At 43.8% G+C, this 57,671-nt stretch carries 40 protein-coding genes and 2 tRNA genes (1 of these 42 running past the window's edge); 23 read left to right on the top strand and 19 right to left on the bottom strand.

All coding sequences use genetic code 11. The annotated features are described in order from the left end of the window. Positions 1–792, top strand: the 3' portion of a protein-coding gene (gene fruK / locus YWE_RS0108395; protein WP_029094117.1) for a 1-phosphofructokinase. 147 nt of this gene lie to the left of the window's left edge; 792 of the gene's 939 nt are visible here — the last part of the coding sequence; its start codon lies off the left edge, out of view; the stop codon is at positions 790–792. 78 nt (positions 793–870) lie between these two features. On the opposite strand, the gene nfo is transcribed toward fruK, so the two are convergent. Further along, entirely contained in the window at positions 871–1,728 is an 858-nt protein-coding gene (nfo, locus tag YWE_RS0108390; RefSeq protein ID WP_029094116.1) for a deoxyribonuclease IV, read from the bottom strand. Positions 1,729–1,880: 152 nt separating this feature from the next. Next, positions 1,881–2,972, bottom strand: coding sequence for a YeiH family protein (locus YWE_RS0108385; protein ID WP_036015505.1), 1,092 nt, complete (start codon positions 2,970–2,972; stop codon positions 1,881–1,883). A gap of 113 nt (positions 2,973–3,085) precedes the next feature. Here YWE_RS0108385 and yieE point away from each other — a divergent pair, with 113 nt between their 5' ends. The 8 genes from yieE (at position 3,086) to cirA (ending at position 12,998) form a co-directional block, all read left to right on the top strand. After that, on the top strand, positions 3,086–3,985 hold the full coding sequence (gene yieE / locus YWE_RS0108380) for a DNA-binding transcriptional regulator YeiE (protein WP_029094114.1): 900 nt from the start codon (positions 3,086–3,088) through the stop codon (positions 3,983–3,985). Positions 3,986–4,211: 226 nt separating this feature from the next. Then, complete coding sequence (locus tag YWE_RS0108375; RefSeq protein WP_029094113.1) at positions 4,212–5,705, top strand: amino acid permease; 1,494 nt, start codon at positions 4,212–4,214, stop codon at positions 5,703–5,705. A gap of 331 nt (positions 5,706–6,036) precedes the next feature. Beyond that, positions 6,037–6,399 (top strand): hypothetical protein, encoded by a 363-nt coding sequence (locus tag YWE_RS0108370; RefSeq protein ID WP_029094112.1) that lies wholly within the window; start codon positions 6,037–6,039, stop codon positions 6,397–6,399. Between the two features lie 5 nt (positions 6,400–6,404). Beyond that, entirely contained in the window at positions 6,405–7,253 is an 849-nt protein-coding gene (locus YWE_RS28955) for a tetratricopeptide repeat protein (protein WP_051323254.1), read from the top strand. Between the two features lie 252 nt (positions 7,254–7,505). Further along, positions 7,506–8,651: an ABC transporter substrate-binding protein gene (locus YWE_RS0108355; protein ID WP_029094111.1), complete on the top strand. Its 1,146-nt coding sequence runs from the start codon at positions 7,506–7,508 to the stop codon at positions 8,649–8,651. A gap of 49 nt (positions 8,652–8,700) precedes the next feature. Beyond that, positions 8,701–9,783, top strand: coding sequence for a FecCD family ABC transporter permease (locus YWE_RS0108350; RefSeq protein ID WP_029094110.1), 1,083 nt, complete (start codon positions 8,701–8,703; stop codon positions 9,781–9,783). Further along, on the top strand, positions 9,783–10,568 hold the full coding sequence (locus YWE_RS0108345) for an ABC transporter ATP-binding protein (RefSeq protein ID WP_029094109.1): 786 nt from the start codon (positions 9,783–9,785) through the stop codon (positions 10,566–10,568). Before YWE_RS0108350 ends, YWE_RS0108345 begins: the two co-directional genes overlap by 1 nt. A 465-nt stretch (positions 10,569–11,033) precedes the next feature. Next, positions 11,034–12,998, top strand: coding sequence for a catecholate siderophore receptor CirA (cirA, locus tag YWE_RS0108335; protein ID WP_099044246.1), 1,965 nt, complete (start codon positions 11,034–11,036; stop codon positions 12,996–12,998). A 92-nt stretch (positions 12,999–13,090) separates the two neighbouring features. On the opposite strand, the gene metG is transcribed toward cirA, so the two are convergent. Then, entirely contained in the window at positions 13,091–15,139 is a 2,049-nt protein-coding gene (gene metG / locus YWE_RS0108330) for a methionine--tRNA ligase (protein WP_029094107.1), read from the bottom strand. Between the two features lie 333 nt (positions 15,140–15,472). Here metG and apbC point away from each other — a divergent pair, with 333 nt between their 5' ends. The 3 genes from apbC (at position 15,473) to asmA (ending at position 19,487) form a co-directional block, all read left to right on the top strand. Next, positions 15,473–16,588: an iron-sulfur cluster carrier protein ApbC gene (gene apbC, locus YWE_RS0108325; protein ID WP_029094106.1), complete on the top strand. Its 1,116-nt coding sequence runs from the start codon at positions 15,473–15,475 to the stop codon at positions 16,586–16,588. A 408-nt stretch (positions 16,589–16,996) separates the two neighbouring features. Then, positions 16,997–17,578: a dCTP deaminase gene (gene dcd / locus YWE_RS0108320; RefSeq protein ID WP_029094105.1), complete on the top strand. Its 582-nt coding sequence runs from the start codon at positions 16,997–16,999 to the stop codon at positions 17,576–17,578. 46 nt (positions 17,579–17,624) lie between these two features. Beyond that, a complete protein-coding gene (asmA, locus tag YWE_RS0108315) occupies positions 17,625–19,487 on the top strand; it encodes an outer membrane assembly protein AsmA (RefSeq protein WP_029094104.1) in 1,863 nt (620 codons plus the stop codon). Positions 19,488–19,567: 80 nt separating this feature from the next. On the opposite strand, the gene YWE_RS0108310 is transcribed toward asmA, so the two are convergent. Then, positions 19,568–21,148 (bottom strand): TerC family protein, encoded by a 1,581-nt coding sequence (locus YWE_RS0108310; RefSeq protein ID WP_029094103.1) that lies wholly within the window; start codon positions 21,146–21,148, stop codon positions 19,568–19,570. 423 nt (positions 21,149–21,571) lie between these two features. On the opposite strand from YWE_RS0108310, the gene gndA reads away from it, so the two are divergent. The 3 genes from gndA to tmaR all read left to right on the top strand — a co-directional run bounded on the left by gndA (position 21,572) and on the right by tmaR (position 24,506). Then, on the top strand, positions 21,572–22,975 hold the full coding sequence (gndA, locus tag YWE_RS0108305; RefSeq protein ID WP_029094102.1) for an NADP-dependent phosphogluconate dehydrogenase: 1,404 nt from the start codon (positions 21,572–21,574) through the stop codon (positions 22,973–22,975). A 75-nt stretch (positions 22,976–23,050) separates the two neighbouring features. After that, complete coding sequence (gene galE / locus YWE_RS0108300) at positions 23,051–24,070, top strand: UDP-glucose 4-epimerase GalE (protein WP_029094101.1); 1,020 nt, start codon at positions 23,051–23,053, stop codon at positions 24,068–24,070. Between the two features lie 118 nt (positions 24,071–24,188). Next, positions 24,189–24,506, top strand: coding sequence for a PTS system regulator TmaR (tmaR, locus tag YWE_RS0108295; protein WP_029094100.1), 318 nt, complete (start codon positions 24,189–24,191; stop codon positions 24,504–24,506). Between the two features lie 140 nt (positions 24,507–24,646). Here tmaR and ptsG read toward each other — a convergent pair whose 3' ends face one another. Together ptsG and YWE_RS0108285 are read right to left on the bottom strand one after the other, a co-directional pair. Further along, positions 24,647–26,110, bottom strand: a complete 1,464-nt coding sequence (gene ptsG, locus YWE_RS0108290; RefSeq protein WP_029094099.1) for a PTS glucose transporter subunit IIBC — start codon at positions 26,108–26,110, stop codon at positions 24,647–24,649. Between the two features lie 998 nt (positions 26,111–27,108). After that, positions 27,109–28,542: a sigma-54 interaction domain-containing protein gene (locus tag YWE_RS0108285; RefSeq protein ID WP_029094098.1), complete on the bottom strand. Its 1,434-nt coding sequence runs from the start codon at positions 28,540–28,542 to the stop codon at positions 27,109–27,111. A 195-nt stretch (positions 28,543–28,737) separates the two neighbouring features. Between YWE_RS0108285 and YWE_RS0108280 the strand changes: the two genes are divergently transcribed. From YWE_RS0108280 to YWE_RS0108255, 6 genes are all read left to right on the top strand, one after another. After that, the gene (locus tag YWE_RS0108280; RefSeq protein WP_029094097.1) at positions 28,738–29,523 is read left to right on the top strand and encodes an AraC family transcriptional regulator; all 786 of its coding nucleotides are present in this window, start codon (positions 28,738–28,740) and stop codon (positions 29,521–29,523) included. 324 nt (positions 29,524–29,847) lie between these two features. After that, a complete protein-coding gene (locus YWE_RS0108275) occupies positions 29,848–31,116 on the top strand; it encodes an L-cysteine desulfidase family protein (protein WP_036015502.1) in 1,269 nt (422 codons plus the stop codon). A gap of 8 nt (positions 31,117–31,124) precedes the next feature. After that, complete coding sequence (locus YWE_RS0108270; RefSeq protein WP_029094095.1) at positions 31,125–32,357, top strand: Zn-dependent hydrolase; 1,233 nt, start codon at positions 31,125–31,127, stop codon at positions 32,355–32,357. Positions 32,358–32,416: 59 nt separating this feature from the next. Continuing rightward, positions 32,417–32,917, top strand: a complete 501-nt coding sequence (locus YWE_RS0108265; protein ID WP_029094094.1) for an L-2-amino-thiazoline-4-carboxylic acid hydrolase — start codon at positions 32,417–32,419, stop codon at positions 32,915–32,917. Position 32,918: 1 nt separating this feature from the next. Next, positions 32,919–33,623 carry a DUF5058 family protein gene (locus YWE_RS0108260; RefSeq protein ID WP_029094093.1) on the top strand — a complete coding sequence of 235 codons (705 nt, stop codon included), beginning with the start codon at positions 32,919–32,921 and terminating at the stop codon, positions 33,621–33,623. Between the two features lie 15 nt (positions 33,624–33,638). Continuing rightward, positions 33,639–34,361, top strand: a complete 723-nt coding sequence (locus tag YWE_RS0108255; RefSeq protein ID WP_029094092.1) for a hypothetical protein — start codon at positions 33,639–33,641, stop codon at positions 34,359–34,361. Positions 34,362–34,786: 425 nt separating this feature from the next. Here YWE_RS0108255 and YWE_RS0108250 read toward each other — a convergent pair. Further along, a tRNA-Asn gene (locus YWE_RS0108250) sits at positions 34,787–34,862 on the bottom strand. Between the two features lie 441 nt (positions 34,863–35,303). Here YWE_RS0108250 and YWE_RS0108245 point away from each other — a divergent pair. Beyond that, positions 35,304–37,853 carry a bifunctional diguanylate cyclase/phosphodiesterase gene (locus YWE_RS0108245; protein ID WP_029094091.1) on the top strand — a complete coding sequence of 850 codons (2,550 nt, stop codon included), beginning with the start codon at positions 35,304–35,306 and terminating at the stop codon, positions 37,851–37,853. A 217-nt stretch (positions 37,854–38,070) separates the two neighbouring features. Here the strand turns inward: YWE_RS0108245 and YWE_RS0108240 are convergent. The 11 genes from YWE_RS0108240 to YWE_RS0108180 all read right to left on the bottom strand — a co-directional run bounded on the left by YWE_RS0108240 (position 38,071) and on the right by YWE_RS0108180 (position 54,660). After that, positions 38,071–38,146, bottom strand: a tRNA-Asn gene (locus YWE_RS0108240). 1,004 nt (positions 38,147–39,150) lie between these two features. Further along, entirely contained in the window at positions 39,151–39,363 is a 213-nt protein-coding gene (ydgT, locus tag YWE_RS0108230) for a transcription modulator YdgT (protein WP_029094090.1), read from the bottom strand. Positions 39,364–39,572: 209 nt separating this feature from the next. Further along, complete coding sequence (locus YWE_RS0108225) at positions 39,573–40,727, bottom strand: iron-containing alcohol dehydrogenase (RefSeq protein WP_029094089.1); 1,155 nt, start codon at positions 40,725–40,727, stop codon at positions 39,573–39,575. Positions 40,728–41,032: 305 nt separating this feature from the next. Beyond that, positions 41,033–42,403 carry an LPS assembly lipoprotein LptE gene (locus YWE_RS0108220; RefSeq protein ID WP_029094088.1) on the bottom strand — a complete coding sequence of 457 codons (1,371 nt, stop codon included), beginning with the start codon at positions 42,401–42,403 and terminating at the stop codon, positions 41,033–41,035. A gap of 78 nt (positions 42,404–42,481) precedes the next feature. Next, positions 42,482–43,096, bottom strand: coding sequence for a penicillin-binding protein activator LpoB (gene lpoB, locus YWE_RS0108215; protein WP_051323253.1), 615 nt, complete (start codon positions 43,094–43,096; stop codon positions 42,482–42,484). A 57-nt stretch (positions 43,097–43,153) separates the two neighbouring features. Further along, positions 43,154–44,524, bottom strand: coding sequence for a COG3014 family protein (locus YWE_RS0108210; protein ID WP_029094086.1), 1,371 nt, complete (start codon positions 44,522–44,524; stop codon positions 43,154–43,156). Positions 44,525–44,717: 193 nt separating this feature from the next. Next, positions 44,718–45,401: a phospholipase D-like domain-containing protein gene (locus YWE_RS0108200; RefSeq protein WP_029094084.1), complete on the bottom strand. Its 684-nt coding sequence runs from the start codon at positions 45,399–45,401 to the stop codon at positions 44,718–44,720. 296 nt (positions 45,402–45,697) lie between these two features. After that, positions 45,698–46,264: a rhomboid family intramembrane serine protease gene (locus YWE_RS0108195; RefSeq protein ID WP_029094083.1), complete on the bottom strand. Its 567-nt coding sequence runs from the start codon at positions 46,262–46,264 to the stop codon at positions 45,698–45,700. Positions 46,265–46,269: 5 nt separating this feature from the next. Continuing rightward, positions 46,270–51,207, bottom strand: coding sequence for a DNA repair ATPase (locus tag YWE_RS0108190; protein WP_029094082.1), 4,938 nt, complete (start codon positions 51,205–51,207; stop codon positions 46,270–46,272). Positions 51,208–51,409: 202 nt separating this feature from the next. Then, positions 51,410–53,650, bottom strand: a complete 2,241-nt coding sequence (locus YWE_RS26925; RefSeq protein ID WP_051323252.1) for a flotillin family protein — start codon at positions 53,648–53,650, stop codon at positions 51,410–51,412. 359 nt (positions 53,651–54,009) lie between these two features. Then, a complete protein-coding gene (locus YWE_RS0108180; RefSeq protein WP_029094081.1) occupies positions 54,010–54,660 on the bottom strand; it encodes a hypothetical protein in 651 nt (216 codons plus the stop codon). Positions 54,661–54,938: 278 nt separating this feature from the next. Between YWE_RS0108180 and YWE_RS0108175 the strand changes: the two genes are divergently transcribed. Beyond that, a complete protein-coding gene (locus YWE_RS0108175; protein ID WP_282705578.1) occupies positions 54,939–55,820 on the top strand; it encodes an N-acetylmuramoyl-L-alanine amidase in 882 nt (293 codons plus the stop codon). 83 nt (positions 55,821–55,903) lie between these two features. On the opposite strand, the gene YWE_RS0108170 is transcribed toward YWE_RS0108175, so the two are convergent. Next, a complete protein-coding gene (locus YWE_RS0108170) occupies positions 55,904–57,349 on the bottom strand; it encodes a DUF2867 domain-containing protein (RefSeq protein WP_029094079.1) in 1,446 nt (481 codons plus the stop codon). Between the last annotated feature and the right edge of the window lie 322 nt (positions 57,350–57,671).

Raw genomic sequence — 57,671 nt, 5'->3', positions numbered from 1 at the left:
AAAGATCTGGGCATTGATGTCACGGTAGGTGGGTTTTTAGGTAAAGATAATCAGGATGGTTTTCAGCAGTTATTCAGTGAGCTGGGAATCGCCAACCGTTTTCAGGTGGTTTCCGGGCGCACTCGCATTAACGTGAAATTAACCGAGTCTGATAATGAAGTCACTGACTTTAACTTTTCAGGCTTTGAAGTTACTCCGGCGGATTGGCAACGGTTCACCACCGATTCCTTATCGTGGCTGGGGCAGTTTGATATGGTTGCTGTCAGCGGGAGCTTACCCTCTGGCGTTGCGCCTGAAGCTTTTAGCGACTGGATGCGCCAGCTACGATCCCTGTGCCCATGTATTATTTTTGACAGCAGCCGTGAAGCTTTTGCCGCGGGCTTAAAAGCGTCGCCTTGGTTAGTCAAACCTAATCGCCGCGAGCTGGAGATTTGGATGGGGCGTCGCTTGCCGACCTTGGCTGATGTTGTTGAAGCCGCCCATGCTCTGCGTGAGGACGGAATTGCCCACGTTGTGATTTCATTAGGCGTTGAAGGGGCATTGTGGGTTAATGCCTCCGGTGCATGGTTAGCTAAACCGCCAAGTTGTGATGTAGTGAGTACCGTGGGCGCCGGAGATTCAATGGTAGGTGGCCTGATTTACGGATTGCTGATGCGTGAATCCAGCGAGCATACCTTGCGTTTAGCGACGGCGGTAGCCGTTCTGGCTGTCAGTCAGAGTAACGTAGGCATTAAAGATCGTATGCAGCTGGCATCGATGATGTCGCGGGTTGAATTAAAACCATTTAATTGATGCTACCAATCTGATGGTTAAGCATCAGTCTGAAATCCCGGCTTTCACCGGGATTTTTATCTTAACATCACACTAATCTTATGCCGTTGCTAACTGTTTTTGCTGACTTTTTAGCCACGCAATTTCATCTTTCCAGATGTCGGGGTTAACGGTTTCCAAAATCAGTGGAATATTATCAAACCGGCTGTCACGCATAATATAGCTGAATACCGTTTTGCCGATATTACCTTCACCCAGGCTATGATGGCGGTCAACCCGGCTAGCGAACTCGCTTTTTGCATCATTGAGGTGCATGCCGCGTAAATAATTAAAACCAACAATCCGCTGGAAGCTGGCGAAGGTTTTTTCACAGGTTTCTTCAGTACGAATATCATAACCGGCGGCAAATGCATGGCAGGTATCAATACAGACGCCAACCCGACTTTTATCTTCTACACCGTCAATAATGGCCGCCAGATGCTCAAACTTAAAGCCCAGATTACTGCCCTGTCCGGCGGTATTTTCGATAACGGCGGTAACACCTTCCGTTTTATCTAGCGCGATATTGATCGATTCTGCAATACGGGCCAGGCAGAGGTCTTCATCTATTTGTAGTAAATGGCTACCCGGATGGAAGTTAAGCAACGTCAGGCCAAGTTGGCTACAGCGCTCAAGTTCATCAATAAAAGCATCCCGAGATTTTTTTAATGCATCTTCGACCGGATGACCCAGATTAATCAGATAGCTATCATGGGGAAGAATTTGCTGAGGAGTGTAGTTATATTTCTCACAGGCCTGACGAAAGTCAGATATAACCTCATCGGTTAACGGTGAGGCCCGCCATTGGCGCTGATTTTTAGTAAACAAGGCAAATGCTGTTGCTTCAAGTTCGTGAGCGCGGATGACCGCTTGGTCTAGACCGCCTGCTGCACTCACATGTGCACCGATAAACTTCATCTCAATTCTCCTCTGTTGATAAGCAGGAGTATCGCATAATTTCTATCGTAACGGCTATTAACAAATGTGTAACTTTAATAGATTCAGCGTACTTATATCCGTTTGGATCAAATATCTGCCGCCAGATTGGTTGTTTCCGGCGGCAGATAAAATCAGATACCCCATTTCAATATCAGCAAATTGATAGCTGCACCGCCGACAATTAGCCAGATAAACAGTAATGCGGCTAGCAGCATAGGTTTAACCCCGGCTTGCTTAATGGCGCTGACGTGAGTGGTTAACCCTAAAGCCGCCATTGCCATGCAGAGTAATACCGTATCCAGATCGATAATGATGCTGACTAATTTCGCAGGCAGCAGGTCGAGTGAGTTAAATCCGGCAACTAAGATAAAGAAAACGGCAAACCAAGGAATAACCACCGGGTTTTTCTGCGCTTGCGCGTTTTCTGAAGCCGATGGGGCTTCAGTACGGCTCAGATAAGCCGAAAGAATTAGTAAAAACGGCGCCAGCATCATGACTCGAATCATCTTAGTAATAACGGCGCTGTTACCGGCATCATCAGAAATAGCCTTACCTGCGGCAACAACCTGTGCCACTTCATGAATCGTTGAACCGATATAAATACCGAAATCATTATCTGACAAGCTAAGAATATTCAGCTTTAGATCCAACTGATAGATCCATGGATAAAGAAACATCGCGATGGTACCGAATATCACAACCGTTGCCACGGCTACCGCAACTTTGCTTGATTCTGATTTTACAATCGGATCGGCAGCCATAACCGCTGCAGCGCCACAAATACTACTGCCTGCGCCAATTAATAGGGTTGTTTGCCGATCCATACCAAACAGGTATTTACCTAACCAACAGGCCAGAAAGAATGTAGATGTTAGCGTCAGGGCGTCAATGACGATACCGCTGAGGCCAACATCAGCAATTTGTTGAAAGGTTAAACGAAATCCATACAGGATAATGCCAAGCCGTAATAATTTTTGTTTGGCTAAATGAACGCCGCCGTCACAGCTTGAGGCAATAGAAGGATAAACAACATTACCTAAAATCATGCCAATCACAATGGCTAAGGTCAGGGCACTAAGACCCCACTGTGACACGATCGGCAGCGTAGCGGCATACATTGAAAATGCGGTAATCACTCCGGCCAGCAATAAACCCGGCAGCAGTGGCGTGATAAATCCTGACGGATCCCGTTTAAATGCCATCCAGCTACTGATTTGGTGCATATAAGTCACCCTCCATCGTTGAAAATATGGCTATAAAGTAAAGTAACTGGCTATAAAAGAGAAATTGATTATATATTTATAACTTATCGGTATAAGTGGTAAGGAGGGATGCCATGCACATAACATTGCGACAGCTTGAGATTTTTGTTGAGGTATTAAAAAGCGGTTCCACTACTCAGGCTTCATCGGTGCTGGCGTTATCTCAGTCGGCGGTCAGTGCGGCGCTGTCAGATTTGGAAGGGCAGCTTAACGTTTTACTGTTCGACCGGGTGGGTAAGCGGTTGGTGGTTAACGAGAACGGCCGATTACTTTATCCAAAGGTGTTGGCGCTGCTGGAGCAGGCGACCGAAGTTGAACAACTGTTTCAGCAAAATGATAGTGCTTTACGGGTCGCGGCCAGTACCACTATTGGTAATTATATGCTGCCTGAAATCATCGCCGCTTATCGCCATGAGTTTCCTCATACGCCGCTTGAGCTCAACGTAGGCAACAGCCGTGAAATTATTCAGTCCGTAGTGGATTTTAGAGTGGATTTTGGCTTGATCGAAGGGCCATGCCATCACCCTGACTTGATATCCCGCCCTTGGGTCAGTGATGAGCTGGTGGTTTTTTCCTCAGCGGACCATCCTCTGGCAAAAGGCCCGGTCTCGATTGAAGCCTTGACGAAGGCCCCGTGGATTTTACGTGAAACCGGTTCGGGAACCCGTGATGTATTAGAACATAGCCTGATGTTACACCTGCCCGGCGCCCGACCTATTATGGAGTTGGGTAATTCCGAGGCGATTAAACATGCCGTCAGGCACGGTATCGGTATCAGTTGCTTGTCCCGTCGGGTTGTGGCTGAACAGTTGGAGTTGGGTACGCTGGTTGAGCTGAAGATCCCATTTGCAGATTTAGAACGTACTCTGTATCTGATATATCATCGTCAGAAGCATTTATCCGCCGGACTATTGCAGTTTTTAACCTACTGTCATTTCCCGACAGAATTGCTGAATGAAATTAAAAGTAAGTAGGTTAATTTGTCGTTGAGCCTTTAACTGCCTGACCTGCACGATGTTGAACTCGACTGAATAGACGTTTTAAAGCGGCTATTTAGTTGTCGGTATTTATTACGTTATATGGTTTAGCTAATAACTTCTTGCGAGTTATGAACGAATCTAATATCAGGCGGATTGAGGTTATCGGGCATCTTCACATTTGTTACAATCGCGCTCTTTTAGTTTTCGATATAGGTTACCAATGGCTCAGGTAGAATCTAATACCTCAACAAGTGGCGCCCCTAAGCTACGCCGCGTGCTGAAAGCCCGGCACTTAACCATGATCGCCGTTGGCGGATCGATTGGTACCGGCCTGTTTGTTGCATCCGGTGCAACTATCGCGCAGGCTGGCCCCGGTGGTGCATTATTATCATATGCACTTATTGGTTTAATGGTTTATTTCTTGATGACCAGTTTAGGTGAACTGGCGGCGTATATGCCGGTATCAGGTTCTTTCTCTACTTACGGTGCTAAATACGTTGAGCCCGGATTTGGCTTCGCCTTGGGCTGGAACTATTGGTATAACTGGGCCGTAACCGTTGCGGTTGACCTGGTTGCCGCTCAACTAGTGATGCAATACTGGTTCCCTGAGACTCCGCTAGGCTTACCCAGCTGGATTTGGAGTGCCTTATTCCTGGGGCTGATGTTCTTACTGAACTACATCTCAGTAAAAGGATTTGGTGAAGCAGAGTTCTGGTTCTCATTAATTAAAGTCGTTACCGTGATTATCTTTATCGGGCTCGGTGTTCTGATGATCTTCGGTATTCTGAAAGGCGGTCCGTCTTCCGGGTGGCATAACTGGACTATCGGGGATGCGCCATTCTCCGGCGGATTTTCTGCCATGATCGGGGTCGCGATGATAGTCGGCTTCTCCTTCCAGGGAACGGAGCTGATTGGAATTGCTGCCGGTGAGTCTGAGGATCCGGGGCGTAATATTCCGCGCGCGGTACGTCAGGTGTTCTGGCGTATTCTGTTGTTCTATATCTTCGCTATTCTGATCGTCAGCGTACTGATTCCTTATACAGACCCGAGCCTGTTGCGTAATGATGAAACTGATATCAGCGTTAGTCCGTTTACCTTAGTATTCGAACATGCCGGCTTACTCTCTGCCGCTGCGGTGATGAATGCCGTTATATTAACGTCAGTGCTTTCTGCCGGTAACTCCGGGATGTATGCCTCTACGCGTATGCTGTATGCATTGGCCAGCGAAGGTAAAGCACCTAAGATTTTCGCTAAGCTTTCTGAAGGTGGCGTTCCGCGTAATGCGCTGATTGCGACTACCGTCGTAGCAGGCTTGTGCTTCTTGACGTCAATGTTTGGTAATCAGCAGGTGTACTTGTGGTTACTCAATACCTCCGGTATGACCGGATTTATTGCCTGGTTAGGTATTGCCATTAGTCATTACCGATTCCGTCGCGGGTACGTCAAGCAGGGGCGTGACTTGAGTGATTTACCTTATCGCTCAGGGTTCTTCCCATTAGGGCCGATTTTTGCCTTTGTGCTGTGCTTGATCATCACGCTGGGTCAGAACTATCAGGCTTTCCTGCAGGATAATATTGACTGGTATGGGGTTGCTGCAACCTATATTGGTATTCCGCTGTTTTTATCCATTTGGTTTGGCTATAAATTGGTGAAGAAAACTAAGTTTATTCACTATAAAGATATGGAATTTCCGGATACCAATATTAAACATTAATAGCAGTTTATATTGATATAGAAAGGCGACATTTAATATGTCGCCTTTTTTGTATCTGAATAAATATTATTTTGTTCAGTTATATTTTTATATTTTGTGAGTATTGGTTTTCTATATTTTGATTTCTTATTATATGTCATTTTGTATCGATATATCCGCTTAAGGATAGAGTAATATAGCAGCCTGACAGTATTCTCCGCCGTTTAATAATGCGCATCTGATGACTATCTTACCATTCCGATACCATTATTCGGTTTAGTATTGCTACGGATTTATTCGTTTATATATCACTTTAATAGCCAGCGATGGCGTGACTTAAGGTAAGGGATTGATGAAAAAAACATTGATATTGACCGCATTAGGCGTAGCCCTGATAGCCACCAGCGGTTGTGCCAATTTAGTGAGACAGGATTATCAGCAGCGTGGCGGGCAATCCTATCAACAGCGTTTTCAGGGATGTTTAGATAAGCTTGAGTCATTAAAAAGTGTTGATCCAAGCCTATACAATCAAAATAAGCTGGCACTGGATAAAAGTATGCAGTCGGCAACTCAATATTTAGCCCTGCGTGAAACCTTAGACGGTGATATGAGCAACGTAATGGATAGCGTATATCAGGCGAGAATTGCTCGTGACTGTCAGGAAATAGATCGCCAGTTATTTAGACTCTTGCTAGAACAGGCCGACGGGAAGTAGCAATTATGGGTAACAAGGATAGATACTATATCGTTGCTTTGAGTATTTTCACCCTGCTCTTAGGGGGTTGTGTACCGGTGCAACAAGCTAAATCGCCTACCTTTAAACCAACGATTAAATCAACCGATAAAAGTATGCTGGGCGGGCTGCAGCAATATATGGCTGCGCTGGAACAGCAGGGCGAAAAGGGTGATATTGCTGCTCAGCGCCAACTCGGCGCAATGTTTTCGGCTTCCGGTAATAGCGAGCAAGCCGATCGCTGGTTACGGCTGTCTGCAGAAAGCGGAGATGCCGATGCTCAGGCTAAGCTTGGTGATATTTATACTGCGTCATCTCAATATGATGAAGCGTTGAACTGGTATACCAAATCGGCCAGTCAGGGAAATGCCAAGGCTCAAAGTCAGGTTGCCAATTTTTATCTCAAAGGCTGGGGAACCGATATTAATCTGGAGCAGTCAGTATATTGGGATAATCTGGCCGCAGGGCAGGGTATAGCAAGCTCTCAAAATAATTTAGGTGCAGCCTACTCTCACGGTGAAGGGGTCGATAAGGATTATGGTCGGGCCATTTTCTGGTATACCAAAGCGGCTGAGCAAGGATATGTTATTGCCCAATTTAATCTGGCAGGCTCCTATTTTCTGGGGCAGGGGGTTAAAAAAGACTATCAGCAGGCCTATGCCTGGTATGCCACCGTTGCCGCTCAAAGAAACGATCGGGTGGGTGATAAGGCCAGAACAATGATGAATCGAGTTTCACCAACCTTGAGGAAGTCGGGCAGAATGGCACCTTCTAAAAGGCTGGCTGATGAATATATTCAACGCTATCAATCAGACCGGCAGCTATTTACTGAATAAAGTGGCGGTTGTCTCCCCGATACTGATGCATTTTACTACCATAAAAGCCGCTATTTGATCGGCGTGTTAATACTCGATCACTGCGGCTTTATCATTCTGTTTGCTATTTCGTATCGCTATCCTATTTTTTAATGCGTTCAATTTTGATCTAAAACCATTTCCTAAGCGCATTTCACGCCATTTGTTATTGATAATCGTTCTCTTTTGCATTATTGTTTGCACTCTTTGAAACCGTAGGGAAAAGGCATCATTATGGGGCAATTAAAGAGTTCATTGGCTAAGGGTTTTAGTATCTCTCTGCTAATGGGGAGTTCATTACTATTGAGCGCCGGAGCATGGGCAGAATCAATTACCGACATCGCAGGGCGTCAGGTTGAACTACCGAAAAAAGTCGACCGTATTTTGTTGGGTGAAGGGCGTTTAATTTACGCCGTTGCTTTACTCGAAGGCGATAAACCATTATCCCGTATTGCTGGCTGGCAGGGGGATTTCCGCAAGCTAGATCCTCATACCTACGCGCGCTACAAAGAAAAATTTCCAGAAATTGATAAAATTCCATTAATCGGTAACACCACGGCTGAAAGCGTTAGCGCTGAGAAAGTACTAACGCTGAATCCCGACGTTGCTATTTTTGGCTTATCCGGTCATGGCCCGGGCCGTAGCAGTGAACTGGTTACTCAGCTAGAAAAAGCGGGCGTTCCGGTGGTATTTATCGATTTCCGTACTTCCCCGTTAAAAAATACTGTGCCGAGCATGCGTATTTTAGGTAAGGCCTTACATCGTGAAGCCGAGGCCGAGCGCTACATTAAATTCTACGAAGACAATGTGGCTAAAATTACCGATGTCACCAAAACAATTCCTGAAGATAAAAAACCTAAAGTGTTTATCGAGCTGAAAGCGGCAACTTCTGATGAGTGCTGTGGTACGGCCGGTAACGGTAATATGGGTGATTTTATTGATTTAGCCGGTGGTATTAATATCGCAAAAGGTTTGCTGCCGGGTGCTTTAGGTACCGTTAACCTTGAGAAGATTATCGCGACTAATCCAGATGTATACATCGCAACCGGCGCTCGTGCGGCTAACGCACCTGGTTTAGGGATTAAGCTGGGGGCTGATGTGCCTTACGAAGTTGCTCGTAATAGCCTGAATAGCATACTTAACCGCAAAGGTATTAACACATTGCCTGCGGTGCAAGAGGGCAGAACTTATGCTGTTTGGCATAGCTTCTATAACTCACCGTATAACGTGCTGGCTATTCAGGAGTTTGGTAAGTGGTTCTATCCTGAGCAGTTCAAAGATATTGATACCCAAAAAACAATGGATACATTGTATAAAGATTTCTTAGCGATTGAGCCGTCAGGTACCTATTGGGTCGGGCCTCAGGCTGATAAAAAATAATAAAAATTTGCACTACTATTTGATAATAAAGTAACAATGGTTGTCATTAATGAGCACAAGTACAGATTCAATAGCAGCAAAAAAGGCCTCTGCTGATACCAGCATAATGGGCCGTTATCATGGCATTTTACGTAAGCGTCTGATAGTGATGGCTTTTGTCATTCTAGCGATTATTGGGTCACTTGTGCTTGATTTTATTATGGGTCCTTCCGGTCTTACCATCAGTGAACTGTGGCAGACCTTATGGCATCCGGAAACGGTGGATGCGGGTACTCAGGTTATTGTCTGGGATATCCGCCTGCCTTATGCATTGATGGCTATCGTGGTCGGTATGGCTTTAGGCCTTGCCGGTGCTGAAATGCAAACCATTTTAAATAACCCGCTGGCCAGCCCTTTTACCTTAGGGGTTTCGTCAGCCGCGGCATTTGGTGCCGCGCTAGCCATTGTTTTAGGCATTGGTATTCCCGGTATTGACCCTCAGTGGTTTATTTCGGCCAATGCCTTTATCTTCGCGCTGTTAGCGGCATTTATGTTAGATGCCGTAACTCGCTGGACTCGGGTTGCGACGTCCGGCGTGGTGTTATTCGGTATTGCGCTGGTTTTCACCTTTAATGCGTTGGTTTCTATGATGCAATTTATTGCTTCAGAAGATACTTTGCAGGGGCTGGTATTCTGGACAATGGGAAGCTTAGCCAGAGCGACCTGGATTAAGCTAACCATTTTGCTGGTGGTATTCTTGGTGTTATTCCCATGGTCAATGATGAACGCCTGGAAGCTGACTGCGTTAAGGTTGGGCGAAGACCGGGCGATTAGCTTTGGTATTGACGTTCGACGTTTACGGTTAACGACATTGCTACGTATTAGTATTTTGTCAGCTTTGGCGGTTGCATTTGTCGGGCCGATCGGTTTTATCGGCTTGGTTGCCCCCCATATTGCCCGCTTGATCTTCGGTGAAGATCACCGCTTTTATTTGCCAGCCAGTGCGTTTATTGGTGCGTTGGTACTCTCCATGGCTTCCGTTGCCTCTAAGAATTTGATCCCGGGCGTAATTATTCCTGTTGGGATAGTGACGTCACTGGTTGGTGTTCCGTTCTTCTTGAGCATTATTCTGCGCCATAGGGGGAACGTGTAATGAGCGGCTTGCAGGCGAAAAATTTTAATGCCGGGTATCCGAAGAAGCAAATCATTAAAGATTTATCGATCCCGATGTTATCCCGCGGAGAAATTACCGTTTTGCTCGGACCAAACGGTAGCGGTAAATCAACGCTATTACGCTCTTTGGCAGGGTTAAATCATGCTACCGGCGAATTGCTTCTCGATGGCCATGACTTAATGCAAATGCCATTTGCTGAACGGGCTAAAAAAGTGGTGTATCTGCCACAGTCGTTACCGGCTGGGGTTCATTTGCACGTGCTTGAGTCTATCGTTGTTGCCCAGCGGGCATCCGGTGGCAGTAGCGATGATAAAAGTGAAGCTGAAGTGATGGCTTTGCTTCATCAATTAGGGATTTCTCACCTGGCGCTGAGCTATTTAGATCAGCTCTCCGGCGGGCAGAAACAGTTAGTCGGTTTGGCACAGTCACTGATTCGCCAGCCGTCATTACTCTTGTTAGATGAACCTCTTAGCGCGCTGGACCTTAACTATCAGTTCCACGTGATGGATCTGGTGCGTAAAGAGACTCAAAAACGCAATATTATTACCGTTGTGGTGGTTCATGATATCAATATAGCTTTGCGCCACGGAGATCATGTTCTGATGCTTCAGAGCGGTGATTTAATTGCTGACGGTAAGCCCGAAGAGGTGATTACACCGGACAGTCTGGCCAAGGTATATGGCGTTCGTGGGCGAATCGAGCGCTGCTCTTTTGGCCGGCCTCAAGTGTTAATTGATGGATTGGTAGAACATTCAGTAAGTTAGTCGCTGTAAAAACGCATTTAAAGCAAAAAAATGACCTGAGGAAAAATTTATTTTTCCTCCAGAGTCTGGCTTTATTTAAGTAATAGTTATCATTCTTATTATTAGTCGTATTTACACCTCAGGGAAAGGAAGACAATGATGAACATTAACTCGATACTTTCTGCCGGGCTCTGTGTTCCTTTATTAAAGCTGTCAGCATTCACACTTATTAAATATCCCTACAATATTTATGTTGATAATGGTAATCATTTGCATTAATGTTTGTATGCTCTGATTTGTAACCTTTAATGACAATATATTTCGATGATTGGTCGCTGAAATACTTTTATTTCGCGAGGGATTTCTTTGTCATTTTTCTGGAAGTCGGGCTGATAAATATAAAGTGACTTGATTGATAACAAGACTAATAACCGCAGATTTAACAAAGAATTATTACAAATAGACATTAATATTATGGAGATTTCAATGGCAAGGCTACGACTTAATCCGATTATTTTGTCAGGGATGTATGTACCGCTCTTACTTACCAGTGCTTCTGTGTTTGCTGCATCAGAAGAACAGACCATGGTTGTTACGGCTTCTGCTGTGGAACAAAACCTGAGGGATGCACCGGCCAGTATTAGCGTCATTACTCGGGAAGATTTAGACCGTAAACCGGCTCAAAATTTAAAAGATATTCTTCAAGAGGTTCCTGGGGTTCAGCTAACTAACGAAGGTGATAACCGGCGCGGCGTGAGCATTCGCGGGCTGGACAGCAGCTATACGCTGATTTTAGTTGATGGTAAGCGCGTTAACTCGCGCAATGCAGTATTTCGTCATAATGATTACGACCTGAGCTGGGTGCCGGTTAATGCGATTGAACGCATTGAAGTAGTACGTGGCCCGATGTCTTCGCTGTACGGTTCAGATGCGCTGGGCGGGGTAGTCAATATTATTACCCGTAAAGTCAAGAAAACGTGGTCTACCAATCTGAGCGTAGACAGTACTATTCAGGAACATCGTGATACCGGTGATAGCTATAATACCAGCGTATATACCAGCGGTCCTTTAATTGACGATTTGCTGGGTGTGAAATTATTCGGTAATTTTGCTCAGCGCGATAAAGATCAGGCTAAACCATCCGAAACCAGTACCAGCGGCACACAGGGCGGAATTGAAGGCTATAAGAGCCGGGATGGTAACGTTGAGTTTTCCGTTACGCCAACCGAACAGCAGGAAATCCTGTTAGGTTATGGTTTTGACCGTCAGGATCGAAATTCAGACTCATTAGATAAAACCCGTCTGGAACGTCAGAACTACTCGGTTTCTCATAACGGACGCTGGAGCCTGGCGAATACTGAAATCCGTTTCTACGGCGAGAAAGTGGATAATTACAGTACCAGCCATATCACCTCAGAAAATAAGACGCTTGACGGTAAATTTATTCTACCGGTTGATGCTATCAATCAGACCGTGACTTTAGGCGGTGAGCTGCGTAAAGACGATCTCTCCGATCCGGGTAATCTCAAAGGCAGCGGCTCTGCTTCGGCTAAGCAACATGCAGTATTTATTGAAGATGAGTGGCGTATCCTTGATAGCCTGGCGCTGACCGCCGGTACTCGAATGGATAACCATGAAGAATATGGTACTCATTGGAGTCCTAGAGCATATTTAGTGTATAACGCAACGGACGAAGTAACGCTTAAAGGTGGTTGGGCAACGGCGTTTAAAGCGCCATCATTGCTGCAGTTAAGCCCTGACTGGCAGTCTGCATCATGCCGGGGATCCTGTATCGTTTCTGGCAATTCAGACCTAAAGCCTGAAACCAGTGAGAACTTTGAGTTAGGTATTTATTACGCAGGCCAGGAGGGTATTCTGGAAGGCGTTAACAGTAGTATTACGGTATTTGAAAACAATCTTGAAGATATGATTGGTATTAACCGTACGGCAAATACATCTCTTGCTCCGTCGTACCCTAATTTCCTTGGCTTTGATCCGAGCACCGGAGCGCCTATTTTTGGCTATTACAACGTGAATAAAGCGCGTATTCGCGGGGTTGAAACTGAAATCTCGGTGCCGATTACTGACCAATGGAAAGCAAAACTTAACTACACCTATAACGATGCACGGGATCTGAGCAACGGCGGAAATAAGCCGCTAAAAGAGCGTCCGTTCCATACGGCTAATGGTACTGTGGACTGGATGCCACTTGAGGATTGGTCTTTCTATGTATCGGCTAACTATACCGGAAAACAACGGGCGGTTAATGGCACTGAGGCAACTCCGGGCGGTTATGTGGTGTGGAATACCGGTGGTGCTTATCAGGCGACAAAAAATCTTAAACTACGTGCCGGCGTGCTTAACCTGATTGATAAAGAGTTGAGCCGTGATGACTACAGCTATAATGAAGAAGGGCGCCGTTACTTTATTGCCGCGGACTATACCTTCTAATTAATCAGTCAGTTTGCTATCAGTAGAAACAACAAAGGCGATGAATTTATCATCGCCTTTGTTTTTAGCGTTAATCGCTTTAGATTAATCTATTACTTAACAGACATGCCCGGTTGAGCACCGCTGTCTGGAGTAAGCAGGAATATATCGCTTCCCCCGGGACCTGCAGCCATAACCATGCCTTCTGAAACGCCAAAACGCATTTTACGCGGAGCCAGATTAGCTACCATAACCGTTAAGCGGCCTTCCAGTGCTTTAGGATCGGGATAGGCGGACTTAATGCCGGAGAATACCTGACGGATTTCTCCCCCCAGATCCAGCGTTAACTTCAGTAACTTATCTGACCCTTCAACCGCTTCAGCCTGCTGAATCAGCGCAACCCGCAGGTCAACTTTTGCGAAATCATCAAAAGTGATGGTTTCCGCAATAGGTTCTTCCGCCAGTACGCTACCTGCGGCAGCTTTAGGGGCTGAAAGGGCCTGAGTGGCCTTGAGGTCAGCTTTAGATGATTCAACCATGTCCGCTACTTTATCGGCATCTATACGGTTAAACAGCGCCTTAAAGCTATTCACTTTATGGTCGAGCAGCGGCTGATGAATGCCATCCCAGCTCAGTTCCTGGTTTAAGAATGCTTCGGCGCGGTCGGTCAGGGCTGGTAGGACCGGTTTTAAGAAGGTCATTAAAACCCGGAACATATTAATACCCATGGAGCAAATAGACTGCAGGTCGTCATCACGGCCTTCTTCTTTTGCCACAACCCAAGGTGCCTGTTCATCGACATAGCGGTTAGCAATATCGGCCAGCGCCATGATTTCACGAATCGCTTTACTAAACTCACGCTGCTCATAGCATTCACTGATGCTTTTAGCGGCATGGGTAAAGGTTTTGTATAGCTCAGTATCAGCCAATTTATGCGATAGCTGACCGTTAAAGCGCTTAGTAATAAAGCCGGCATTGCGCGAGGCCAGATTGACCACTTTATTAACGATATCGGCATTTACGCGCTGAACAAAGTCTTCCAGATTGAGGTCAATATCATCAATACGCGATGATAGTTTTGCCGCGTAGTAATAACGTAAACAGTCCGGATCTAAGTGTTTCAGGTAAGTGCTGGCCTGAATAAAGGTACCGCGTGATTTTGACATCTTAGCGCCGTTAACCGTGACATAACCGTGAACAAACAGGTTAGTCGGCTTACGGAACTGGCTGCCTTCTAATACCGCAGGCCAGAACAGGCTGTGGAAATAGACAATGTCCTTACCGATGAAGTGATAAAGCTCAGTCTCTGAACCTTCTTTCCAGTATTCATCAAAACATAAATCATCACGTTTATTACACAGGTTTTTGAATGACCCCATATAGCCAATAGGCGCATCCAGCCAGACATAGAAAAATTTGCCCGGAGCATCCGGAATTTCAAAGCCAAAATATGGGGCATCACGGGTGATATCCCATTGCTGAAGGCCTGCATCAAACCACTCCTGCATTTTATTGGCGACTTGCTCTTGCAGTGCACCCGAACGGGTCCACGCCTGTAACATGGTCTGAAATGACGGCAGGTCAAAGAAAAAGTGTTCGGTTTCACGCATCTCAGGTGTGGCACCTGAAACGACGGACCGCGGATCAATTAACTCTGTCGGGCTGTACGTTGCTCCACATACTTCACAGTTATCGCCGTACTGGTCCGGTGCCTTGCACTTAGGGCAAGTACCTTTAACAAAGCGATCGGGCAGGAACATGGATTTCTCAGGATCGTAAAGCTGAGAAATAGTTCTGGTTTTGATAAAACCGTTAGCTTTAAGGCGACTATAAATCAGTTCTGATAATTCGCGGTTTTCTTCACTGTGCGTGGAGTGATAGTTGTCATAACTAATAGAAAAGCCTGCGAAATCTTTTTGGTGTTCATGGCTCATCTCTTCAATCATGCTCTCCGGCGTCACGCCAAGCTGCTGAGCTTTAAGCATGATCGGGGTGCCGTGGGCGTCATCCGCACAGATAAAGTGAACCTGATGTCCGCGCATTCGTTGATAGCGAACCCAAATATCTGCTTGAATATGCTCGAGAATATGACCGAGATGAATTGAACCGTTTGCGTATGGTAGCGCACACGTCACCAACATTTTTTTCGCGACTTGAGCCATAGTTAGATTCTTATCTTTATTGAGTAGTTAATTTTCGGGAACTACAGATGTTAACCGATTGAGCCTGACTCGGCTAGGCCGTATTAAGCGTTGTTAGCAATATATTTCATTGTTTATGTGCCGGCAGATTTTGATTTTTGAACGGAGAGGTTCACTATAGGTATCCTGTGTAATCCGGAAAAGCCGATATACGCGTTTTGGCCGGGCATCTGTTATGCTAGATGGCAATATGTTGTGATTAACAACAGTATATTGGTATATCCGTCATATTATTTTGGATATAGATAAAACAACAGCCATGATTAAAATCACTGATAATAATAAGGAGTAGGGATGAGCCAGCAATCCCAAGGGCCGGTAACACCAGAAGCGTTGAACCATCAGGTGGCGGAGCTACTCGCCACTTTTACCCATCCAACGCTAAAGAAAGATCTAGGCCAGCTTCGTGCACTGCATCATTGCACTATTCTGGATGATGTCTTACACATTGAGTTGCAAATGCCGTTTGTGTGGGAAACCGGTTTTGAAGCACTAAAAGCAGAAAAAAATGAGCAACTGATTAAAGCAACCGGCGCTAAGTCTGTGGTATGGAAGCTAATCCATAATATTGCTACGTTAAAGCGGGCTAACGATCAGGCTGCAATTAAAGGTGTTAAAAATATTATTGCCGTGAGTTCAGGCAAAGGCGGAGTAGGAAAATCCAGTACTGCGGTTAATCTGGCGCTGGCTTTATCCGCCGAAGGCGCAAAGGTTGGTATTCTGGACGCCGATATTTATGGTCCTTCTATTCCGACCATGTTGGGTACCGTAGCCGAGCGTCCGACATCACCGGATGGCGAGCATATGGCTCCGATTATGGCTCACGGGTTAGCGACTAATTCGATCGGATATTTAGTTGAAGATGGCAATGCCATGGTGTGGCGCGGTCCGATGGCCAGTAAGGCACTATTGCAATTGCTTCAAGATACGCTGTGGCCGGATCTGGACTATCTGGTTATCGACATGCCACCGGGAACCGGTGATATTCAACTGACATTGTCACAAAACATCCCGGTTACCGGCGCTGTTATTGTGACCACTCCGCAGGATGTTGCCTTAGTTGATGCAATGAAAGGCTTGATCATGTTTGAAAAAGTTCACGTGCCGGTATTAGGCGTGATTGAAAATATGAGTATGCATGTATGCAGCAACTGCGGGCATCAAGAGCCTATTTTTGGTTCCGGTGGTGCAGCAAAACTGATTGAAAAACATGGCAGCCAGCTATTGGGGCAGCTTCCGTTGCATATCAGCATTCGTGAAGATTTAGATCGCGGTGCACCAACGGTAATTTCCAATCCTGATAGCGAATTCAGCGGTATGTACCGCCAGTTAGCGGCTCGAGTGGCAGCCGAGTTGTATTGGCAGGGTAGTGCAATTCCGTCAGAAATTAATATCAGAACGCTACTGTAATCTATATATAGCTCAGGTGAGCAATTACCTGACTTATCTCTGGTACGCCAGCGTTTTAGTCTGGCGTACGCCTTTACAAAATCATATACTTAGCTTTAATTTTTCAGCAGAAGTTTCTTCTGAACGTTTTTGTTTTTTTGTGAATGCGTGCTGAGATAAAAGAACTTATGATTCCTACAGTTATACTATTAGTGCTTGGTATGTAGTACATGTGGTATAGCCATAAAGTAGCCGACATAAAATGAATCTACTGGCATCAGACTTTTGTATTTATAGATGATTTTCTTTATTTGAGTTCGGTCGGACTCAGGTAAGAGACTGGATAAATAAATGCAGCCAACATGTTTGTAACTTAAAGTCTGGCGGTCATAAACCGTTATAACAAGATAAACACAGGAGAAGTACCGGATGAGATTATGCGATCGAGACATTGAAGCTTACCTTGATAGTGGCAGGCTGGCGATCACTCCTCGACCACCCATTGAACGTATAAGCGGTGCGACAGTTGATGTCCGGTTAGGTAATCAGTTCCGCGTTTTTCTTGGTCATACTGCACCTTATATTGACCTTAGCGGGCCGAAAGAAGAAGTGTCTGCAGCATTAGAACGGGTTATGAGCGATGAAATTATACTGACCGGTGATGAAGCATTCTTTTTACATCCCGGGGAACTGGCTTTGGCCGTTACGCTTGAATCTGTCTCCATTCCGGACGATTTAATCGGCTGGCTTGACGGGCGTTCATCGTTGGCAAGGCTTGGTCTAATGGTCCATGTAACGGCTCACCGTATCGATCCGGGCTGGCAGGGGAAAATTGTTTTGGAGTTTTATAACTCCGGTAAACTACCGCTGGCACTGCGCCCGGGCATGCTAATTGGCGCATTGAGTTTTGAACCATTGAGCGGCCCGGCGGCTCGACCTTACAATCGACGTGAAGATGCTAAATATAAAGGCCAGCAGGGTGCTGATGCTAGCCGTATAGATAAAGATTAAATCGAATGGATAGATTAAGTTTGTTAACCACTGGGGACGTGATGTCATGAGACGCTTTTTAACCGCACTGGCAATTCTTCTGGTTGTTGTTATCGCCGGGATGACCGCGCTGATCCTGCTGGTTAATCCGAATGATTTTCGTGGCTATATGGTGAAGAAGGTCGAGGATAAAACCGGCTACCAGTTAAAGATCGACGGCGATTTACGCTGGCATGCATGGCCTCAATTGAGCATTTTAGCCGGGCAGATGACGCTGACGGCGCCGGGTGCAACCATGCCGATCGTTAGCGCTGAAAATATGCGACTGGACGTTGAGTTACTTCCTCTTTTTTCGCATCAGCTTTCAGTCAAGAATGTAGTGTTGAAAGGGGGCGTTATTCAACTGGTTCCCGATACCCAACCTAAACGTTCTCAAGGTGCCCCTATTGCACCGGGTGAAAGTCAGAGTCACAGTAAGCCCGTCGTTCAGGCATCGGCTTCAGTCTGGACTCTGGAACTGGAAAAAATAAAAATCACAGATAGCCTGCTGGTGTGGCAACGGACGGATAATGACATTATTAACGTTCGGGATATTAATTTAACCCTGACCCGAACCGATGCTCGTCAGGCAGCTTTAACGGCTAAAGCCAGAATCAATCGCGATCAGCGAGAACTGAGCTTTTCCCTTGACGGCGCGCTGGACTTAAAAGCGTTTCCACATGGGGTGAATATTGATGTTACCGGCATAGACTATCAACTGGCCGGAGCAGGTATTCCGGCAGAAGGGATTAAGGGAAACAGCGTATTTAAGCTGGATTATCAGAGCTCACCACAAAGTGTGCGCCTGTTTCCATTTACCGCTACGTTTAATGAAAATCAAATTACGGCAGATATTTCAGCTTCATTCGGTGACGTACCCCATTATTCTTTGGCGATTAAGTCTGAAAATATCAATCTTGATCGGCTATTTTTATCCTCTGATGCTGGTACCAGTGCGGCCAGTAAAGCAGAAAGAGAACTTCCTTCTCCGGTGTTATCGTCGGCCAATGGTATTCCTGAACAGCCAGACCTGACTTTCTTAAGAGAGTTTGATGCAACAGTATCCGTTGATATAGATAACCTGATTTATAAAGGTATTCCGGTTCATCAACTAGCATTAAAGGTTATTAACCAGCAGGGTAAAGCGACTATTGATGATTTGCAGGCTAAGCTGGCTAATGGCGCAATTAATATTGACGGGCTGGTTGATAGTACCGGAGCTAAAACGTTGGTAACGCTTAAGCCGAGAGTACAGAATATCGCTCTTGGCGAACTGTTAAAAGCCATGGCGTATCCTGAAACCTTAACCGGTCAGTTGACTATGCAAGGGACCTTCAATAACAGCGGCGATAATATTTTGGATATCAAACAGGGCTGGCAGGGCAATGCTCATATCAATATTGTCGGAGCACGCTTACAGGGTTTGAATATTCAGCAGCTTATTCAGCAGGCCGTCTCACGCAGCAATAGTAGCGTGCAAGGCAAGGAAAAGTACGATCGCTATACGGAAGTTAAAGAGTTGGTGGTTGATACCGTTCTCAATCAAGGTCAGGTGAAAATAACTCGCCTTAATGGCGCTTCTGAACTGCTAACCGTTGCTGGTACCGGTACATTGAACCTGCCGAATAAATCTTGTGATATGAATTTAAATATCAGAGTGACTCAGGGCTGGACTGGCAAATCAGATATTATTCAAATACTGCAAAACAGCACCATTCCTCTGCGGATATACGGCCCGTGGAGTAAGCTAAATTATCAGCTTAATGTTGAGCAAGTTTTACGCGATCAATTGAAAGGTAAAGTCGGACAAGCGATTGATAAATGGATTAATAAGAATCAGGATAAGAAAGAAACGAAAGATGCTCAGAAGCTATTAGAGAAACTGTTCTGATAAGCTAATGAGCAGCGGTAAGAAAGGAGCCATAGGCTCCTTTCTTATTTTGCATTATCTGCTTTAAAGCACGTCAGAACTTATTCTTCTTCGTCTTCAGATTTTGGCTTCAGCGAGGTGATTCTGATTTTTAATAACCGGTGGCTATTAACTTCCAGGGGTTCATATAACCAGTCACCAATTTTAAGCTGTTCACCGGCTTCAGGAATACGTTGAGCATGCTCCATTAACAGACCTGCCAGCGTGTGATACTCACGCTTTTCTTCAATCTCAATGGGTACATAGATAATAAGATCTTCCAGTGGCATATAGCCATTGGCAATCCAGCTACCGTCTTCCTCATGGATAATATCGTGGCGAGCATCGATGTTTTCACCATCTACCGGTAGATTACCCGCTATGGTTTCCATCACATCGGTTAACGTGACAATACCCTCAACCGAACCAAACTCATCCACCACAAAGGCAAAGTGAGTTTTAGCCAGTCGAAACTGTTCTAAAGCCATTAACAGCGACACCGTTTCAGGGAAAATCAGCGGCTGTTTGACCAGCGAACGGATATCCAACTCGGCTTGTTCTAACTGTTGTTTTAGTAAGTCATTAACGTGCAATACGCCTAATGGTTCATCAACCGATCCGTCTTCAGTCACCACTAAGCGAGTATGCTGGTTTTTATGCAGAATAACGCGGATATCTTCATCGGTATCGCTTAAATCAAGGTTCTCAATATCATGGCGAGAAGTCATGATACTGCCGACCGAACGCTGGGCTAATCCCAATACGCGTTCAATCATATGACGTTCCTGTTGGTTAAACAGTTCATCACCCCGTTTATCAGCGACTAGGTGAGCAGTGTAATCGTCCAGTTCAGCTTCTTCATGCTTGCCACTTAACATACGCAAAACGGCTTCGGCGGTACGTTGGCGAAGCGGGCGATTAGATGACAAAAACTTACGGCGATTGGATATCGATAGTTGGTTAAACACCTCAATAAGAATTGAGAAACCAATAGCAGCGTACAGATAACCTTTAGGAATATGGAAGCCAAGCCCGTCAGCAACGAGGCTAAAGCCGATCATCAGTAAGAAGCTAAGACACAGAATTACAATTGTCGGATGAGCATTAACAAAGCGCGTTAGCGGCTTACTGGCTAATAACATCAGGCCCATCGCAATACAGACGGCAATCATCATAACGGCAAGATGATCGACCATACCTACCGCAGTAATGACTGAGTCTAGTGAGAATACCGCATCCAGCACCACGATTTGCGCCACAACGGGCCAGAATTTCGCCCCTTTCTGTTGGGACTGCTGGTCGTGATCTTTTCCTTCTAACTGCTCATTCAATTCCATGGTGGCTTTGAATAACAAGAACACCCCTCCGGCGAGCATGATCAGTTCACGGCCGCTGAAGCTGTGGTCAAAAACGCTGAATAGTGGAGCAGTTAGAGTTGAAAGCCACGAAATGCTGGCTAGCAGAGCTAGACGCATGGCTAATGCTAAGGTTAAACCTACGACACGAGCCCTGTCACGTTGAGCCCGGGGTAACTTATCTGCCAGAATAGCAATGAAAATAAGGTTATCTATACCGAGAACGATTTCGAGCACAACCAGTGTCGCCAGGCCGGCCCAAATTGTTGGATCTGCGATCCATTCCATAAGTCAGGTGGTTACCTTCAAGTTACGCAGCACATGCTGCGTGGTAATTGTATTGTGTAAATGCGGTCACGACAATAATTTGTATTAACCTTAAACATAGCAGAGACAAAATAAGTTGCTAATTGAGCATAAAGTCATCTTTTCGCCACTAACTTATTGAATAACGGCTTAACTCATTTAGTGAGTTATCCAGTGGAGTTTATCTATCGGGGTTTTAACTCGTTATTAAAATGGTCATCTCGGCCATTCCAAGCCAAAAATGCACTTATCTGGGACTATTTACCATCAATAATAGCAATTTCTGTAATCGCAATTTCTGTCGTACCAATTGCCACCCTCGTGCGTTATTATATTTGTTATAAATTAGTTGTTCACTTGTCGTATTTCCATCGGGTGAATGTTACCTATCAGCTAGGAGTCTCTATGTCTAAACAGCAAATCGGTGTCGTTGGTATGGCGGTCATGGGCCGTAATTTGGCACTGAATATTGAAAGCCGCGGTTATAGCGTTTCTATTTTTAACCGCTCCAGCGATAAAACCGATGAGGTGATTGCAGAGAATCCGGGTAAAAAATTGGTTCCTTGCCATAGCATTGAAGAGTTTGTGAATTCGTTAGAAAAACCACGTCGTATCCTATTAATGGTTAAAGCCGGCGAAGCAACGGATAAAACCATTGATTCACTGAAGCCTTATCTCGATAAAGGTGACATCCTCATTGACGGCGGTAATACTTATTTCCAAGACACTATTCGTCGTAATAAAGACCTGTCAGCTCTGGGCTTCAACTTTATCGGTACCGGTGTTTCAGGTGGTGAAGAGGGGGCATTAAAGGGGCCTTCAATCATGCCCGGCGGACAGAGAGAAGCCTATGAACTGGTTGCGCCAATTTTAGAGAAAATCGCAGCCAGAGTAGGCGATGAACCGTGCATTACCTATATTGGTGCTGATGGTGCAGGCCACTACGTTAAAATGGTACACAACGGTATTGAATACGGTGATATGCAGCTAATTGCAGAGGCTTATTCATTACTGAAATCAGTCGGTCTGTCTAATCCTGAACTGGCTGAAACCTTTACCGACTGGAATAAAGGCGAGCTGGATAGCTATTTAGTCGAAATTACCGCGGATATCTTCCGTAAGAAAGATGAGAATGGCCATTATCTGGTTGATGTCATTCTGGATGAAGCAGCACAAAAAGGTACCGGTAAATGGACCAGCCAAAGCTCTTTAGATCTTGGCGTGCCTTTATCTCTGATTACTGAATCAGTGTTTGCCCGTTACTTATCTGCGCTGAAAACTGAGCGAGTTGCAGCATCTAAGGTGCTATCAGGGCCTAAAACTCAGCCATTCACCGGTGATAAAGCTGAATTTGTTGAGAAGGTTCGTCGCGCGCTGTATTTAGGTAAAATTGTCTCTTATGCTCAGGGCTTTGCGCAATTAAAAGCCGCATCCGATGAGTTTAACTGGGACTTAAACTACGGCGAGATTGCTAAAATCTTCCGTGCCGGCTGTATTATTCGTGCTCAGTTCCTGCAAAAAATCACCGATGCTTATGCTGAAAATGGTGATATTGCTAACCTGTTGCTGGCCAGCTACTTCAAGAAAACGGCTGACGAATATCAACAGTCACTGCGTGACGTTATTTCTTATGCGGTTCAACACGGTATTCCGACTCCGACCTTGTCTGCAGCTATTGCGTATTACGACAGCTACCGTGCCGCCGTTTTACCGGCTAACCTGATTCAGGCGCAGCGTGACTATTTTGGTGCGCATACCTATAAGCGTACTGATAAAGACGGTGTATTCCATACCGAATGGATGGAATAATAGCTTTAAGCGATCTGCAAAAATCCGGGGATTCCCGGATTTTTTGTCAATAATGAACGGAAGGAATAGAGCGTTATGGCTATTTTAGTTACCGGTGGCGTCGGGTATATCGGTTCTCATACCGTTTTAGCTCTACTCAAACGTGGCGATGAGGTTATTGTATTAGATAACTTATCTAACTCGTCGCTGGTTGCGTTGAAACGGGTTGAAACCCTGGCGGGTAAGAAAGTTGTTTTCTACCAAGGTGATATTCTTGATCGAAGCTGCTTACAACAGATTTTTGCGCAACATACTATTGATAGCGTTATTCACTTTGCCGGGCTTAAAGCGGTGGGTGAGTCGGTAGTAAAACCGCTTTCTTATTATCAAAATAACGTAACCGGTTCTTTAGTTCTGCTGGAAGAGATGCGTCATGCCGGCGTTAAAAATATTATTTTCAGCTCTTCGGCCACGGTCTACGGGATGGTCGACGTTGTACCTATTACTGAAAATGCTCCGGTTGGTGGTACCACAAATCCTTACGGCACATCGAAACTGATGGTTGAGCAGATTTTGCAAGATTTTGTTCGGGCTGAGCCTGACTATACTGTTATTACGCTGCGTTATTTTAACCCGGTAGGTGCGCATGAATCAGGGTTAATCGGCGAAGATCCTAACGGCATTCCCAATAACTTACTGCCTTATATCTCTCAGGTAGCGGTAGGGAAACTGACTGAACTCGCTATTTTTGGTGATGATTACCCGACCAAAGATGGTACCGGCGTTCGAGATTATATCCATGTGATGGATTTAGCTCAGGGCCATTTAAATGCTCTAGATGCTCTGAAAAACCATCAGGGATTTAGTGCTTATAACTTAGGGACAGGTATCGGATATTCCGTATTGGAGATGATTAAGTCCTTTGAAAAGGTTTCAGGAAAAGCTATTCCTTACCGTATTGCTCCCCGTAGAGAAGGTGACATTGCAGAGTGCTGGTCAGACCCTTCTTTAGCTGAGAAAAAGCTAGGGTGGAAAGCGACGCGTGATTTAACTGCTATGATGCAAGATACTTGGAACTGGCAGAGCAATAACGTAAACGGTTATGCCTCCGAATAACAATGTGATAGAAAAGTATCATTTAAGTAGCAGTTAAGGTTTTAGTTACGTACTATTCCAAAGAGCTATTTTGATTTAGTCAGCCAAGATTTCTTATTTCTTAAGTAAGGGTACTATGATGGAAAACGTGAACAAACCTTCATTTCAAAACGTGCTGGAATATGTGCGTTTGTCCCGCCGTAAAAACAAACTGAAGCGTGATATTGTGGATAACGAAAAGAAAATTCGTGACAACCAGAAGCGAGTGCTGTTACTGGAAAATCTGAGTGACTATATCAAGCAGGGCATGAGCATTGAAGACGTTCAGGCTATCATCGCTAATATGAAGAGTGACTATGAAGAGCGTGTTGATGAATACATCATCAAGAATGCTGAGCTGTCAAAAGAGCGTCGTGATATCTCTCAAAGCATGAAGGCTAAAGCCGACGTTAAGTAATATTTTCAGCCGTAACTCAATACCAAAGGCCCCGTATTTACGGGGCTTTTTACATTTGAGATTGTTGCCAATGACTAATAGAAATAAAAATGCCGTGGTTGATGTCACGGCATTTTACTCATTAGAGACCCACAGAATAGCTAGTTATTACGAATATACTCATCCATATCGCTCTTGAGGTTATCTGACTTGGTCCCGAAAATAGCCTGAATGCCAGAGCCTGCCACAACAACGCCTGCCGCGCCAAGACGCTTTAGCTTCTCTTGATCTACCTGAGAAACATCGGCAACACCGACTCTTAATCGAGTAATACAGGCATCTAAGTTAGTGATATTTTCTTTTCCACCAAATGCAGCAACCAGGTCAGCAGCCATATTGGTGCCGGTTGCCGCTTTAACGGCGTCTTTCGGAGTATCATCTTCACGTCCCGGGGTTTTCAGGTTCAGTTTGATAATAGCCACCCGGAATATTGTGTAGTAGAGCAGGGCGTAAATCGGGCCGACAATAAAGAATAGCCAGCCGTTTGTCGATAAGTGATAAAACAGCGAGAAGTCAATGGCACCGTGTGAGAAGGTCATTCCGTGCTTCATCCCCAGCAGGATGGCAATTACATAGGCTGAGCCGGCCAAAAGCGCATGGATAACGTACAGCACTGGCGCTACGAACATAAAGGCGAATTCAATAGGTTCGGTGATACCGGTTAAGAATGATGTCAGAGCCGCCGAAATCATAATACCGCCAACTTTTGCCCGGTTTTCTGGCTTAGCTGTGTGCCACATAGCAATAGCGGCTGCTGGTAGTCCCCACATCTTAAATAAGTAACCGCCAGCCATATTTCCGGCGGTAGGATCGCCCTGAAGATAACGTTGGATCTCACCGGTAATCCAGCGACCATTCTCTGCTTTACAGATATTTTCGCTGATAATGGTAGCAACAACTTTATTGTCAATAACGCAGGCTTGGCCGGCTTCATAGAAGAACGGAACGTTCCAGATATGGTGCAAACCGAAAGGAATTAATGAACGTTCCACTACGCCATAGATACCGAAGGCCATAGCCGGGTTCTGGTAAGCCGCCCACTGTGAAAATGCACCAATAGCTTTGCCGATTGGCGGCCAAATAAAGGAAAGGGCAACACCTAAAGCGATACAGATAAATCCCGTGATAATAGGGACAAAACGCTTTCCGGCAAAGAAGCCTAAATAATCGGGGAGTTTAATACGATAGAAGCGGTTAAACAGATAACCCGCCAGGCCACCGACTAAAATACCGCCCAGAACACCGGTGTCGATCTTAGCAACGCCCAAAACGCCGGCCATAACGCCTAATGTTGCCGCCATAATTCCATAGCCGACGATGGCGGCCAGACCTGCAACGCCATCGTTATTGGTAAAGCCTAAAGCAACACCAACGGCAAACAGTAACGGCATTTGATCGAATATCGAACTTCCTGACTTCTCCATCACGTCAGAGACAATTGTGGGTAACCAGCTAAAGTGCGCTGCACCAACACCGAGTAATATACCTGCAATAGGTAAGACGGAAACGGGCAGCATCAGCGCCTTACCGACTTTTTGCAGGTTAGCAAAGAGATCTTTGAACATGAAAAACGCTCCGGAGCATGTATGTTTTAAGTGAGAACGGTGTATGTAAAGCTGGTCTAAAACTGTCGATTTTTCAGTCAGGCTTATTTATTTCACAGCGTAAAATAAATAAAAGTTACATTAGGTGATTATGATCACAAATCATTAAATACATTTGAATGGTGAGTAAATAAAATCGTTTTTTGAGTGTAGACGACTACATGAGATTCACCAGAAAGAGCGAGGCGAAATTTATCAATAACGGTCTCTTTTTACTTAGTATGGGGGCCCAGCATATCGGTACCCGATCATATTTTGTGGTTTTTATTGTGTGATATCAGCAACTTTCAACTCGCTTAGTCACTAATAAATTAGGGGTTATAAAATTATAAATGCACTGTATTTAAAAACAGTATTGACAACTAAATTTAAATGGTTAAATTGGTTGTTAACGCAGACGGAATCGGGCTTTCAGGCGATTTATAGGTTGTCTGTGTTTTAGTAAATATACGCGATAAAGGCCTCGTAGTTAACCAATGTTAATTGGACATCGTCACGATGGGGGATATATTAAATCAGTTATATCGTGATGGGAGTCAGGCCTCGAAGTTAAGAGTATCATCGCGGCAGGAACAGAAAATTAGCGCGATAAAGGCCCTGTAGTTGTAGTCAATGTTCGCGATTAATGGGTATTTTTACATTGATTTAGAATATCGCGACGAATGTAAGGCCATGTAGTAAATACATATCGCGAGGGTGGTGTACTAAGTTAGTGAGTCAGACAATCGATGAGCTAATATGAATGTTTAGGGAATTATGTGTTTTAAGTTAATAAATCGGAGGAATTGTTCGCTACAAATACTTAATTTTTCTCTTATGAACGTGTACATCTAGTAGCAGTATCAGTTATAACTTATTGAAGTAATTAATGTTAAATTCTAAGTATGCAGTAACCTAAAAGCCCTGACAATTCGTCGGGGCTTTTTTCGTTCACTGGCTTGTCGGGTAAGGCACCTCCATTAGCCTCTTTGCTGCAGTTTATATTCAGCTATTTTCCGATACAGGGATGAGACTGATATACCGAGTTGATTAGCCAACTGCTTTTTTCCATTTGCACTGTACGTCGTGGAGATTAGTGAGTGTAACAGCTGGCTTTCTTGTATTTTGAGCATTGATTTTAGCGACCGGGAAGATTCTGTTTTCATCTCTGGTATATGACGCATTGATGGCGGGATATCACTTTCGTCGATCTCTCCGCTCATTTTGATATTGGTTAAGTATTCAAAGAAATTTTTTAGTTCTCTGACATTTCCCGGCCATAAGTAGGTTTTTAATATATCAAGAACATTATTATTGATGATGATTTCTTTACTAAATTTATGGTTAAAGTGGTTTAGAAAGTGCTCTGAAAGCAGCTGTATATCGTTTTTTCTTTCCCTTAACGGCGGAATATGAAGCGGAATAACATGAATCCGGTAATAGAGATCTTCCCGAAATTTTTTCTCTTGAATCAAATGCTGTAAATTCTGATTTGTTGCACAGATAATTTTTACATTAATAGCAATATCATCTTTCCCGCCAATACGTTGGATTGTCTTTTCTTGCAACACGCGTAGTAGCCTTGTTTGAGCGGTAAGTGGCATCTCTCCCACTTCATCAAGAAACAAAATACCATTATTGGCTAACTCGAATTTGCCTATGCTTCCCTCTCTGTTGGCGCCGGTAAAAGCGCCTCGTTCATAGCCAAACAACTCACTTTCAATTAAATTTTCCGGTATTGCACCACAGTTAACTGATATGAGCGGATGCGCGGACCGGTTACTTGATTGATGAATAATTTTGGCTAATACATCTTTACCTGTTCCGCTCTCTCCCGTGATAAGAGTGGTTGAATCCGAGTTTGCCGTTTGTTTTGCGGTCTCAAGCAGTTTTTTAACTCGGGAATCAGCGCTAATAAATTCAACTTTAGATTTATTCTGTATTTGGCTGAGATTAGACTTTAATGGAATTTTAACAATTGAAACTAATAGCTGGCTTGCTAACAAGGTACTAATGCATTTTAAAAAATCTATATAGCTTTTATCATTATTGATCAGCGTTTCTTTAGATTCTTCGGTAAATGCAATCAGGCTGATAACGCCAATAATGTCATTGTTGTATTTTATTGGATAGGCTATATCAGCCAACTCAGAGCAACTTCGATACCTAGCACAGGAATAACAAGCGGAAAATCTCGTTTTCTTACACATGATATTAGGTAATCCTGAGCTAAACACGTCTTGATAGAATTTCGTTTTATGAATCGTATTTCCGATCTCAGTAGAATAACGGTTTGTCCCTGCTATCCTGACTAAATTATTATCCACGACGGTTATATCAAGCTTTAATACTATCGCAATCGTATTAATATAAGATTGAATAAAATTTTCAATGTTCTTAAGGGACATAGTCATAATCTACACCATTTATAATCAAATTATGATAAGTTCTATTAATGGGTCTTTTTTGTTACAAAAATTGATTTAAACTAGATATAAAATGATTGTGCCATTTTATTGGCTTATACATATAGAGAGATTCAGCCATAATGTATCGCTAAACAGCCATTGTGAATAATAGGTAAGCAATTTGTTTGTGGGGTAAATGATATGAGCCAAATAATTTTACCGGCATATGGCGATGAGCTGCCATCACCGATATTTCCTCGCATAGTTTTTATGCCTAAGAATGGTATTTATCCTAAGCACCAACATGGTTGCGGAGAGTTTAACTTTTGCTATCGAGGGGTAATGAAAATTCATATAGATGATAAACATTTTCTTGTCCCACCTCAGTATGGTTTATGGCTACCACCAAGGGTTGAACATATTGCATTTAATAATTGTGAAGTCGTACATTGTTCTTTGTATATCTTATCTGAATATTGTGAGTCTCTGCCTAAGCAACCAACGATATTGCTCCTAAATCCATTAATTAGAAGTATCTTATGGACTTTACAGAACAATGAAATTATTTTTCCTGAAACGGATAAAGAGAAGCGTTTACTCCAAGTTTTAGTCGATCAACTGTGTGAAATGCCTAAAGTGGACAGTTATTTACCGACTTCAAACGATCGCATTCTTAAGCCTATTCTGCAATTTCTGGATGATAACCCTCACTCTTGCCTGTCTCTTTCGCAGCTAGCTCGCCAATTTAATACAACAGAAAGAACGTTAATGCGCAGAAGTAAACAAGAGCTAGGTATTACATTAGGAGAATGGCGCCAGCGGTTACGAGTCATCAAGGCATTATCTCTGTTGGGCGAAACGGATTATACCATTGAGTCAATTGCATTTGAGCTAGGTTATAACAGCGCATCAGCGTTAATTTCTATCTTTCGTAAATTAATGAGGGTGTCCCCTGCGGAGTTCAGAAAAAAATTACGGGATGTTTAAACCAAGCGAAATTACTCACTGGCTGTTGCTTATGCTCATTCTTATTTTTAAGAATTTTTACCATATTTAGTTAATTAAATAAAATCAATATGTTAGGTTGGTAATCAGGCTTAAAGCCAAATATATTCCTAACAATAATAAAAATTTGTATAAATCTACGCCAACTCATTTTGTTATTTTTTGTGACTCTACTCACATATAATTAATTAGGGGTCGAAGCTATTTATTGATTTTTAATGAATTAATGATATTGGCTTTTATTTTAAATGAGGTTGGCATGCTCCTTGCTCTATATATCTTATAACACATGAATTAAGGATATATATGAGTATTGAATTGAAGTTAATTAAATTATTACGTGATGAAATGGTATTGGCATTGGGTTGTACAGAACCTATTTCTATCGCTTATGCCTCTTCGTTAGTGACTAAATATTTAGCGCATAAACCAGAATCGCTGCTTGCACAATGTAGTGCAAATATGGTTAAAAATGTGAAAAGCGTCATTGTCCCTAATTCCGGTGGAATGAAAGGCATTCCCGTAGCCTGTTTATTGGGTGCTTATTTTGGCTGTTCAGATAAAAAACTAGAGGTTTTGTCTGATATAACGCCAGAACAAATTGAACAATGTCAGCGCTTAATTCCACAGATTCCTTGCTCAATAGAGCTGCTTGAAAGTCATGCCACATTGCATATCATTATTACTGGAAAATATAAGAATGATACGGTCAGCGTTGAAATTCGAGATGGGCACACGAATGTAGTTAGCATTATCCGCAATGGTGAACAACTCTGTTCTCAATTAGATGAGATCGATAACAACCCACAGGATAGTCATTCGATAAATGGGATTACTCTTCAGGAGATTATCCATTTCTCTCGATATAGTGACTACACCTCGCTTATCGATCTATTAGATCAAGAGATTCAATATAACTTACAAATAGCGCAAGAAGGCCTTAATAATCCCTATGGTGTCAATGTGGGTAAAACCATTTTATTAACATCTGATAATAGTCCTAAGAATCGCGCTAAAGCATATGCTGCATCCGGATCTGACGCCAGAATGGGCGGATGTGATTTACCGGTTATGATTAATTCCGGGAGTGGTAATCAGGGGCTCACCGTTTCATTGCCCGTTATCATTTATGCTCAAGAGCTTAATTCATCTCAAGAAGAGCGCTATCGGGCATTGCTCCTTAGCAACCTTATTGCTCTGTATGAAAAATCCTATATCGGAAAATTGTCTGCTTATTGCGGCGTCGTTTGTGCTGCCAGCGGTAGTGCCGCAGGGATTACTTTATTGAGAAAGGGCACTGATGAGCAAATTGAATACTCAGTCATTAATACACTCGGGACGCTATCCGGCATGATTTGTGACGGTGCAAAGGCTTCGTGTGCAGCCAAAATTGCTACCTGTGTTGAAACTGCCGTTATGTGTCATGAGATTGCAATGAAAAATGACGTATTACAACCCGGTGACGGCATCGTTAAATCTTCGGTAGACCACACGATAAAGGCCGTCGGAAGGCTAGCCAGCCAGGGAATGAGGCAAACGGATCAAGAAATATTAAACATTATGTTAGGGGAGTAGGCGGCGTTATGGCGAATCAATCACGTTTAAAAAAAGATATTGAGACACTGCGTCATATTTCAGAGCCCTGTAATGGTGGCGTGACCCGAATTGGGCTTACTGCTACATACCGACAGGGTGTGGAATATCTTAAGCAACAGATGCAGGAAATCGGGCTGATTATTAAAGAAGATGATGTGGGCAATGTGTATGGGATCTTGCTAGGAAAAGATCCGGCATTACCGAGCATTGTCAGTGGCTCTCATCTCGATACAGTCAGAAACTCAGGCGCATTTGATGGTATTGCCGGCGTAGTGTGTGCGCTAGAAGCCGTTAGAATACTAAAAGAAAACAATATTCAGTTAAGCCATAGCGTTGAAGTATTGGCAACGGTTGAAGAAGAAGGCACTCATTTTGGGACGGTGTTGTTAGGCAGCCGGTTTATTTCCGGAGAGTTTTCCGAGCAGGATAAAGATCGGCTGTATAACGATCGGGGAAATAGCCTACGCGAAGTGCTCACAGACTATTTAGGTCATCGGGTTGTTCAACCCGCTTTCCGCGCTCCGGAGTCGATCAAAGCTTTTTTAGAGCTGCACGATGAACAAGGGCCGGTATTAGAAGCAACCAATATTGATATTGGTATTGTCGATAGTATCGTCGCTATACAGCAAATGGTAATTACAATTACCGGATTTGCTGGCCATGCCGGAACGGTACCCATGACCTTGCGGCAAGATGCGGGGGTGGCCGGCTGTTTATTCGTCACTGAGCTTAATCGTTTTATTCTTCGTCAATACGCTGATAGTGCAACGTTAACGGTAGGAAAATTTTCACTGCAGCCTAATTCCGCTAACTGTATTCCAAATCAATGCCAATTTACCTTAGATATCCGCTCTGGCGATGCAAAAATTCTTGAAGATATTGACAGGTATATTCATCAGCAAGCGTTATTAATTCAACAAGAATGTAATACTGCATTTGATATTAACAATATTTCTTATAAATCTCCGGTAGTGATGAATGAAGCATTAAGACAGCTGATTATTCATTCATGCGAAAAACTCAATTTATCATATCGACACATGAATAGTGGCGCGGGCCATGACGCCATGATTATGGCGGGAGTTTGCCCGTCAGCCATGCTGTTTGTGCCCTGCTATAAGGGCATCACTCATCATCCTGATGAAAATGTTACTTGGGAAAATATGGCAAAGGGAACCGAGGTGTTATTTCACACCATGATTGCATTAGACCAGAGCTAATTATTTGTATCGTAAATATACCGTTATAAACACGTTAATCATTAAATAAGGAATAACTCATGAAAGATCATAAAGTAGAAAGTAATAAAATCGCCGATGATTTAGAGCCTGTATCTATGTATCAAATGTTTGCCAGAATGTTTGTTGCATTAGCCAAAGAGGTTGTTGATGAGTTTGGTGAAAAAGGTGAAGAGGCTATTAAGCGAGGTGTCTGGAAATTTGGCGAGGAGCGAGGAAAAGATATTGCCAGAAGAGCCCATGCTCGCGGACAAAAAAATGACAGCGACAATTATTTAGTCAGCTATGACATGGACCGTAGCGATGAATTTGAGAGCGTTGATAGTTATGGTGATGGATATGTAGAACAGCTTTTTACGCGCTGTGTTTTTGCCAGTGAATTTCAGAAATTGGGCATGGAAAAATATGGCATGCTCTATTGTGAAATGATTGATCCGTCTATTGCATATGGCTTTAATCCGAAGTTGAAATGCATCCACCAAAAACATTTCTTTACCGATAATGTATGCACCTTCTGCTTCAAGATGGAAGAAGGGGAGTGATATGACAGAACAGTATAGCGACATTGCCAATAGCTGGATTTTATGGATGGCAGCAGCTCCCGCACTCTGTTTTGTTTTCGCTCAAGCTTTTCTATTTTTCAGAAAAAGTTTACGCACGGCAAAAGAGATTGGCATTTCTGATGCTAAAGTCAGCAGTGCCATTCGGGGGGCATCAATTGCATCAATTGGCCCTTGTTTTATGATGTTGTCAGGCATTCTGACACTGATGTTGTATGTCGGTGCCCCGATGGCCTGGATGAGGGTTGATTTCATTGGCTCTGTTGCCGATGCCCTTATGGAAGCCGCTTTTACCGCTGATGGAATGGGATTAACGTTAGGTAAAAGTGAACTTAATGCCAGCTATCTCTGTGCGGCGGCCATTGTAATGACGACATGTGGGCTACCATTCTTATTATTTGTTTCATTCTTCGCTCATCGAATGGATAAAGTGAATAAGGTTATATCCGGAGGCAATGTTCACCTGATTCCAATCATTGGCAGTGGTGCATTGATTGGTAGCTTTGGTGCATTAACCATGAACTTTGGTTATCCCTTAGGAGCCAATACCCTAGCCATTATTTCCTCTGCGTCCGCAATGGCTGGTATTACTCTTTATAATCGAAAAGCAAATATTCAATGGTTAAAAGAATGGGGATTAACCATTTGTATGGTCATCGGAATGACTGTGGCTGTGATCGCTAAATAAAAATGGACCATAATAATGAAAACGAAAAGTGATATTTTTGAAAAAGACTACATGCCTTATATTGTTAGCCGCGGAAAATGGTGCACTCGTTCAGTATTACTGGTGGCCTATTTACCTGTGTTAGTTTTATTATTTTATTTTGATGCCCAGCCAACGGCAGATAGTATTTTTACGGGTATGGTCTCGATGCTATCTATTTTATTGCCATGGTATATTGTCGACCCAATGTCACTGCAATCTATCTTTGGGGTTCCCGGGCTCTATTTATCCTATATGGCCGGGAATACCAAAGAGGTCCGGGTTCCTGCTGCAACTCAGGCTCTGAACGCTGCAGGGTATCAATTAGGAACGCCGGAAGGCACTATTATTACCGCTATTGGGATTTCAGTTTCTATATTTATCAGTCTGACTTTAATGACATTTCTTGCCGTTGCCGGGCAAGTGATCATTGAGCACCTTCCTCAAGCAATACTGGATGCATTACAGTTTTTATTACCAGCACTTTTTGGCGCGCTCTTTATGGATAGGTTATTAAATAGTCCATTAAGATTATCGCTAAGTGCTTTACCGGTTATTTTTATTGTTAAGTTATTAAGTATATTAGGTATTTTTACCGTGTTACCCTTTGGTGGAGGATATGCCTCGATCATTATTTGTGTTGTAACATGTATGTTATTAGCTAAGGTGCTATTTGTACCAAAAGAAGAAGTCGTACCAAAAGAAGAGGGAGGCCATTAATTATTCCCTTTTTCCTTTTCACATTTAATGAAAATAGCATTATCGATTAAATCAATTTTGGCTGGCTGATTTTATTTTTAATTAACATGGCAGGGTAACGAGACTGGGTATTAAAAATAAAAACTCTGAGTAAATTAAGGTTAAAACTTACGTTAGCCGGGTTGATTGAATAAATTAATATTGGTTAATGTTAATTTCTAAGAATGCAGTAACCTAAAGGCTCCGACAGTTTATCGGGGCTTTTTCTTTCAATGAGAATTACCTGTGATTGCCCGCCTGGCTAATGGAGTGAGGGAAAGGTTACCGATGAAGCACAATACTAATGACCAGATATTAAAAAACCCCGGAATGTCACCATTCCGGGGTTTTAAACTGTCTAATCTCAAGAGCTGTTCAGACTCATCTGAACTTCTTGAAATCTAATATGGCTCCTCTGACTGGACTTGAACCAGTGACATACGGATTAACAGTCCGCCGTTCTACCGACTGAACTACAGAGGAATCGTTTGAACGGAACGAATCATATCCGCCAACAGTGGTACTGTCAACTGCTCTAAAAGTGAATCCGGCTCGTTTGCTTATACTTCGTGCAATTAAGCTGATGAGTGTTTCTATTTTAGTCATTTAGTGAGTCTGCTATTGATTTATTCCAATGATAAAAAAGCCAAATCCTCTAATAGCGGTTCTGTTTAAATTTAGTGACTACGAATAAAAATGACTAGCGGGATGGGTACCGTAAGATAATTATTACCTGTTGGGTGTTTACGTCAGTAATTCAAGAATATTTCTTGAATCAGCCCGGTTGTGACTGAAAGTAATATAGACTTAATAGCAGGGAGCCATGGGCAGTTAGTATCGCAGGACTGTCGGGGCAACAAGGCCAGAAGGATTTGCTCAAACTAAGCTATAATAGATTGTTTTTTCACTAGATATGGTGGGTATGTGCGAGTACTAAATACAGTATCTTTAAAGCTGGTAGTGACATCGCTTTTTGTTTTTATTTTGACCATCATGTTTGGTTCGGCCATCTTTTTACAACTGCGAAATGAAAACCTGATATTTAACGGACTGGGTGAAAAAATAACCTCAGCCCAGATCGAAACCGTTCAGAATAACTTATTTAACTTTCTTAAAGTCCCTGTTCAGTCTAACGCCGCCGTTGAAATGGCCATGCGCGAGATTTTAACCGACGATCTGGAAGACCTGCAGGAGTTTGAGTCTCCGCTAAGAAGAACATTGCGGCGAATATTTCCGTATTCCCCTCAATTAAGCCTTGTCGCTTTCGGTTCGACCAATGGGGATTATATCGGTGTAAGCAGAGGGGCTCAGGCAGACAGCTTTATGCTTATTTTGAAAGATTCCAGAACGGACGGCGTGTTGAATTTTTATTCCGGAATATCAATGGAGAGTCCGGTACGTAATGCAATTCATCATTATGACCCCCGTATGCGCTCTTGGTATCGTGACGCAGATAAAAATAAGCTCTCATCCTGGAGCGTTGCCTACCAAGATATAGACGATCTCAAAGGGATTAGCATTTCATACAATAGCCCGATTTATGATGTGAATAAGCGTTACGTTGGCGTAGTCTCCAGCGACATTAAGCTGGAGAAATTCAATCACTATCTCAGAGAGATACCTAATTTAGGTCACGGGGTTATTTTTATTGTAAATGGCGATAATAAAATTATTTCCCATTCAACGGTAGAAAAAGAGGTGTTGGCGACATCTCAGGGTTTGGCCAGTTTGGAAAATGCGCGATTAATGTCTCCGGCAGACAGTGACAGCAAAATTATACGCAGTATTGCCCCTTATCTGGCCGATCGTAATATCACTAAAATTACCTTTGATGTTGATGATGAAATTTTTTATGTACGTGTTGTTCCCGTGGGGGAAGAACTTGGCCTGCAAAACTGGCGTATGGCCGTTATTGTCCCGCAAAATGATTTGGTCGGTATATTCAATAAAGACCGGATAATTACCATCTTTTCAGTGGTGCTTATTTTTATCATTGGCGTCACCCTGGCATGGATCACGTTAGCTAAAATAACGGCCCCGATTTTAGAGGTTGCTAAACAGGCGAGGCTTATTGCCAAGCTCAAGTGGGTACCGGCAAAAGAGACCCGGTTTGAACTTAAGGAGATCAAACTGCTAAATGATGCCTTCAATGATATGTCCTTAACCCTTTCTAAGGCCTTCTCCAGTTTAAAACGTCAGGTCTACTACGACTCAATAACCGGGTTATTGAGTAAAGAAGGCTTAATGGAAAGAATGCGTGAATTAGCAACTCAGGAAGAACAGAATCTCTGGAAAGGATTGATATTGATAAGCTTAGATAACGTAAATGAAATCAATAACACTCTTGGATATAAACAAGGGGAATCACTCCTGCGTGAGTTTGTTAAACGCCTTTTGGAAACGGTACCCGTCAATGCGCTTCTTGCCCGAATCAATGATTCTGAGTTTGCGATTTGTTATCCCTATAGCTTTGAGCATAAGATTTGTTCGCTAGAAATTAAGAAATATATCGATATCTTTTCTAGCTTAAGTAGTGATGAAGGCGAGCATTTGCTATTTGTTGGGAATATTGGTTTTGTTAACGGTGAGTTCGATGATAAAGCGCTGAATGATAATCTGCGTAATGCCTCTGTTGCACTGGCTGCGGCGAGAAAAAAAGGCAGCGGTGCCTATGAAGTCTATCACCCGGATATGATGACTATAGCCGTGAATAACACCCGTATGCTGACTAATTTAAACCAGGCGATGACCAACAATGAGTTTCTGGTCTATTTTCAACCGATAGTCAAACTTGAAGATAGCTCAGTGATTGGGGCTGAAGCGTTGATACGTTGGAACAGCAAAGTATATGGCATGGTGGCCCCTTATATATTTATCCCGCTGGCTGAGGAGTCCGGTTTGATTTTATCGATTGGGCGGTGGGTTTTGCATGAGTCGTGTCGTCAACTGTCAGAAAAAATAAAAGCCGGCTGGCCGGCGGACTTTGAACTTCACATCAACGTATCCGTGCGGCAACTGATGCAGCCTGACTTCTATGGCTATATTACGACTGTTTTGGATGAGTTTAATCTATCGCCTAAAAACCTCACCTTAGAAATTACCGAATCGCTGATTATGGAAAGCAATCCAGTGATTAAGGATCAATTAACGCGGATTCGCGCTTTCGGTATCTCGATTGCAATTGATGATTTTGGTTCTGGTTTTTCGAGCCTTTCATACCTGCATAACCTGAATTTCGACTGTTTGAAGATCGACCGTGATTTTGTCAGCAGCGTGCTGAATAGCGCTAAGAGTGAAGCTATCATTTCAGCCGTTATCCGGTTAGCTGACGGCTTATCGGTACCATTGATAGCCGAAGGTATCGAAACACAAGAAATGGCGCAGAAACTGTTTAAGTTGGGCTGCCTGAGGGCACAGGGTTATTACTTTGGGCGCCCGATTCCGTTAGAAGAATGGGATATGCCAATATATTGATGCTCTGAGTCAGTATAGGTTTTGTGCCTAGCCCAGATTAGGGTATCGATAAGCCAACCCTCTGAATCGGGCTGTATATCAATATCGATGAATTAAGCTTATATAAGTGAGTTGGCAAATGCTGCAGACGTAAAAAAACCAGAGGGTTTATTCTCTGGTTTTTTTAACTCTATTTTATGACTTGCTTAGACTCATCTAAACGTCATAAAACTATATATGGCTCCTCTGACTGGACTCGAACCAGTGACATACGGATTAACAGTCCGCCGTTCTACCGACTGAACTACAGAGGAATCGTTTGAACGGGGCGAATCATATCTAGCTACTCATAGACTGTCAACGCTAAATTGTTATCTTTAACCTGAGTGTTCACCAACTGAGCAAATTGGTGTGTTGTTAACCTGCGTTTGGGGTTACTTGTCTGCTCTGTTGGGGCGATCTTAGTTAAGAGTAGGGGCGTGTTTGTTTATCTAGCCATCAGAGTCGATTTTTAACCAGCCAACTGCTCAGATGTTCCTGCTGGCAGCGTCTAGCTGAGTAATATCACTGAATCTATAAAATTTGCGACAGCAGCCATCATATTGATGAATATTAAAGATTTTAAGGGTTAACAAGGTGGTTAGGTTTTTGTGTTTTAATCAGATTGAAGAAATTGGACCTTGCGGTATTAAATGATATTAGATTACTTATTGAAAAATATGGAAATAAATAATTATTAACATTTTGTCATAATCAGACTCAAGGATTCGGGGCTGAACCGGAACCGGCATTGTTTATATATGATAAACAGAGCGTGTTAGTGTTAGCTGGACAAAACGCAAGTGGAAACAAACTATATATGAATAGTTTGTTTCATATTATTGACTATATACTGCGCTTAAAAACTTTATTAGCTCATTTTTTATTGGTTTTAATTGTTAATTTATTTGGTTGGACCGTTTGATGTGCTTATCAGATTAAGTCCCTTATTCTTTGATTTGGTGCAATTTTAGATTAATTTTATACCCCGTATTAAATATACGTAAAATCAAAGTGGGTATATTAAGAAATATTTTATTTGTTTCTCAATGCTAATAGCTACCTTAAGAGATAGCTATTATTACATGAGAGTCATATCTAAATAACGATGATACATATGAAGTAAATGGCATAAAAAACAAACAGCAGGGCAAATTAGTAAAAAACCACATGACAGTGTGTCTAATGTTTACAGTTTAGCATCAGGTTTTATATAACTATCTAAAAACAAAGGGTAAACACAATGTGTTTATCATTAGCTTTAGTTGTAAATATAGAACTATTTAACCTGAGACCAAAGAGATTTAGGAACTTTACCTAAGTCGAACAGTTTACCTGCGACTAGCTCTGCACGCCGATGGTCGGCAGCACGATACATATTGGCAAGAATATTATTATCAACTAAAGAATAGTTTAGTTTGTCATATAGGCGCTCTAAACTGTCATGATTTGAACATTTGCGGAACATCATTAAATAATCAATATCGCTCATTATTTTTTACTTTAATAGATTTAATTGGAAGGTGAATCCAGATCGGCCATGTACATCATTAATTAAATGTTACAGCTGGTGGTAATATATCTGGAGATTATATAACACAGGGTTGTGAGCAGTAGCATAGCCGAGTGATAACACTATCATAGTATGCCGACAGGAAATGAACAAGTCTTTATAACGTTATTCTGTCCTGTCGGCTGATTTTAGTAACTCAAACTTAGAATTTTTCGTACTTCTATTACACCTATATCTTTATGTTCACCTAATGGTAACAAATTAAATTTCTCTAAATAGATAATGGCTTCATCAATAGATGATTCAGGAATACCATATGCCCTGAGGTAAGTCGGAATACCCATATCCTCAAAAAACGTTCTGGTCAGGCTTATTGCATGGTTAATTCGCTGTTCTTCGCTACCATCAGTTAAGCCCCAGACACGTTCTGCATATTGAAGAAGCTTCAGACGCTTAGACTCTTTTTGAATTTCAAGAACTGCCGGCAGAATAATAGCCAACGTTTGGGCATGGTCTAATCCATGGTAAATAGTGAAGTAATATCCCATCCGATGAGAAGACCAGTCTTGCGGAACACCGACGCCTATAAGGCCATTGAGGGCCTGAGTGGCACTCCACATGATAGCTGCTCTGACGTCATAATTTTCAGGCTCTACCAGCGCTTTAGGGCCTTCTTCGATCAATGTGAGCATTAGGCCTTCGGCGTATCGGTCTTGAACTTTACCGTAAACCGGATAAGTCAGATATTGTTCTACCACATGGATAAAAGCATCGACAACGCCATTAGCCGTTTGATGTGGCGGTAAAGTATATGACTTTCTTGGATCTAATATAGCAAACTGAGGGAATAGCAGCGGGTTCTTGTTACTGAGCTTGGCATTCAATGCGGTATTAGAGATAACCGAAGTTCCGTTCATTTCAGAACCGGTTGCTGGCAAGGTCAGTACACAACCTACCGGTAAGGCTTTTTTAATTGGCGTACTGCCAATCCAAGCTTGCCAAGCGTCGCCTTCGAAATACACCGCGGCAGCAATAAATTTCGTACCATCAATGACGGAACCGCCACCAACGGCAATCAGATAATCTATCTGCTCGGTTTTAACGATCTCGACTGCCTTCATCAAGGTGTCATAGTGAGGGTTCGGCTCTATACCGCCAAATTCGATATATTTACGTGAACCTAAAGCCTGAATAACTTCATCCATTGTGCCGTGCTTTTTAGCACTTCCGCCGCCATAGGTGACAAGAACTCGGGCATTGGCCGGAATTTGTGCATCGAGATCTTTAATTCGATGGCTGCCAAAGATAATGCGGGTTGGATTATAGTAATCAAAATTAAACATATCTTGCTCCATTAACGGATTCCCTGAACAGGGACGAACGAGTTTGTGGGCGCTTTAGTCAGTCACGAGGCTGTTACCAACGATTATAAGCCTGTGTATTTGATAAGGTAAGATATGTTTAACAGTTTATTGCCGATATCGGGAGTCTTATTGATTTAAAGGCTTAATGCCTCAGGTTATCTAGACAGGGGGATATAGCGGCCTAGTGTTATTTTCACAATCTGTATTTTTAACACGCTAGTTTCAGATAAAAAAATAGCCAACCGTGAGGTTAGCTATTTTTATGGTGTATAAGCGAGCTTAACCTATTTAAGGAAAACGCCGCCAGAATCACCCAGCTTCTGTGCATCAGCTTTAGGTTTTGGCGTTGTTTTGGTCTTAGTCACCTTTTTATCGGTCGCTTTTTTCTCTACCGGCAGAGGTGGAGCCAGTCGGGCAATTGCGCCTTTTTCGATAGACTCAATTTTTCCGCTTTCAACAATGCCATAAGAGATTTTGTCTTTAACACTATCGATAGCAATAGTCGCTACTTTTTCTTCTGTTGCGCCTAAGGTTTCACCCGTATCAGGGTCTATCAGCTCCTCGCCTTGAGAATAAATATCAAAACGGTCGCCTAAGTAGGTCATTGCTTCACCACGGTTAATAATGACTTGACCGTTAGAAACGCTGACGACTTTCGCCGGAGTCAGTTTGTTGACAATTTTATCGGCAATAACGTCGCTGATTTGTTGGCGGGCGGTTTCTAAATAACGGCCACCTTGCTCAAATACACTAGAGTCAGACCATTGAATGCCGTGAGTGGCCGCTTCAAGCAGGGAATAACGCACGGTCACTTTAGTTTTGCTGGTGCGGGTTACGTCAAATTCACCGGTTAAGTCAACGCTGGTCACTTTAGTCTTAGTATTAACACCCGCTTCCGTCACGTTGATAACCAATAGGTAATCAGCCGGAAGGGCAGCTTGCTTGATATCAACCGAATTATTCAGGCGACCTTCCAAGAAGGCTTCTTCCTGTTCGAAGGCTTTATCGTTGGTTGTGCTGCGGTCTAATACGGTGAAACGCTGCGACTGAACGATACGGTCAGTGATTTCTTGGCGGAGCTGATTAGCAAAGGCTGAACGACTGCGGTTACCGGTAGTAATGACCGCCAGGCGATCGCGTTTAGAATTAGCCTGAGAGGTTTTACGCTCAACTTTATCAATATCAACGCTCAGGAGAACGGTACATCCTTTTGGGTCACAGTCACGGGATTTAACTTTATAACCCTTTACCGTACCGGAGCTGCGAGTGTTAATTTGTGCACTTTTACCGGTGTTTACGGTTAAGTCACGGTTAGCGTTACCACCAACATTCACATCTAAATTCTCGGTCAGCGTACTGTCTACACCTTTGTTGCCTAGAAAAGAGTCATCTTTGTTCTTAGTATCTTGAACGTAGGTGCCTTTTCCTTCAATTGTGGCATCAGATTTGTCTTTAACCCGAACATAATCACCAGCGCGTTCTGACTGAGTACTTACGGTCATTCCGTTAACCTGACGAACGGCATCAGCCAAAGCAGCATCAACCGCTTTTTCGTAGGTCTCGCCATATCCCTGAGCATCAACAGTTTCAATTTTTGCATACACTGCAGGTGAAACTGCCAAAAGACCTACTAGTACCAATATCCATTTTTTCATTAAGAAAGCCCTAATGGGTAAAAATAATATAAATCGCACCGTATGTTGATTAAACAGGCATACGGTGCAACGCCGACCTTACCAACTTGCAGTGCGATTGTCGCCACGCTTGATGATTGGATACTCTTTTTCCCAATAGGCTAAACCGTCATCCAAATTGGTTAACGTTAACTGGAAATAGTATTCAACTTGCTGTGTTTTTGAATTCACACGTTGGTTTTGCTGAATGATTTTACCCGTTAATGAGAAGTCTGGGGCAATTACGCGGCCATCTTTCTTAACTGTTTTTTGGTTAACCATTTTAGAGTTACGCAATTGACGAACTTTACGCGTCATCTCGTCTTCCGGGCCGTTGGCACTAATTGCGGTAGTCACAACAAAACGACCGGAATTTAACAGGCTGGTACGGATTTTTTTAGTTAACTGGTCGGTATCGATACGTTGGTCAGTATCATTGACGATGCCGGTAACGGTTAAAACATAACGGCCGCCCTGTGGGTGAACCAGTAAGTCTGAGCTCAGCATATCTTCAACCATGCTAGAAGCAGCCATTTCGAAGTCTTTATAGTCCAGGCCCATAACGGCAACATTATCAGAAGAACTATCTACGTAATAAGCACCTTCCTGTGCACAGCCAGCTAAAGACAGCGCTACTGCAGCGGCAAGAAATGTTTTTCTATTAAAAATATTCATTATAAAGCTCTCAATACAGTTTAAAAGTTCAGCACGATGCGTTTTGGATATAGTCCATTACATCGCATTTTTACTGGTTAGTACGCTAACTTGTGGAGCAGAACCAGCGTTCAGCACTCGCACATAAACGACAACGGGTTGAGGCGTTGCGGGTAAATCAACGTTAATTGCTTCGCCTCCAGGTGGACTAATTTGAATTTGTCCGCTTTTCGGCCACTTAACGTAAGCAACCTGGAAATCATAAGGTAAAGCATGCCAGCTACGAATATCAGCCTGTGTACTGACGGCTTGTGCAATACCGGTTAATGCGCCGATAAGCTTAACCGTGCTGTTATCCGAATTCATCATCGTCGCCTGAGCCGCGGTTTTTAAGATGGCCCGAGAGATCTCTTTGATCAAAATGCCGGTAAACTCAGTCTTAAACTCACCCTCAATGATCTTATCCATACTGGCAAACGACTCGGTTTTTTGAGAGCCATTTACCGAAAGGTAAGGGTAAGCCGGGCTACCTGATTCCAGAACGGGCAAAGCCATACCGGTATAGGCCACGCTTTTTGTAACCAGAATCAGAGGTAAATCAATACGCCGTTCAGTTTTTCTGGCTGCCAGACCATTCTCAAAAATAACCCAAACGCCGGGAGCAACGGTACGGCCTTTATTAGCGAGTGCAATATCAGCACGAATTTGGTTGCTGCGAGTCAGTGCGTAAGCGCGTTTTAGACTCTCTTTTGCTTTGGTGTAATCAGCCGCACTTTCGCTGTTAATTAAGAAGTACAGGCCATGCAAATACAGGGATGCCGGGTTAATGTAACCATCATAAGGTGCCCATTTAGATACATCAATACCTGATCCTTCAAGGGCTTCCATTGACTGAGAGTAACTGTCGCCGATTTTATTACTTTTAACTTCTGATTTTTGAGCATTAATTTCTTTAGAGAAATATTCCGCAGCACGACGTTGACGATCGTCAACCCGGTTCCATTCTACGCGAGCATCGCTAAAGTTAGCCTGTTGCCAGAAGTTTAATGCTTTATAAGTGTTAACCATAACCCGATCGTATACACGCGGGGTGTAGCTCATCACGTTATCATTAACAATCATTGATGCAGCTTGACTAAGCCCAGAGGACGCCAGATTTTGCGTTTCGTTGTCTTTAATCAATAACTCACTGCCATCAAGAACTTTGGTTGAGCGATCTACCTGATCTGCCATACGTAATACGGCACCCGCTTCAAGAGACCAAAGAAGTTCAGTCGCGGTATCAGTACCCGGTGCGACGCCTTCTTCTAATGCTATTTTTTGAGCGAGTTCAATCTGTCCTTGCGAAAGTGCATAATCATAGTTTTTGCGTGAAGGCGGGTTAGAACAGGCCGCCAACGTTAGCGCAATACTAAAACAAAGAGTTATTCGTTTTATTTTATTATTCATATTTATTCTGTTTTGTAGAGAAAGTAACGGAATTGCATAGAGGGCGCGACGAAATGAGGGAACTTTATGCAATCTTTGCGTAGAGTGAAACTTCCTTGTGCGGGGAGTATATCTACCTTTTCTTTAGCGGTAAACTTAAATGCAGTCTTCGATTTTTTTACCTCCATAGCCAGCATTAATATGAAATTTTCCATTAGTTAAACTGCGTCCATAGTTTATTAAATTCTTTTTGGTAGGCGGTGAGTAATGTTATATCGTCAGTTACTAACACGTTCTCTTGATTTTGCTGAGAAGCGCTCCGCGTCCAGTTAAAACTGCCGTTGAGCAGAAAACTATTATCGAAAAGCGCGAACTTATGGTGCATATGATATGGGCTATTATCCATCGCGATGGCGATACCTTTATTTTGCAGATATTCAATATCGCTACCGCTGTCTTCTGATTTATCGTTATCAGTAATTATTCTTATTTGAACGTTTCGTTGGTGGGCATTTAGAATCGCTTCTGTAAGCACATCATCTGCGATGGTGAAAACACAGATGTCTGCTTTCTGACGGCTCTGAGCCAGCATTGAACGAATTTTCTCCCGGCAGGCTTCACCCGGGGAGAAATAGGCGGCGGAATTAATTTTGGGTTGGATGCTGCTGATATCGAGAGTTTTGATCACAAGCTCCAGCCATTTTAATGTTGGCTGGAGGTCCTCAGGGGCTGATGTTAATTGAGCTCTCACTAAATCAAATGCGCGATTACGCATAAAGCTGGACTGTTCCAGATTTAATGTTTGCCCTAGCTCACGAAGTTGATTACGTTCAGACTGACTTAATGATAAATCAGCAAGCGTTGTTTTTAGATAATCTTCCAGTGCAGCATTATCCATATCCACGTTATCCATAAAATAAAAATATCAAAATTCAAATAATCAGAAGTCAGCGATATATATTCTTTGATCTGGAACAGAGTATTTCCATCGTTAATATCTTGTTAACGTTATACCCGTCTCTTTTAAGGTAGTTTGCTTTAATCGCAAGCCAAAATAAAGCATTTAATACTAAAAATAGGGCTGTAATATATCATCCAGTCTTTATGACGGCATTTATTGGAATTAATAGGTTTTAATTCGAAAAAATACTCTTTTGCATTTAAATAAAATAAATTTGAAACGTATTAGCCGCGCTACGGACTTACTTCTATCCGGGGCTTTTTCCGAGTTAGCAGAGCATAACTTAAGCCGGCGATAACACCTGCAATATGCGCTTCAAAAGAGATACCGGGTGTTCCCGGTATCATTCCTGATGTTATGCCACCGTAATAGATGAAGACCACTGCGGCAAAGATAAAATCCAGCAGGCTACGCTGGGTAAATGCTCTGGCTAGTAGTAGAGCCCATAGTCCGAAAATCCATCCGCTGGCGCCAATATGAATGGCGGTACGGGCAAAAATCCAAACCAAAAGGCCGCTGAATAGAATAATAAAAATACTAGACTTAATATAATCGCGGACAGACTGGCTAATTAATAACGCACTTAAGATCAGTAATATTGGTAAGTTACTGAATAAATGCTCCCAGTTACTGTGCAGCCAAGGGGCGCATAATATACCGACCAGTCCCCGAGTGGTTCGGGGAAGTATGCCGAAATTATTTAAAGCATCACCGGTAACTGAATTTATACACTGTATAATAATTAGCACGGTAGTCAGTATGCTTAGAATCCAGACTCGTTGTTTTATCCACGCTTTCATTAAGGTTATTTACCCAAGGCCTGAACGCTTTCAACTAAATCAGCAAGCTGCGCAACCACCCGATCTCCGACCTCGGCATTATCACCGCCGAGTGCCTTATTGCGCATAAAGTCATGCTTTATTTGCTGCCAGCGAGTTTCTTCAGTTGGCGACATCAAGTCGCGAATTTCAGCTAATTTAAGTAAGTTTTCCTCTGCACCGTGAGTTAGCAGTTGGGCTTCACCTAAGTAGTGATCGTCGAGAATTCGCCGGACTTCGGCCGGGTTCATCACGGAAGATATTTTCTCACTGAGCTTATTCATATTGCGATAGCTACCCTGTAGCTTAAAGCTTGGCTCCGTGCGGTACTTGTCGGACTGAGCCGCGCTGGCAATGTACTGTTGGTTCACTTTCAGCACGGTATCACGCATGATGATAATGCGTTCAATCACGGCAACGATTTCATTGATTTCTGCGTCGCTATAGTTATAGCTTAAGTTATTATTTGAGAAAGGTTTACCCATTGCTTTATCGACAAACTGATAAAGGTCATTCATATCCCGTAGGGCTAGCGGCGCTAAGACCGGGTTAGAGGTCAGGCTATTTTCAATGTAGCTCAGCGCAAAGGCTTCCTCCATGCCGCCCAGAACTTCACCTAAGTTATAGATATCGGCTCGGTTGGCTAACATATCAGGAATGCGGAATACGTCACCGGATTCGGTATAAGGGTTACCGGCCATGACAACGCAGAATTTTTTACCGCGCATATCGTAGGTTTTTGTTTTGCCTTTCCATACCCCTTCAATGCGGCGGGTACCGTCACACAGTGAAATAAATTTCTGTAGGAACTCAGGGTTAGTATGCTGGATATCATCCACATACAACATCACGTTATTTCCCATTTCTAACGCCAGATTCAGCTTCTCCAGCTCTTGCCGGGCGGTAGCATTGGGTGCCTGTTCAGGATCTAATGAAAGAACGTCATGGCCTAAAGCCGGGCCATTAATTTTCATAAAAATCAGACCCAGGCGGTTAGCAATATATTCCATCAGGGTGGTCTTTCCGTACCCCGGTGGTGAAATCATTAGCAGCAGGCCCATCAGGTCGGTTCGTTTTCCTTCACCCAGAGCACCAATCTGTTTAGCCATGTTGTCACCGATAATCGGCAGGTATACGTCGTTAATCAGTTTATTACGCACGAAAGAACTTAGCGGGCGGGCCTTAAATTCATGCAGACGAAGGTTCTTGCGCTGCTGATTTAAAACGTTTTGTCTGAGTTCCTGATATCGGTGGTAGGCTGGAATAAACACTTTCCGGTGTTTGCGCATACGGCCAAAATAATCATCCAGGCTCAGGGTTAATGCTCTGTCCTGAATTCGCGGATGTTCACCCATTAGCTGAGTGACCGTAAAGTGTAAATCTACTTCGCTGAAGCGCGCAGCAACACGATTATCTAATAGTGTCAGTGCAACGGCTTCGGGTATATAAGTTGCCAGCGCTGAAAACTCAGGAAGTGAACACATACCGGTTAACCAGTTTTCTACCAGCAGCCAGCGCTGTGCCAGACGATCGCCTAAATTTTGTTGAGAACGATTAAAGTCGCCCCACATATGGGCTTTTTCTAACTGAGTTTGTAGGCTATCGAACAGGGTACGAGCATACTTACTAAAGCTGAATTCAATTGGCGAACAGCCCAGCGCCAGACTGAGATACTCTGCCGCCTGAGCCTGCTGATAGGGCTGACAGGCGATGGGGAACTGAGACAAAAACAGGCTTAGGTCTGCTTCGATTTCAGCCTGTAAATCCTGTAGCCCGGCATCGCTACGAAATAGCTGATAAATATTCATGCTGGTCCGGGCACGCTCGGGCCAGAGGGAAGGCAGCGGTTCTTTCTGGATATGCTGCCAGAACAATACGGCAATGCTTCTGGCTAAAGGATTAAAACGCAGTAAGTCTGCGCTTTCACCAACGGGAATTAATTTTTGTAGAATGGCAACGGCATCGTGATCGTGAATGCCTTTCTCATATCCCTCTTTATAACGAGGTGAGGCAAAATCACGAACGGTTTTTTCCAGCGCTTCCGGCTCATGGAGTAGGGAGATCAGTTTGTCCAGAGTGAGACCATCTTGCTCTTTACTGGCGGCATAAATCAGAGAGTAGGCGAGATATTCACCCCGGTAGACTTCAGGTGATTCAGATTCAATCGAGATCTGCCAATACTCTTTTAGCGTTTCCAGCTCATCACTTTCAATGGGTTCCTGATAATCGGTACCGGTTAAATGCAAATAAAGCTGTTCCCCGCGAGGTAAAATAGTGAGATCCAGTTCCTGTGTATTAACGCTAAACCTATGGCGAGGGCCGAGCTTAATGACGTTGCCACCGTCTTCATATATTTCGGATTTATCCCTTAAGCTGCGGATAGCCTGATCCCGGGCGGCTTTAAATTTGGCATCAATATCATCGGCTTTGACGCTGTCTTTTAGCCCGCGCAGTCGTTCAATAATTTCACGAGTTTTAATCGATAGCGGGTCAGAGGCGAAAAAGGCATTGAGCTCATCAAGGGTGTTAAATCGAGCGGTTCTGCGTTGAAGGCTGTCGAGCAGTCGGTCAGCGGCAACGGTCAGATTTTGTGATTTACGTTGGCGCTCATCCAGCAGGGATTGCTTATGGCTTTCAAACGTTTCAAGTAACTCTTCTCGTTTACTTAGAATATCGTTTAAAAACTCTTCCTGCTCGCTGAACTGGCTTTCCAACTCTTCTAACTGAACCAGTAAACGGGAAAGCTGCTCATCGCAACGCTCAGGATCGCTGGCCAGCGTTAAGGCGTTAGTAATCCCCTGACTAAATAGCTTAAATTGAGCACCGAATTGAGCAATAGACTCTACTGAACCTTGCTCTTTGCGGCGCTGTTGTAAACGGGCTCGGGCCTGATTTAATCTGGCATAGATCTCAGATATTGATTCAATAATATGAGTTTGTTGAATGGTATCTTCGAACTTCAATGAGGCCATCAGATTGGAAAGCATGTCTAAATCCGCAGACATTTTTTCCATGCCGGCTAAGGGCTCGTTAAGCTGGACGTTATTCGTCGCTTCCTGAGTCTGCTTTTCCAGTGACTGAAGCTGCTGAGTAAAAGGCAGCAGGGCTTTATCGCTGGCCAAAAAGTCAGCCGTGGCGAGTGAGATTCTTTGTTGACTCTCGGTGAGCTGTTGTTCCATCTCATCGAGTCGGTCTAAGTCAATATAGCGATAATCCCGCAGGGTGATGAGCTGCCCGCGGTGGACATTAAGCTCATTGAGTGCGTCAACAAACTGCTGAGCGTTACTCCAGCTGTCCGGTAATAAGGATAAAATTAGCTGTTTTTGGCGAGATGTTGCTTCACTCATTGCCCGTTCGGACTGGCGGCGGATACTCTCAACTTTTTCGTATTCATCCAGTACCAGTTCGCCGGTTTGCGATATTTCTTTTAGTAAGATGGATGCGTGCAGGCTCTGCTCATCATTGAGCCAATAGTAGATATCGATCAGTCGGCGTGCATCCTGACTGAGTTTTTCATAAAGCTGAGATGATATTTGCTGTTGCTCTATCTCTCTGGCGATGTGGTAGAGGTCAGAAATTCCCCGAACCAGTTCGGCATTACCAATTCGGCCAAAAAAGCTATTTTTTGCCGGCTGAAGGGCGGCATATTCATCTGAGTAGTAGGGCGTTTGCCAAACCTGCATTGGATGAATACGGGTAGGTTCATTCGATTGGCCTTCAAACAGCACCATTCGGCCATCTTCCAGCATGGCATAGCCATGGCCAAACAACGGATTGTGTAGCTTACGTTCAATCATGTTGTAGTTAAACAGGGCTAAACGGCCAAAGTTAGGCTCATAGAAAATATATAATACGTCTTCACCGTTTGGTGAACGACGAATTCGGCGAAAACGCATGCCATCCATCGGCTGGTCAAAGGTCTTATACTCGCCGTTTTGTAAATAGTAACCGCCCGGGAAGATAATGCCGTGGTCTTCCGGTAGCTGAATACAGGCCAGCCCTATGGCATCAATACGCATAGCTGTTTGAGATAAGGTGTTATAAACCAGATAGCGCCAGGACTCTTCCCGATAAGGCAATATTTTTAGCAAAATCAGGGGGCCGGCCTGAGCATATTCAATCTGCGCATCATCCAGAGATTGGGTTTTATCTAATACCGCTTCCCGATAGATTCCCAAGCCGTCTTCGGTGTTGTTTTCACACTTAATCGTCAGGTCACCGCCAATCGTTTCGACGAATACCGTATCCAGAATATTCATATGAGAGTAGCGGCCATTGACCGCATTCTCACGGGTGGTTTTATGCCACTCAAAGTCATAGGCCGGAGGCAGGGCGATATCCCGTTCACCGCGGTTGTCGATATATTTAATTTCAGTTTTATCGCTTGATATTGACCAGCGGAAAACCCTGACGTCGGTAATTCTCTCGCCGATTTGGAAACTGGCCAGCAGTTTTCCTTCACGTTCAACAAGTTGAAGTAACTGGGTATTCTTATAGTAAGTGTAGAGCTCGTTAAAGTCCTGAACAAAGCTGTTGATGTTCAGGAAGGTGCCGGTTAAAGCAACGGGTTCAACGTCGTATTCGCCCTCATTTTCAGTCAGGCGATAAAGAGAGAAGACATCTTCTATGCGCGTCTCTTTTTTCAAGCCAATAAAAACGTTATAGCCAAACAGCAGCCACTCACCGACGCGGACAATATCTCGCGCAACGCAGTTATTTTCAGTACGAATACGGATACGGCCAATGATGTCCATCTGGCTTTTGCCGAACTCTTCCAGACGGCGACCGTTTAGCTGTTTCGCTTTTTCGTGGAGTTGTTGGCCCTGTTCAGATAAGCGTTTACGTAAAATATCGTAGGCACCGCCTTCTGCAACGGCGTTATCCAGTAATTCCTGTTCGCGATTATTGTCTTGGTTATCTGACATGGCGTTTAACATTTCCTTGATAAAATTATATTTTTTAGCCGTGCTGACTCTGATAATGATTTTTCAGAGAAATTAACTAAGATAAATTTACCGTTGACCTGATACTGCACTATTTCTGGGTGAACTTATCTTAGTAAATACAATGTGTTAAATAAAAAGAAACGGGCCATCGAATGCAATTGCACGGATGGCCCGCCGGATATTAGTCTTCAGTCATGCTTGGTGCTGGTGCTGGTGCTGGTGCTGGTGCTGGCGGTACCGGTGCTGCGAGTGGCAGCGCTGGCGAAGCCGGTGGTGCAGATGGTTTCGGTGCTGATGTCAGTTGCTGAATCAGCGCCAATACTTCCGGATTCTGTAAAAGGGCTTCGATATCCAGTTTTTGGCCATCTTTACCTGCTCCCATCAGTTTCTGTACCACATCCTGTACCACCGGGCTCTTTTCTACCACGCCATTAATGGCTTTACCGACGCTAAGGGCTTTAGAGAAGGTATTAAAGAAGCTACCGTCGCCGCCAACAATGTCGATATTCGTTTTGCTGAGCGCGGCGGCCAGAACGTCTGCCTGTTCTCTGGCAATCTCTTTATTTGCAGAGATAGAGGCCATGCTTTGCTCGAAGTGTTTTTCCAGTTGCATACGGAACTCTTCGTGCTCGCGGGCTGTGGTATTAAGATTCCCCATAGCGGTAAACTTATCAGTCAGGCCATCAGCTTCGGCTTTCAGACGCTGACGAACAACTTCCGCCTGCGCAGCACCTAACTGACCTTCACCTCGAGCCTGAGCCGCCAGTTTTTCTTCTAATACGTGAGCATCAACCAGGCCTTGTTTTTCGTTAGCCAGTGCCTGTTGTTCGTCACCGCGGGCCTGAGCCGTTAGCTTCTCTTCCAGAACCCGGGCTTCGGCAAGGCCCTGTTTCTCTTCTGCCGCTGCCTGAGCTTCCAGAATACGGGCGCGGGCTAATCCTTTCTCTTGCTCACCGCGGGCTTCTGCCAACAGTTTTTCAGCGGTAACGTTAGCCTGAACTAAACCTTCTTTCTCTTCAGCTTCAGCCTGTGCTTGACGTACACGCGCATCTGCCAGACCCAGAGCGGCCTGTTCAGCCTCAACGCCTTCAGCCATGCGTTTTTTCGACTCGGCCTGCTTGGCGGCTGCTTCTAACTCTGCCTGTGCCATGGTGCTAATTTCTAAGGCTTTGTGCTTAGCGCTGTTCTCATCGGCTTCGGCTTGTTTAACCTGACGGACTAAGTCTTGTTCCGCATCGGCCTGCGCCTGGATAATCGTGACTTGTTTCTGGCGGTCGGCTTCAGACACCATACGCACTTCTTTAATACGTTCTTCTTCCTGAGCAACGGTTTTTTCGACCGCGACTCGTTCACGTACCACGTTAGCAATATTTTTACGCTCTTCTTCCAGCGCTTTTTCTTTATCTATTCGTTGAAGTTCAACTTCACGCTCGCGCGAAACTATTTCAAGGTCTCTGGCTCGGGTTACTTTTTCAATTTCAATAGAAACTGCACGAGTACGGTTTTGCTGAGCGACTTCAACTTCACGCTGGCGGTTTTCTTCCCGGATTTCAATTTCTTGTTGGGTCTGAATTCGCGCCTGTTCTGCTTTCAGGCGCTCTTCTTCTTTTACTTTTAACGTTTCTGCCGCTTCACGGGCGCGAATTGTTTCAATTTCACGCTGCTGACGGGCTTCGGCATCGGCCTGCTGGCGTTCTAGTGCCAGACTGGCTTCACGTGTTTCCACGTTCTTTTTCTTGATTGCCAGCTCTTGATCGCGTTCTTTTTGATTGGTTTCAATATTGTGAATCGCTGTAATTTCAGTGATTTTACGAATACCTTCTGAATCAAAAATATTGTTTGGATCGAGCGAGCTTTTTGGCGTTTGCTCTAAGTAGTCAATGGCAACGTCTTCCAGCGCGTAGCCGTTAAGATCTTTACCAATCACATCGACAATGCGATCGCGGAAATTTTGTCTATCTTCAAATAGCTTAGATAACTCAAATTGTTTACCGACGGTTTTCAGCGCTTCGGAGAATTTTGCACTGAATAATACGCTGACGGCCTGATGGTCAGAAGCGCGCTCAACGCCGATAGATTTCGCGACTTTCAATACGTCTTCAGTCGTTTCATTAACCCGCAGGTAGAAAGCGACGGTAATATCTGCCCGTAAGTTATCCTTACAGATCAGGCCATCTTTACCCCGGCGGTCAACTTCCAGAGTCAGCAAAGAGATACGCATAAACTCTTTTTTGTAGATGACCGGGTAAACCAGTGCGCCGGTAAAATGCACTTTAGGTTGAGATGACATGTCATTGACAATCAGCGCAGTTCCCTGTGGCACCTTGATATAGAACGCTTTGAATAACCCAAAAAATCCCAAAATGAACACGATAACCGCGCCAACAATGGTAAAGAACGGCATTAAATCTGCCATAGACATAAGTATTTCTCCGTGTAATTGAGGGATATTACTGTCCCGCTAAGTCTTATGTAATCATCAACTAATGTGTGCTAATGCGATAATATTACCGATCAAAAGTATGACTAATAACCGTGTGTCTAACTAAACCTGATACTCACGTTCGAATATAGAAAAATTTCTTGTAAAAGTGTGGTCTGCTTTCTTGTTAATGTTCGATATAAGAAAATTCGGGGCTTGGCAAATGTATAACGCGAACAGATAGCTGACAGACATCGGCTGTTTGAAAGGAATTGGGACATTTTAGCTCCTCCATGATTCATTCTTAAGCCACCATCCATAGATAGTCCTATCCATTATTCAGGGAAAGGAAAAATGAATTAAAGTCGGTTAAATTCAGCCTCACTAACAACGGTGTAACTGTGAGTTGCAGCGTCGTAGGCAATTAAAACAATGCGATTTCCGCGAACAATACCGGCATCTTCAGATGCTCTGACCTGAAGAATCAAACCCGCACCGCCATCGGCTAATAAAGCTTCTCCCCGTTGTTCAGTAACAATCGGAGAGCGGACTTCAGCGATTTGGCCAAGTAGTGACTTAACCGTTTTGGCTTGATTTAACTTAGCTAATTTAGGACGCAGGGGCTTTAGAATCATGGAGGTCACTAAAACTGATACAAAGCCAGCCAGAATAAATACGGCAGTTCCTAATAGATAACGAATAATATCAGTATCGATAAAGCGAAGAATTAGGTGAGTGCTGAAATAGGTCAGAAACCAGCCGGTTAAGGTTATCAGGGTGATAATAATAGTCAGCGGAATACCGGCTAGCCCCAGCTTCATGAGTAATCCGGCCACACCGGGGGCATCAAAGCCGTCAACGTCGGTATTTATATCGACGCCATCAATATTAAGAATATCAATATCGAGAAGGCCAAAGGCAGCAGAAATCCAATACAGTAAGACTATAATCAGTAGTCCGCTGAAAATGATCGTTGGAAATGCTAGGCAGTTTTGTAAAAAGAGCGTCATCAGAGTCCTTTCTTAAACGGTTAATGGCTACAAAGCTTGAAGTAGTAAATCAGGTTTATTCGCTGTTGGACAGCGACAATCGAACATTTTTTGATATTTATCGCAGACGAAAAAGCAGTTCGATGAATTTTTGCTCAATCTGTCTGTTTATTGCCCTTTGAGGGGGGAGTATTTATCGCTTAGGGCAAATAAAATAGCGTTGTTTGAAACAAAATATGACATTTTCGAGCATAATGAGTACAGGATCAGCATAAAAGTAACACAAGGTAATTTAAGTCATGGATATGATGGCAACGTCAGGGGCGGTTAAGTTTGGTCTACCCTTTAGTGGCAGGCGGTATATATATATTTTGGCTGTGGCCGTATTGGCGTTTTTAATCTCTGGTTGTCATTCACTTAAAGACCGCGGTGATTACTGGGTTGATGATACTCACCGTGCTCTGGGGGCAGAACCAAGAATTCAGTTTTTGGTTTTTCATTATACGGCAGAAGATTTCCCTTCATCGTTGAACATCCTTACCGGCGAGAACGTCAGCGCTCACTATTTAGTTGATACCGACCCAGATATTCAGTCAGGTAAAGCTATTGTTTTGCAGTTGGTGCCAGAAAATATGCGAGCCTGGCATGCAGGAGCCAGCTTTTGGCGTGGAAGAATCAATTTGAATGATACTTCCGTTGGGGTTGAAATTGTTAATCAGGGCCCATCTAAGGTGAATGGTGTGAGCCATTGGCAGCCCTTTACGGATAACCAAATAGCGCTGGTGATTGCCTTATCGCGCGATATTATTGAGCGCAATCAGATCGCGGCGATTAACGTTGTCGGACACAGTGATATCTCTCCGGGACGCAAAATTGATCCCGGTCCGTTATTTCCATGGAAGAAACTGGCCGATGCTGGCATCGGAGCATGGCCTGACTCTCCGACGGTTGAGCGGTATTTGGCAAAGCGTCAGTTACACTCAGCCGTCGATGTCAAACAGCTACAGAATAACCTCAATCGATATGGTTATCAGGTATCGGACAGTGGCGTGATGGATAATCAAACCCGAACAGTGATTAAGGCCTTTCAGATGCATTTCAGACCGGCAAATTATTCGGGTGAGGCTGATGCAGAGACGTTAGCGATTTTGGATGCTTTATTAGAGAAGTATAAATCGTAATTGCAGGACGCTATTGGTTTTACGGCGCTATTTCGCGGGTTTAACGAAATAGCGCCGTAAAGTTAGTTTGATGCTGTGAAATATTAAGAATTGTTTTTTCGTTCCAATTCTTCGGCTAACCAGGCAATGCGCTTGGCCATACCTTTAAAAATAAACAGATGCGCAGGCATCATCACAAACCAGTAAAGTAACCCGCCAAATCCTGCCGGGTGCCACCAGGCACGAACGTCAATCTGATGAATTTCACCCGTCCCATTAATACTTAGAGTGAGTCGACCCAGCCCCGGCGCTTTCATCCCAAATAACATGGCAATTTGACGTAGAGGCTTGATGGAAATAACTTTCCAAGAGTCAACCTGATCGCCTACGGCCAGCTCTGCTTTTTCAGGTCGACCATAGCGGCGTTCCCCGCCGAAAATATCATCCATCCAGGCGCGGGTTTTCCATAAATAATTGGCATAGAAATAGCCTTCAGGTCCGCCAATTTGTTGGAATACTTGCCAGATGCTTTCCGGGCTGGCGGTAGTCTTTATAGTATAACCCGCATGTTTAGGATAAAACGCGTAGCCGGGGCGCCAGCGGGCTCGGGCTTCAGGGTCGTATCCCCAATCAGCCGAGTTTACCGCTGACTGCTCTTTATTCATGGTGGTTAACACCGCATCATCATAATTAATTAAATGTTGAGGTATAAGCTTCTGTAATGGCTCTGAGTCTGCCGGCAGGTTGTGTTTTAAGCCCTCAATCAGCGCTTTAGCTATGTTGGTAGGTACCGTAGTGATCATATTTAGCCAATACACTGATATAAATTGCGTCGGCAGCGGAATAGGAATAATCCAGCGCTTTTTACCGGTAATGGCGATAAAGCGTTCAAACATCGTTTGATAGCTAATGTATTCAGGACCACCAACGTCAAAAATACGGTTTTGATCGGAAGGGTGATTCAGTATCTCTGACAGATAGAACAATAAATTATCTAAAGCGACCGGTGATGACTTCGAGCGAACCCAGCGTGGCGGCGTGAGAATCGGTAGGCTGTAAACCATATCCCGCATAACTTCGAATGCCGCTGAACCTGCGCCGATAATGATTGCCGCTCGTAATTCAGTAACCGGAATACCGCTGGCGCGCAGAGCTTCACCGGTTATTTTTCGGGCCAGCAAATGCTGTGACGAACTCCCTTCTTTTGGCTGAAGAGCGCCTAAAAAGATAACTTGCTTAACGTTGGAATGGCGCAAGGCCTGCTGTAGGTTTTGGGCTGATTTTTTTTCGCTATACAAAAAGTCAGCCTTTTCTCCCATGCTATGTACCAGATAATAGACAACGTCGATATTTTTTAATGCGGGAGTAATAGTTTCAGGCTTAAACAGGTCAACATACTGGCAGCTGACGTTTGGAATGTGTTGTTCTTCCAGCCACTGTATTCGTCTGGCAGCCGCGGTAACCTGATGGCCTTGAGACGTCAGATAGGGGATAAGGTGCTGCCCGATATATCCGCTGGCTCCCAGAATTAATATACGTTGTGGTGTCATAAGATGACCTTGGCTATGTACATAGTATGTACTTATTAAGTAATGGGAATGTTATTTTTTTGAACTTTAACATAAATACCGCTGAGCCGTTATCACTTGATCTTATTTGTTTATAAATAAGCGTTGTATTGCGAAGCAAGGCACATAAGGCGCTATGAATAAGATCGGTATTAAGAAGAAAGGAGCCGGAACGGCTCCTCAGACTGATGACAAAGTCCTAGTCAAAAGGCTAGGACTTTGATCTAATAAGGTCAGTACAAAAAATGGACTGACTACCATGCTTAGAGACGCCTCCCCACAACAATACCAGTTTGAAACTATC

The organism is Budvicia aquatica DSM 5075 = ATCC 35567, from assembly GCF_000427805.1.
In the GTDB taxonomy this organism is placed as follows: Bacteria; Pseudomonadota; Gammaproteobacteria; order Enterobacterales; family Enterobacteriaceae; genus Budvicia; species Budvicia aquatica.
The sequence above is the reverse complement of the archived record's forward strand: the minus strand, read 5'-3'. Positions and strand labels throughout refer to the sequence as shown.

Excerpts from the sequence above, each read along its gene's own strand:
- gndA (WP_029094102.1), top strand. The coding sequence starts at position 21,572 with ATGTCTAAACAGCAAATCGGTGTCGTTGGTATGGCGGTCATGGGCCGT.
- YWE_RS0108370 (WP_029094112.1), top strand. The coding sequence starts at position 6,037 with ATGAAAAAAACATTGATATTGACCGCATTAGGCGTAGCCCTGATAGCC.
- lpoB (WP_051323253.1), bottom strand. The coding sequence starts at position 43,096 with ATGAATATTTTTAATAGAAAAACATTTCTTGCCGCTGCAGTAGCGCTG.
- tmaR (WP_029094100.1), top strand. The coding sequence starts at position 24,189 with ATGGAAAACGTGAACAAACCTTCATTTCAAAACGTGCTGGAATATGTG.
- YWE_RS0108220 (WP_029094088.1), bottom strand. The coding sequence starts at position 42,403 with ATGAAAAAATGGATATTGGTACTAGTAGGTCTTTTGGCAGTTTCACCT.
- YWE_RS0108170 (WP_029094079.1), bottom strand. The coding sequence starts at position 57,349 with ATGACACCACAACGTATATTAATTCTGGGAGCCAGCGGATATATCGGG.
- YWE_RS0108350 (WP_029094110.1), top strand. The coding sequence starts at position 8,701 with ATGAGCACAAGTACAGATTCAATAGCAGCAAAAAAGGCCTCTGCTGAT.
- YWE_RS0108385 (WP_036015505.1), bottom strand. The coding sequence starts at position 2,972 with ATGCACCAAATCAGTAGCTGGATGGCATTTAAACGGGATCCGTCAGGA.
- YWE_RS26925 (WP_051323252.1), bottom strand. The coding sequence starts at position 53,650 with ATGTCTATGGCAGATTTAATGCCGTTCTTTACCATTGTTGGCGCGGTT.
- YWE_RS0108195 (WP_029094083.1), bottom strand. The coding sequence starts at position 46,264 with ATGAAAGCGTGGATAAAACAACGAGTCTGGATTCTAAGCATACTGACT.
- YWE_RS0108190 (WP_029094082.1), bottom strand. The coding sequence starts at position 51,207 with ATGTCAGATAACCAAGACAATAATCGCGAACAGGAATTACTGGATAAC.
- yieE (WP_029094114.1), top strand. The coding sequence starts at position 3,086 with ATGCACATAACATTGCGACAGCTTGAGATTTTTGTTGAGGTATTAAAA.
- YWE_RS0108345 (WP_029094109.1), top strand. The coding sequence starts at position 9,783 with ATGAGCGGCTTGCAGGCGAAAAATTTTAATGCCGGGTATCCGAAGAAG.
- YWE_RS0108310 (WP_029094103.1), bottom strand. The coding sequence starts at position 21,148 with ATGGAATGGATCGCAGATCCAACAATTTGGGCCGGCCTGGCGACACTG.
- cirA (WP_099044246.1), top strand. The coding sequence starts at position 11,034 with ATGGCAAGGCTACGACTTAATCCGATTATTTTGTCAGGGATGTATGTA.
- YWE_RS0108200 (WP_029094084.1), bottom strand. The coding sequence starts at position 45,401 with ATGGATAATGCTGCACTGGAAGATTATCTAAAAACAACGCTTGCTGAT.
- YWE_RS0108270 (WP_029094095.1), top strand. The coding sequence starts at position 31,125 with ATGGCGAATCAATCACGTTTAAAAAAAGATATTGAGACACTGCGTCAT.
- YWE_RS0108285 (WP_029094098.1), bottom strand. The coding sequence starts at position 28,542 with ATGACTATGTCCCTTAAGAACATTGAAAATTTTATTCAATCTTATATT.
- ptsG (WP_029094099.1), bottom strand. The coding sequence starts at position 26,110 with ATGTTCAAAGATCTCTTTGCTAACCTGCAAAAAGTCGGTAAGGCGCTG.
- apbC (WP_029094106.1), top strand. The coding sequence starts at position 15,473 with ATGAGCCAGCAATCCCAAGGGCCGGTAACACCAGAAGCGTTGAACCAT.
- YWE_RS0108355 (WP_029094111.1), top strand. The coding sequence starts at position 7,506 with ATGGGGCAATTAAAGAGTTCATTGGCTAAGGGTTTTAGTATCTCTCTG.
- galE (WP_029094101.1), top strand. The coding sequence starts at position 23,051 with ATGGCTATTTTAGTTACCGGTGGCGTCGGGTATATCGGTTCTCATACC.
- YWE_RS0108175 (WP_282705578.1), top strand. The coding sequence starts at position 54,939 with ATGGATATGATGGCAACGTCAGGGGCGGTTAAGTTTGGTCTACCCTTT.
- YWE_RS0108280 (WP_029094097.1), top strand. The coding sequence starts at position 28,738 with ATGAGCCAAATAATTTTACCGGCATATGGCGATGAGCTGCCATCACCG.
- YWE_RS0108275 (WP_036015502.1), top strand. The coding sequence starts at position 29,848 with ATGAGTATTGAATTGAAGTTAATTAAATTATTACGTGATGAAATGGTA.
- YWE_RS0108260 (WP_029094093.1), top strand. The coding sequence starts at position 32,919 with ATGACAGAACAGTATAGCGACATTGCCAATAGCTGGATTTTATGGATG.
- nfo (WP_029094116.1), bottom strand. The coding sequence starts at position 1,728 with ATGAAGTTTATCGGTGCACATGTGAGTGCAGCAGGCGGTCTAGACCAA.
- YWE_RS0108255 (WP_029094092.1), top strand. The coding sequence starts at position 33,639 with ATGAAAACGAAAAGTGATATTTTTGAAAAAGACTACATGCCTTATATT.
- YWE_RS0108265 (WP_029094094.1), top strand. The coding sequence starts at position 32,417 with ATGAAAGATCATAAAGTAGAAAGTAATAAAATCGCCGATGATTTAGAG.
- YWE_RS28955 (WP_051323254.1), top strand. The coding sequence starts at position 6,405 with ATGGGTAACAAGGATAGATACTATATCGTTGCTTTGAGTATTTTCACC.
- YWE_RS0108225 (WP_029094089.1), bottom strand. The coding sequence starts at position 40,727 with ATGTTTAATTTTGATTACTATAATCCAACCCGCATTATCTTTGGCAGC.
- YWE_RS0108180 (WP_029094081.1), bottom strand. The coding sequence starts at position 54,660 with ATGACGCTCTTTTTACAAAACTGCCTAGCATTTCCAACGATCATTTTC.
- dcd (WP_029094105.1), top strand. The coding sequence starts at position 16,997 with ATGAGATTATGCGATCGAGACATTGAAGCTTACCTTGATAGTGGCAGG.
- asmA (WP_029094104.1), top strand. The coding sequence starts at position 17,625 with ATGAGACGCTTTTTAACCGCACTGGCAATTCTTCTGGTTGTTGTTATC.
- ydgT (WP_029094090.1), bottom strand. The coding sequence starts at position 39,363 with ATGAGCGATATTGATTATTTAATGATGTTCCGCAAATGTTCAAATCAT.
- YWE_RS0108375 (WP_029094113.1), top strand. The coding sequence starts at position 4,212 with ATGGCTCAGGTAGAATCTAATACCTCAACAAGTGGCGCCCCTAAGCTA.
- YWE_RS0108210 (WP_029094086.1), bottom strand. The coding sequence starts at position 44,524 with ATGAATAATAAAATAAAACGAATAACTCTTTGTTTTAGTATTGCGCTA.
- metG (WP_029094107.1), bottom strand. The coding sequence starts at position 15,139 with ATGGCTCAAGTCGCGAAAAAAATGTTGGTGACGTGTGCGCTACCATAC.